Below are 56,328 nucleotides of genomic sequence, written 5' to 3' on the forward strand. Positions count from 1 at the left end.
GGTCGATGCTGTCCTGAAAGGACACTGGTGCGGCCGAGGCGGGCAGCACCGCCTGCAACGGCCCGGCCCACGGCTGCGGCCGCTCCGGGCGGGGCGGCACGTTGACGACCGCGTGCCGGGAGCTTTCGAAGCTGCTGGCCTGGGTGTCCATCGACGCGCTGGTGAGGTCGAGCGGGTCGACGGACTCCCGGAACCCGGCCTCGACCGGTCCCGCGCCCGCCTTCGCGGCGTCGGCGGAGTCGCCGGTCCACGAGCGCGCCATCCGCTCCTGAAGCTCTTTCACGCTTTGCGCGCGCTCCAGGTAGGCCGCCGAAAGCTCCTGGACCTTCGCCGCGGCGGCACGCAAACCGGACGTGTCGCCGCCGCGGAAGTTGTCGAAGATCTGCTTGCCGTCCACCTGGTTCCCTTCGTGCGCGGCCGGGGCCGTCCGCTTACCGGCCGCGACTGAGGTCGGCGCCGGCCTGGTCCGCCTCGGTCGTCCGGTCCCGCGCGGCGCGCAGCTTGTCGAGGTATCCGGCGGCGTACCGGCGCAGCGCCTCGTTCTGGTCGCGCAGCGTGTGCAGGGAGTCCGCGCCGGCGGCCGCGTACTCCGTGCTCGCCGGGTCCGAGCCGGGGGCGGCGAAGACCGCGAGGATCTCGTCGATCGCACGGCCGTCGGCGGCGATCTTCGCGAGCTGGTCCTCCCACAACCGGATGACCGCGGTCAGCTCCGCCGCGTCCATGGCGAAACCGCCGCGCGCACGGCCCGACTCGCCGATGACCAAGGCCGCTCCCTTTCCGGTGCTCACGTCGTGATGTGCACAGCGTAGTCAACCGGCCCGGTCGTGTCAGCCGAGAACCCGCCAGTGTGACGGCGCGCATCCGTTCCGCCGTCTCGTCACAGTACGTACGTACGGATTGCGAGAACCCGGTCCTCGATGTCAGGATTTCAGGATGCCACGGGTCAGCCAGGATCACCTCGACGCACGCCGCCGGCAGATCCTCGACGGCTCGCGCGTGTGTTTCGCACGCTACGGCTACGAGGGTGCCACGGTCCGCCGTCTGGAAGAAGCCACCGGATTGTCGCGCGGGGCGATCTTCCACCACTTCCGCGACAAGGAATCGCTCTTCCTCGCCCTCGCCGAGGACGACGCGGTGCGGATGGCCGACGTCGTCGCCGAACAGGGCCTGGTCCAGGTCATGCGCGACCTGCTGGCCGGGAACAGCGAACATCCGGCGGACTGGCTCGGCACCCGGTTGGAGGTCTCGCGGCGGCTGCGCACCGACCCGGAGTTCCGCGGCCGGTGGGCGGAACGCTCGCAGCAGCTGACCGAGGCCACCCGCGACCGTCTCGAATGGCAGCGCAAGGCAGGCAACCTGCGCGACGACGTCGACGTCAGCGTGCTGACCGCGTTCCTGGAACTCGTGCTGGAAGGGCTCGTGTCGCACCTCGCGATGGGCCTCCCGGGCGACGATCTGGGCCCGGTGCTGGACCTCGTCGAAGAGACCGTGCGACGACACCGGCCGGGCGCGCGCAGCTGAATCGTGTTCAATGTGCCCCGTGGATCTCCTCTCCGCCCACGGCAGCGCACTGGACGTGTTCGACGCCGCCGTGCGCGCCGCCGGTCCCGGCGACTGGGCCCGCGGCACGCCGTGCACCGATTGGTCGGTACGCGATCTGGTGAATCATCTGGCCGTCGAACAACTCTGGGTACCCCATCTGCTCGCCGGAGCGACCCTCGACGAGGTCGGCACCCGCTACGACGGAGACGTCCTCGGCGACGACCCACTCTCGGTGTGGGAGAGGGCGTCCGCCGCCGCCCGCGAAGCGTGGCTCTCCCCCGGCGCGCTGCGTCGCACCGTGCACGTCTCGTTCGGACTGGTGCCCGCCGAGGAGTACGGCTGGCAGATGACGCTCGACCTCGCCGTGCACGGCTGGGACCTCGCCACCGCGCTCGGCCGCCCGAACCCGGTCCCGGACGTCCTCGCCGGGCGGCTGCTCGACGTGCTGCGCCCGATGATCGACGACTGGCAGGGCCTCGGGCTGTTCGACCCGCCAGTCGCGGCCGGCCGCAACGCGGCGGCTCCGGACCGGCTGGTGGCGTTGCTGGGGCGACGGCCGCGCTGAGCCACCACTGTGGACGGACGCGCGGCAGCGTCCGGGCGGGTGGCGTGGTCTCGTTGAGGTCGTGAGGGGACCCCTCACGGACATTCCCGCCAGTCCGGCCGCGCCCAGCAGCCAGGCGCAGGCGCGGCGAGCAGCGGCAGCAGGCGGCGAGGCGGCGAGGCGGGCCAGGGCAAACAGGGCAGGCAGCAAGGGCAGAGGCACCGAGCGGCAGGCAGCGGCCGCAGGGCGGGCGACGGCCGCGGGACGGGCAACGGCAACGGGGCGGGCGACGGCCGCAGGGCGGGCAACGGCAACGGCAACGGCAACGGGCAGCTTCGCGCACTGCACCAGCGGGTTTCTCGCCGCGCCGCGGCGGGCGCGCGCGTTTGGCGAGGTCCGTGAAGGGCTCCTTGACAGAATCAGATTCCCTCAAGGAGCCCTTCACGGACCGCAGTGGGAGAGGAGCCGTCCGGCGCGTCTCGTCCGCCGGAGTTCCGCATCGCTGGCGAGCGCCGCGCTCACCCTGTTCAGAAACCGCAACGCGGCACGGGGGCTTGGAGCACGTCAGCGGCCCGGGATGCCGCAGGCGGGAGGGCGGTTCCCGCAGCGGCGGGCGGAAAAACGGGCGCCAGGTTCGCGTCCTGTCGCCGCACGGCTGCCCGGACCCGGTACGATTGTCGGCATCGTCGCACTACAAACCCGTTATGCTGAGGAGTGACTTCCATCCGTGCGCGCTGCGCCATCGCCCGGTGACAGTACCGGGCCGGGTCCGCATCGACCCGGCTTTCCGCCCGCCGTCCGTTCCGCCGTCCCGGACGGTGCGCTGTGATCCACGTCCTGCTTTCCGTGCTCGGCGTGCTGCTCTTCCTTCTTCTCACGATCGGCACCGGTCTCGCCGTGGCGGCCGAGTTCTCGCTGACCGCGCTCGAGCGCAGCACGGTCGACGCGGACGTCCGCCAGGTCGGTGACAAGCGTTCGCGCACCGTCCAGAAGGCGCACCGCACGCTGAGCTTCCAGCTCTCCGGCGCGCAGGTCGCGATCACGCTCACCACGCTGATCACCGGTTTCCTCGCCGAACCGCTCATCGGCGACCTGGTCCGCCCGCTGCTCGACGCGACCGGCCTGCCCGCTTCGGCGGCGTCCGGGGTCGCGGTGGCGGTCGCGCTGGTGCTGGCCACGTTCCTGTCGATGATCCTCGGCGAGATGGTGCCGAAGAACATCGCGATCGCGCGGCCGCTGCCGACCGCGCGCGCGGTTTCCGGCTACCACGCCCGGTTCTCGGCGCTGTTCCGCTGGCTCATCACGCTGATGAACAACAGCGCCAACTTCCTCGTCCGCAAGTTCGGCATCGAGCCGCAGGAGGAGCTGCGTTCCGCGCGGTCGCCGCAGGAGCTGGGCTCGATCGTCCGCTCCAGCGCGGAAAGCGGGAAGCTCGACACGTCCACCGCGGAGCTGCTGGACCGCTCCCTGCGCTTCGGCGACCGCACCGCGGACGAGCTGATGACCCCGCGCGTGCAGGTCGAATCGCTCACCGTGGACGACACGATCGACGACCTCATCGACATCTCGCGGCGCACCGGGTTCTCGCGGTTCCCCGTCTACACCGAGGATCTCGACGACGTCCAGGGCGCGGTGCACGTCAAGCAGGCGTTCGCCGTCCCGGCCGCGGACCGCGCGACCACGCGGATCCGGTCGGCGATGCGGCCGGTGCCGACGGTGCCGGAATCGCTGCCCGGCGACGATCTGCTGAACCGGCTGCGCGATTCGCGCTACCAGCTGGCGATCGTGGTGGACGAGTACGGCGGCACCGCCGGGCTGGTCACGCTGGAGGACGTGGTCGAGGAGATCATCGGCGACGTCCGCGACGAGCACGACGACCGCGAGGCCCCGGCCGCGCAGCAGCTCGGCGCGGACCGCTGGCTCGTGTCCGGGCAGCTGCGCGCGGACGAGGTCCGCGACATCACCGGGTTCCGGATGCCCGAGGGCGACTACGAAACGATCGCCGGGCTGATCCTGGAGCGGCTCGGCGCGATCCCGGCCGAGGGCGACGCCGTCGAAGTCGACGGGTGGCGGCTCGCGGTCACCAGCATGGACCGGCACCGCGTCGCCGAGGTCCAGGTGCGCCCGGCCGAACGCGAGGTGACCGCGTGAGCGACTGGCTGAACATCGCCCTCGTCGTGGTCCTGCTGCTGGCCAACGCGTTCTTCGTCGGCGCGGAATTCACCCTGATCTCCTCGCGCCGCGACCGGCTGGAAGCGTTGCTGGAACAGGGAAAGACCCGCGCGCAGATCGTGATCAACGCGAGCAAGCACGTCTCGCAGATGCTCGCCGGGGCACAGCTGGGGATCACCATCTGCTCGCTGCTGCTCGGCCGCTTGGGCGAGCCCGCGGTCGCGCACCGGCTGTCCGGGTTCTTCGATCTGCTCGGCCTGCCCGACCAGCTGCTGCACCCGATTTCGTTCGCGATCGCGCTGGCGTTCATCACCATGCTGCACGTGCTGATCGGCGAGATGGTGCCGAAGAACCTCGCGATCGCCGAACCGGAGCGGCTCGCGCTGTGGCTCGTGCCGGTCCACGTGGCGTGGGTGAAGGTGGCGAACCCGGTCATCGCGTTCCTCAACTTCGTCGCGAACTCGCTGCTGCGCCTGATGAAGGTGGAGCCGAAGGACGAACTGGAGACCGCGTACAGCTCCGACGAACTCGCCGAACTGCTCAGCGAATCGCGCCAGGAAGGGCTGCTCGACCAGTCCGAGCACCGGCGGCTTTCGCAGACGCTGTCGTCGGTCGCCAAGACCGTCGCGGACGTGCTGGTGCCCACCTCGGAGCTCACGACGCTCCCCTGCGGGCCGACGCTCGGCGACGTCGAGCGGGCGGTGTCCACCACCGGGTTCTCGCGCTTCCCGGTGTGCACCGACGACGGTTCGCTCACCGGCTACATCCACGTGAAGGACGTGCTCGACCTCGTCGGCCAGGACCCGGACACGGTGGTGCCGGACGACAAGACGCGGCCGCTCACCGAACTGCGGTCGGACGCGCGGCTCGACGTCGCGCTTTCGGCCATGCGCAAGGAAGGCAGCCACCTCGCGCGGGCGCTCGACGCTTCCGGCGCGGCCGTCGGCGTGGTGGCGCTGGAGGACCTCGTCGAGGAGTACGTGGGGACCGTGCGCGACGGCACTCACGTGGCGGCATGAGCGCGGTCGTCGTGCTCGCCGAGGCGGACTGGCAGGCCCGGGAGCGAGCGCATGCCGAGCGGATGCGCGCGTGGACCGGGCCGCACCAGGAACGCCGGGCGCGGGGCGAGAAACACCCCGTGCTGGATTTCCTGTTCACCTACTACTCGCACCGGCCGGGGCATCTCGAACGCTGGCAGCCGGGTCCGGGCGTGGTGCTCGCGGGAGCGTCCGCGCGGCGGTTCCTCGAGCGTCCGGCCTACGTCGAGACCGAGGCCGGGGTGATGCTCGACCCGGCGGCGTTCACCGGCCGCCGGGCGCGCACCGCCGAGTTCGTGCTGAAGCTGCTGTCGGCCACGGCTTCGCGAGCGCCGCGGCTGAGCTGCTTCGGGCTGCACGAATGGGCCATGGTCTACCGCGAGCCCGCGGACTCGGTGCGGCACGCGCAGGTCCCGCTGCGGCTCGGCTCGGCCGGGACCGACCGGGTCGTGGAATCGATGGACATCCGGTGCGGGCACTACGACGCGTTCCGGTTCTTCACCGATCCGGCGCGGCCGCGGAACACGCTGGAGCCGACCCGGGAATCGCAGGTCGCACTGGAGCAGCCGGGCTGCCTGCACGCGAACATGGACCCGTCACCTGACAGAGTACCTAACTCTGACCTGCGATAACAGCGGAGGGTGTACGGTTCATCGCATGTCTCCTGTCCTGCCCGACTGGAATGACGCGACGATCCGGCATGCCCTCGCTACGCATGACATCGCCAGCGTGCTTCAGACGATGCGAGCCGCCGGTTGGACACAACGCGCCATCGCTGAGCTTCTGGGGATGCGGCAGAGCGACGTGAGCGAAGTGCTACACGGGCGCAAGGTGCAAAGCGTCGAACTACTCGAACGCATCGCTGAAGCCCTCAACATCCCGCGCGGGCTCATGGGGTTGGCGTACTCGCTCGACGCGCCACGTATCAAGACACGTGACGTCAACATGGTCGAACACGCGCTGAACGTCATGGTTGGTGAGGAAGGCGAACGTGTTGAGTACCTGTCGTCACCTGTCACCGAGTACAGGCGCATAGGCAAGGCTGACGCGCATGTCATCAACGAACTGTTCCTAACCCTGCAACGGCTCGATCAGCAGCACAGCGGGCAACTCATCCCGGCACAGGCGCTGATCCGTCAAATCAGGACAGTTCTGCGGGCTGAGATGAGCGAGGACGTACGCGCACGTCTGGCCAAGATGGAAGGTTGGGTGAACAGCTTCGCGGGCTGGTGCGCGATCGACACAGGCAACTACCTGTTGGGGATGCAGCACTTCGGGAAGGCGCTCAGCATCGCCGGTGAGAACAACGATGATCTCGGAAAGTGCCGCGCGTTGTTCTCATCCGGGAAAGCGGAGATGCACTACGGGGATGCGCAGCAAGCGTTGAAGCTGTACCAACTTGCTGTCATCCCAGCGAGCAACATCGGTAGCAAGCTCTACACAGCAGCGTTCGCGTCTCACTCGGCGTGGACTGTCTCAATGTTGAAGCCAGAGCACGTTCAGCGGCACGTGTCGATGACATGGGATGCCTACAGCAGTGTGCGCCCTGAGCGCGAGTACGAGGGGATGCACTCGTTCTTCAACCGCACTGACCTTCTGGGGGTCACGGGGCAGGCTCAGGTGACCTCAGCGCCAGAACGCGCCATTGAGGATCTACGGGAGTGTGTGGCACAGCGCAGAGAAGGATCACGCTCACGGGCGTTCGAAACGGCGACATTGGCGCACGCCTACCTTGAAGCGGGATATGCGGATAAGGCGCTCAAGACAGGCCGTGACGCACTCGCTCAGGTGAAGGCAGTCAACAGCAAGCGGAAGGCTGTACGTCTCGCTCCATTGCGCTTGGCGGCTCAGGGGCACGGAAGCGATGACATGCGCTCTCTAGCCCGTGCCATCTATCGGGTGGCGTAGACGCTCACCACGGCTGAGCGTCGTTCTTCCGCCACCCTCGCCACACGCGTTGAGCGCCCCTCAACACGCCGGACACGGCACGCACTGCGTGATACCCCATGCCGGGCGCTGAGCGTGCATAGAGGGTGACGCGCACGTCATCCCTGTGTGCCACATGCCGACGCGCCCCGCGCTCCGTGTACGCCTGCACGTGTCGCCGCACTACGTACCCGCTATCGAGTTCGTACGACACCAGCCACACAGCGCGCCCCCGTGTCGCCTGCACCCACTCACGTTGCATCGTGATTCCCCTTGCCTGCCAACGGATCACGCATCTTGCCACGCCCCGGGGTGTAGGGGTGCAGGGAGAGCACAGCGCCCGGAGGTTTGCTGTGCGCACGTGATGCGCCTGCGTGTGTAGAAGAAATATTCTCCCTACACCACTGCACTCCCTACACCAACACGGAGTATGTGCAGCTCAGGGCATATGGGTTTGCGTTTGCAACTCTACACCAACCGTGCACCGCGCCTGCACCGTACTTGCGGAGGCAAGCATCTATGCCGCACTCCGTAAGTGACGTGTCACATCGAGCAAGAATGTATAGCCATTCGCCAAAATGCAAAGGCATTCAATGTAGTCAAGGGGAACTTGCAGCCCCCGACCGATCGGAGGCCACACACAGAACGGAGCACCGATCATGATCACGAACACTGACCCGGAACGCATCGTGCGGCATGGACGCGACGCTTGACGAATTGAATGTGCCAGCAGGGGTGCATGTAGCACATGCCGCCATACCAATATTGCAGCACATCCCAACGCCGGCATTGAGTCTACCGAGGTCAGGGACTTAGAGGAACTAGACCAATGTGCACGTTCAAGACGACACGCGCGCATGCCTGAACGTTCTACACAAACATGACGCTACGCGACATAACCGAAGATATAGCGTATCTATGAGCCCCCGTTTGCAGACGGGGGCGTATTTAGGCCAATGCCGACCAACCGAAGTTAGGAGACCACACGATGAACCGAGACACAGCATTCGCGCGCGCCGTCCATGCGGGATGGCAAGAGTCAGGGTTGACGCAAAAGGAATACGCCGCGCGGTTGGGTGTTTCTCAGCAGACACTTTGGAAGTGGACTACAGGACGCGCATACCCACGGCTACCGATGATGCTGCGCGTCGCACGCACACTCAACGTAGACCCATCCACATTCTTGCAAGACGTCGCATGATCACGCTTGCAGGTTTGGCGCTCGTGCTGCTGTACCTCGCACACGTAAAGAACCAGCTAACAGACCAATACTGTCACGGACACACACAACGGAACACACAGCGATGAGCGACCCTTACGAAACTTACCGACCATACAACGTGTACGGAACGGATTTCGAGGAATACGACGATGACGAACACGATGATGACGACAGGGAGGATTGATGCACGGGAAACACAAAGCGCCCGCCATGTCACATAGGACACGACGGGCGCTGAGCGGACCGAACACATGAAGAACGAAACAACCCGGGGGAACTGTTCCCCTACAGAGGAGACTACATTATGAATGCCCGCACCACTTTTGTTAGTGCAGCGCTTGAGCGCGGGTGGGTGCTGTTTCCGTTGGCTCACAATTCCAAGCAACCGCCCGAAGGTACTTCGGGGCACTTGGCATGGACAGTGCTTGACTCGCGAGACTTTGTCGATGAGTTGAACAATGAACACAACAACATCGGACTTGTCACGGGCGCATCGTCCGGCCTCTTTGTTGTCGACGTTGACCCTAAGCACGGAGGAAGCGTAGACGCGGTAAGGCAGCTATGCGGCGGAGCATTACCGAAGACACGAACGTTTCGCACGCAGAGCGGAGGGTTGCACATCTTGTTCAATCATCCTGGCTTTGCCGTAGCGAACAGCGTTGGAAAGCTTGCACCTGGAATCGACGTGCGTGGGGATGGCGGGTACATCGTTGCTCCTACGTCTGCCATTGACGGTAGGACATATGAGGTTGAAGACGGCGCAGAGATTACCAACGCCCCATCCGCGCTACTCGACAAGGTGCAACGCATTGAACGCCCCGCAAGCGATGTAACACCCGAACCCGGCAAGCTCACAGAAACGGAACGCGAGATGTTCCGTCGTTGGTTGAATGAAAGTGTGCAGAGCGTTTCGGAGAAGCACGGGGAACGTCACGACAACCTATTCCGCGAAGCGCTCAACGCATTCCGTTGCGCAGCGTGGACGGGCGATGATTGGGATGAGGTACAGGCAGCGCTAGAAGAGGCGTACAAGGTGAGCGGAGGTGAGGACTTGCGAGACGTAACAAAGGTTATGCGGGATGCACGCATTGCAGCAGAGACGACGCCAAAGGACTACACCCCCGCATGTGACCGCGTTCCTGATACGTTCACAGGCAATGCCGCACAGTTGCTAGACGATGTTGTCGCTTTGCTACGCCGGTTCATCTACCTAGAAGATGAGCGTTGGTATCACGTGCTGGCGTTGTACGCAGCTCTGACGCATATGCTCCGCTACTCCGAATCAATCGACATTGCACCGCGTCTAGGGTTCCTCTCGTCAACGCCTGGCAGCGGAAAGTCAATTGCACAGGAACGCATGATGCAACTGTGCAAGGGTGAGCTTATGACCGACCCTTCTCCGGCCGCCATCTTGCGATTGCAGCAAGGCATGATCGCGAATGAGACCGCACCCGCACTTCCTATCCCCTTGTCGCTTGACGAGATTGACAATCTGTACGCGTCGAAGCAGCAGGACACGGGAAGCACTACAGCGATTCTCAACACCGGATATCGCCGTGGGGCGAAGGTGATCCGCGCTGACCAGAATGACCAGCAAAAGGCCATCGCCTATGAGTGCTTCGGGCCGATTGTGTTCGGCGGTCTCGCTAAGGCGCGCATTCCTGAAGCGTTGCTATCGCGCTCATTCCTAGTGCAAATGGTCAAGGCTAGCCCTGAGGAAAACCCCGAAGGTTACAGGCGCAGGAAGCACGGACAATTGTTCGATGATGCGGCAACGGCACTTGAGTCGTGGTCGTACACAGCGATGCAGGATGATGACAACGTAAATGACATTCTTGATGACGCCGAGGAATGGTTGTCAGTTTTCGTGAGCGGTCGTGACCTTGAACTGTGGGGCGCGCTCGCTGTGCCTGCCATCCTCGCCGGAGACGTTTGGGAGAAGCGCCTACAGGACGCGTGCGAGGCATTCAAGGATGCGGCTAAGACGGACTACGAAACACCCGGGGTGTTGTTCCTGCGTGCTACACGCAAGCTGTACCACAACCCACTGTCGTTGCAGGACGTGGGCGACGTCAACGATAGGAATGTTTCCGGCGCGTATTTGGCGCGCGGAGTGCCTACGTTTGAAGAGTCGTTCAGCAAGTGGGGCAAGGATGGATTTGACGCGTCGCACGTCCGCGACCTGTTGAAGGAATTTGGAGTGCGGGTTGCCCCTGTACGAATTGGGACTAAGACACCACGCGGTTATAAGTGGAGCGACTTTTACCCATTGTGGGAGCGCTACCTTGGTGGCATTGACGACGATGAGGTGATTGTGGAATAGCAGGGTTGAGAGTGTTTCACATGTTTCAGTTGTGGCGACCAGGTGAAACACCCTCAGACACACCTTGACCTGCGGTTTTATGCTTAGTGTTTCGATTGTTTCGATTGTTACACTTCACTAAGGACGGAGGGTGTTTGCGCCATCATCGGCATCCGTGCGTTAAGCGCACCCCCGTCCCCTGCGAAGTGAAACAATCGAAACAATCGAAACATCGCAGGTCAGAGGCATAAAAATGTTTCAGATGTGTTTCAGTGTTTCACCTCGCGACGCTCACAGCTCACTCATCAGTCAGCACCGCCGGGGGAACGTCTTGCGCCCCCTCAAGCAACAGGTCCGCTTCAGCGATTTTGCCATCGTGCGGATCCCCCGGAGCAACAGCACCCCACGTATTAGCAAGGTCTGCTGACATGAGTCGAATGCACCGCGAATGATTTCGACTGAGACTATTCCTCATCTTTTTCATATCCAGCCTACGCCAAGTCAACTCGCGGTGGTGCTTGCGCAGATGAGTGGTTATATTCGTGATGTCATAGCCACACCTGACAATCGTTGCACAGAGCGCGGGCGATGCAATGATGATCGCTGCACGCGCCGCCTTTCGCAAAACCTCCTGAATCTCACCTAATTCCTCTATCTGTTCCCGCAACTCCCGGTGCACCTCGCGTGGCATTACATCCCAATACTTCTCGTACAACTGTTTCATTTGGAGACTGCTCGACGTTACACGCTCCAACGTTTCCGAGACGTGAGTATAGACTTCAACGCGCCGCCCGTATACTAACTTGCGCATCTCAATGTCTCGTTGTTCATTGACTGTCTTAGTGAACTGGTCAACCTGAGCTTTCAGTTGCAACGCAAACTGGTCCCGCTGCCTCTGCTCAGCGCGCTCAAACTGAGATAACTGTACCTTTTGCTGGCGCTCGAAACGCTCTGTTTGCGCGTCTTGCTCGCGCTCGGATCGCTTGCGCGCACTCTTATTCGTCAACGCGACCGTGCCGAAGCTGGACACCATCGCAATGCCGCCACTGATGACCGCCACCCATCCCGCATCCATTGTCACATCCTAGTGCACTTGCAGCTTTTACTGAACAGGGAAAATCGGTCACTCCACCACGCCGAGATCGCGACGCATTAGTTCTGTCGTCTCATAGAACGCATCAAGAACAGAGTCCCACATAGCGATGACACCGAAATTGGCGCTCTCGCTCAGCGCTGCGTCATATTTACGGCTAATGTCCTCCAACATATGCACGGCAACGCGAGAGAATTTGGCCACCTCTTGGGATCCAATAATCTCGCAGTCCAGAGACAACTCGCGAAGCTTTCCTAGATGGCCGTGCGCATTAGGAATAATTTTCCATTCACCCTGAGGCTCACCCTCGCCCTCAAGTTCTAATGCCATCGCATCAATCTTTTCCGACGTCGAATAGACCGCCTTGCGAAGTTCAGAGTACAGCTTCTGGCGCTTATCGTGCAACAGTTTGATATTCTCAATGTTGTGTTGCGCCGCCATCTGCGCCGTGAATTGCTCACGCTGCGCCTCTAATTGCTCAGTAGCGCGCTTGCTCGCATAGTGGTTCGTCACCCATGCGGATAGTGTGGTGGCGCTCGCCGTAATTCCTGCCACCACTGCCGCGAACCACCACGGCCCTACGCTTCCGTCACTCATGCCAGACATCCTATCCGAGCATCCCCTTCTCAGATTATCTCGTAAACCTCGACAAGCGCGATTGTATCCGCGTTCTCTAAGTCGAAATCACTAAACTCTGACGCATCCTCGATCAGAGGAGAGATTTCGCCGCTCCGCGCATTGCCAAGACCCGTAGCCATAAGATCGGTACATCGCCTATGGTTTCGGATCAGCGCATTGCTCATCTTCACGAAATCGAGCCGTGACCATCGCTTATCACGATGCGCACCCCTTAAGCGCAATAAGACAATGACAGCCTCGTTCGCTACAGCACCGATCGTGTCGCATAATTCAACAGGAGCGATAACCAGCCCGGTACGCGCCAAATGCCTCAGCTTCGGTATGAACTCGTCCCAAATGGAGTCGATACGTCGCTGCAAGTCATCATATAGTTCTACGTTCATCCGATCACTATGGTTGACATACTCCCACCGAAGTTCACTGAAGGTGTCGTCAATGACCTTTAGCGTCTCCGACACTTCGGAATACATGCCAACCCGGCGCTCATACAGCAACTTGCGCGATTCTAAGTCCTGAGCATTGCTCAGCTCTGAACGGTGTCGCTTCTGCGCAAAAACATTCGTAAATGCCACAGTGCCAAAGCTAGACACCATTGCAATACTGCCGCTAACGACTGCCACCCATCCCGCATCCATGGGAGGCATCCTAGCACGTACACCCCACCTGACCTGCGGAAACCCCAATGCCGGCATTGGTGTTGATCTTGCTCTGCGGTGAGCCTTAATTGGGGTTACCTAAATATAGTATCTAAGTGGGCACACGGTGTGCCCGTATCAATGTCTTACCCTTCCGAAAGGGGGAACCCGCGTGAGTATCGATGGTGAACTATGGCACCCAATTGAGGACTTCCCCGAGTACGAAGTTTCATCGTTCGGACGCATCCGAAGGAATGGTCGCGTCAAGGCAACGCACGTGTTCAATGGTCGCGCTAATAGGCGTCCGTGGTCACGCGTCACGTTGCACGAGAACGGCACCACTCACTATCGCGCGGTGCACGTCCTCGTGGCTAATGCATTCCTAGGAGAGCGCCCACAGGGAATGACTGTGCACTTCCGCAATGGGGACACAACAGACTGCCGCGTTGACAATTTGTATTACGACATCGCCGAGACACTAGACCTTCGCGCTAAGGCTGCCGCCAAGCGTGGACGTATCAAGTAATGCGCCTCAAGCTCAAAGGGGCAGGGGGCACCTGAGCGCGAGGCACACCCTGCCCTGCACTCAGCCCCCAATGCCCCACACGCGGGCTCAGTGCGCGCCTGCCGCATCAACACACTTACGAGGGGCACAGCGGCAGGCACACGGGCACACAGCGCGGGGCACACCCTGTCTGTGTTGAGGGATGACACGGCACAGCGTCACACATTCCAACTCACGCCGAATGACAACACGTTCGCTTGAGATTGAGTGAGTAGTAGTTATCGCAGTGCGTGAGCGTGGACGTAGTGCAGTACAGAGTTATTGCCGCTTTTTGTTTTCGCATTACATTTCGCAATTTGCGTGTGCGCTTACTGCGCGCTTTGTGCGCGTGCGGATGGGCGTTCCTGACAGCACAGGGGCAGGGGGGATTACTCCCCCGCCCCTCCCCTTAGTCGCCGCGTATAGCAGTAAGGGGGAAAGGTACGGGTTGAAATGTCAATTAAATTTGGCGCGGTAATTGGAATCGGAATTTAGGGAGTGACACGGTGAGCACCACGTGCGGATCGCAGCTCAGCGAAGCATGTACCGGCGAGGGCACGAAACGCATTCGCTTGCGCGGGCATTACGTGATGCACGTCTGCGCAGCGTGCGCCCCTAAGGCTTACATGCGCGAATACCGCAAGCAATGGAACGATGGTGTTGCGTTCGACCGTGGCCGCGCATTGCGTGGTTACACGTGGTCCATTGCCGCTCAGCCGCCACCGTGGGAGTCCCCGCACGATGACCCGCGCACAGACGAGGAGAAAGCGCAGAGCCTCGCACGCCTCACGGGCGATCCTGTTACGCGACACTGGCAATCCTGGCATTGACGCTCACCTCCTCTCCGCTCGCATCCTATCACCCACGCCCTGTACGGGTTTTCGCCCAACCTCGACCATAGGTGAGCTTTTGGGTTGCGCGCTTGAAAAATAAATTTCGGAAATAGTTAGAAAGTCATTTAGAGCATGGCATGGAACACGTCGAATCGCCGTGACCGTTTGCCGCGTGACTGGCATCGCATTCGGCGTGACATTCTGAAGCGTGATCCACAATGCCGATTGCACTACACGGGATGCACGGGACGCAGCACCGAAGTAGATCACATCGAACGCGGCGACAATCACGCTTACTCGAATTTGCAAGGCGTATGCACCAAGTGCCACGCAACAAAGAGTGCGCGCGAAGGTAGGCAGACGCAATTGACACGTAGGGCACGACGCTTTCGCCCTTCAGAGGAACACCCCGGTAACGGGCTTATGCAGAGCAAGCCCACGACAAACGAACACACAGAGAACGAAAAGGAATAACACAATGGCATTCACCCCTGAACACGACGCACGCATTAACGCAGTCCTATCACTCCTCAATCAGTACGAGGCGTTTGGGTTTGAGATTCCGGAGAACATCGCCGATAAGCGCGCCAAGTTGAACGCGACGACGAACATTGCCGCTCCCCCCACTGCGCTCGAAATCGCGAACGCATCCGCCGATGAGGTGCCCGCGTTGCTTGAGCGTGTCGCGATCTCCGCATCATTCAGCGTGGCACAGGTAAAGGTCGCCCTAGACGGTGTGGTTGACGCATTCCGTGGTGATGTTTACGGCACCGTGGTTAATGATCCCCACGTGATCTATGACGTTGTTGCGGATCACCTCAACAAGGCCCTTGACCCGCTCAACAAGGATGTTGCCAGCGTCCCGCACGCATTCGCCGTGAACCCTGCTACGTGGGATTCCCAGACTAAGGAAGCGCTTGCAGGGCTTAAGAAGCTTCGCGCCGAGCTGCCCAACCTTGCCAGCGTGATTGCATTGTTCACTTACATGGTTACGCATATCGCCCCTGTGCGTCTTGGCAATCAGCCTGAGCTACAGGGCGTGGCTCACCTCGTGCCGTTCTATGGGTTCGCACACCTTGAGTCCCCCGCATTGGACAGGTTGGTTAAGGGACTCCCGAACGCTGCTCCCGTGAGCGTCGAAATGGCGACGTACCTTAAGGCGTTCGACGTGTTCCTTAACGTCGCGTCGCTTGAGGAGCGCACGAACACAGAGGCCACGTTGAATAGGCAGGCTAAGATGTTCTGTGAGCAGGACGGCGAGCTAATCCCTGTCAGCGAAGCGCGTGAGTTGCAGGATCACGGCGGGTTCCCGATGTATTCGGGTGCCGCTATTATCCCGGGGCAGGGATGACGCGCAGCGCTTGAGCCCTAGCGTCTTTCTCCTTTCTCCGCTAGGTATTGCTCGTGCTGTGTGCGCCGTCCGCGTTGATCGCCCGTCCGCGTTGCGGCGCATATGAAACGCCCCACCTATCACAGTCCCCCGACATGTGATAGGTGGGGCGTTTTCTTTGTGTCACGCTGTGTGCGACATGTAGTAGGCATGTATGAACGAACTACCAGGAGAGCAGTGGATTGAATACATCACGAGCGCGCTTGAAGATGCGACGTTCGATGAAGCCACTGCCAACGACGTCCGAACGATCCTACGATAAGAGAACACCCCCGATACCTTCCGCTTGGTATCGGGGGTGTTTTGCGTTTCAGGGTCAAAATTCCAACTGTGAAGGATGGAAGCGCTTGCCCTTCCTCCCTGTGGGGTTCAGCCCGACCACACCATAGATGCGCTTGATCACCGATCGCTTCCTGTCCGTGTCGCTGTTCAAAAACTCCTCCGCAGTGTCTACGGGGATCGTCAGCGCGGTCTGTGCTGCGTGCTTCTGAAGCTCTTTGAGCTTGAAGTCGATGTCACGCACTAGCTCTGACATGTCCTTCAACGTGATCACACCATCCTTCTTGGCCTGCACCGTATCCGCCCGTTCCTGTTGCAGCAGCTCAATTTCCTGCTGCGTCGTGTCTTCCTTCACGGGCTCAGCGTTGGGCTTGGGCAAGCGCTTGATGTGCTCGTACGTCAGGCGAATCATGTAGTCATCAACGGCTTTCATGTTCCGCGTGACCTTGCCGCATCCGCCACGGTTCGGGTTACACCAATAGCGGTCTGTCTTGGCGCTCAGAAGGACGCCGCACAGTCCACAGGCCAACACCCCCGTCAAGAGGTACTTCACTTTGGTGTTCCTGCTGAACGGTTCGTTCTCGTCAAGCACCAAACGCAGCTTGCGGTACGTGTCCTCGTCATAGATCTCATCCCATTGCCCGTTTGGGTACTCAACACCTTTGTACGTGCGGATACGGGCGTTCTCGGAGCGCTTGAGAATCAGGCTGATGTCCTGCGTCTTCCACGTGTTCCCCGTGTACTTCAACGTTCCGCGTTCGTTCAGGTCCTTGGCGATGGTGTAGAGCGCGTCTCCTGCAAGCACACGCTTCGCCATCTCACGGATGACCTCCGCTTCTTCCTCCACCACTGACGCGTAGTTCTTCGTGTAGCCATACGGGCGCTTGCCGGTGCCTGGCGGACGGCCCGTGACGGCGACCCACTCCTGATGTTCGGTTGAGTTCTTCTTCACGGAGTCCGCATAGTCCGTGTCGACCAACGCCTTGAGCTTCGTGTGAAGATCGTTCTTGATCTCCCTGCCGGACGCGTCGCGTACCTCCACCTCATGCGCCTTCACCGTGCGGAGGAAGAGCAGCAGTTCAAGATCATCGCGGGATAGGCGCGCTTGCTCGCGCACAACCACCCGCTTGACGGCCCCAGATTCGATGTCAGCGATGAGACGCATGAACCCGGGCCGATACAGCCCCTTGCTGGCTGAGATTCCCTCGTCGACGTACTCAGCCGTGATCACCCATCGCTCAGGCTCACGCGTCTCGCAGTACTGATCACACTTCATGCGCTGGACTTCGATGCTGTCCGCATCCTTGTCGTCCTTCACGACCGACTTGCGGCCATACCACGCACACGGTAACGCTTCTTCACTCACAGTCATCAACCCCTTCACTTGTCGGCGTGGGGGTTGGCTACATGCGCAGCAACCCCATACGTGACGGGTCGTGACTCGCTGTGAAGTAACCTGGTCAAGCACTAAGTAGGTACTTCGGCAATCGAGAGGGATCTTTTCAAGTGGGCTTACAAGCTCGATCCGTTCGTGCCCGCCGAGCTGATCGGCGACTGTTTCGCGCTCGCCGCGGACGTCCGTGAACTGGACATGCGGGCCAGCCCGTACGATCTAGCGGACTACGGCTACCGGCCGGTGCCGATCGAGACCGCCGAAGGGCGGGCCTCCTACGCCCGCGCCCAGGCCGGATTCGCCGAGCGGGCCGCGCCGCTGCGGGCCCGCCTGATCGGCCTCTGCCGCGACCTTCTCGCCGACCCGGCCCAGCCGCCGGATCCCGTGCCGGAGTCGCCCGGCCGTGGAGCTGACAACTCTGCGTAACGGTATTCACCGCAGGTCGCTGGCCTGATAGAGTGATAACGATTCGATTGCATAACTGAGCGTGTTGTGCAGGTCACGAAAGGACAACGATGGGGCGTCACAGCCTGCCCGAGGAGCCGGTGCCGCACCCTCTCGACCCGCCGAAGCGGCCCGCCGGCCGCAGCGAGACGACCGGGTCGCACCGGATCGTCGCCAAGAAGGCGCCTCGCAGGCGGATCGCGAAGTGGCCTCTCGTGGCTGTCGGGCTCGTGGTGCTGGCCACGCTCGGCGTGGTCGGCTGGAACTGGGCCGACAGCGTGCTCAACAACCGCGCCGAGGCGCAGGCCGCGAGCTGCAACGGCGGCCGCACCGACGTCCGGATCGTGGTGACCCCGCAGATCGCCAAGCCGGTCGAGACCGCGGCGGCGCGCTGGAACCAGGACCTCACCCAGGTCCACGGCAGCTGCGTGCACGTGGCCGTGCAGAGCAAGCCCGCCTCCGAGGTGCTGAACGCGCTCACCGGCAAATCCTCGCTCGACACGATCGGCGGACTGCCCGACGGCTGGATCCCCGAATCGTCGTACTGGGTGACCCAGCTCTCGAAGTCCAAGCCGGACGTCATCGGCTCCCCCGCGATGCCGATCGGCTCCGGCCCGCCCGCGGACTACCCGTTCGTCGGCCTGTCCGGGAAGACGATCGACGAGGTCCAGCAGCGCGGCACGCAGAGCTTCCGCGCGTTCCTCAAGGAACCGGCCCAGCTGGCCGACTTCGCGGCGGCGGGCATCCGCGCTTCCTGATTTTCGAACTCGCTGGCACCGCCTCCGCCCTCGCCTGGGCTGGGGCGGTGCGGTGTATGTGGGGCAAGCCTCGAGGACATCGCCAGAACCCGCGCAGCAGCCTGGCACCGCAACGACGGGCATGCACCGCCTGAACCTCGAACGGCAAGCACCGCCTCCTCCCTCGGCTGGGGCGGTGCGGTGTTTCCGGGGCCGCGAGGAAGCCGCCAAAACCCGCACAGCTGGCTGCCGCCGCTGCGACGCGCATGCACCCTGGGCTGAGGCAGTGAGGCGCATCCCGGGCAGGCCTTGGGCTCCCGAAGCCGCAGCGACCGGCATCCGCGCAACTGACTGCCGCTGCGACGCGCACGCACCCTGGGCTGAGGCGGTGCGGCGCGTCCGGGGCAGGCCTTGATTCCCGAAGCCGCGGCGGGCATCCGCGCTTCCCGGCCGGCCGTTCAGGAGTCGAGTTCTGCCAGGGCCAGCAGGTCGTCCTCGGCGAGTTCGAAGTCGAACACGTCCGCGTTCTCCCGGATCCGCGACGGGGTCGCCGACTTCGGGATCGCGATGATGCCCAGCTGCAGGTGCCAGCGCAGCACCAGCTGGGCGGGCGTCTTCCCGTACTTCGCCGCCAGCGCCGTGATCACCCGGTCGTTCAGGTTCCGGCCGCGGGCCAGCGGGCTCCACGCCTCGGTCGCGATGCCGTGCTCGGCGTGGAACGCGCGCAGCGGGGCCTGCTGCTGCCACGGGTGCAGTTCGACCTGGTTGACCACCGGCACGACGTCGGTCTCGTCGAGCAGGCGGCGCAGGTGGTCGACGCCGAAGTTCGACACGCCGATCGCCCGGACACGGCCCTCGTTGAGCAGCAGTTCGAGCGCGCGCCAGGTCTCGACGTAGCGGTCCAGCTCCGGTTTCGGCCAGTGGATCAGGTACAGGTCGACCGGGCCGAGGCCGAGGGCTTCGGCGCTGCGGTCGAACGCGCGCAGGGTGTTGTCGTAGCCGTGGTCGGTGTTCCAGACCTTGGTGGTCACGAAGACGTCCTCGCGCGGCAGCCCGGACTCCCGCACCGCCGCGCCGACCTCGGCTTCGTTGCCGTACATGGCGGCGGTGTCGATGCTGCGGTACCCGGCTTCGAACGCCGTCGCAACAACCTTCGCGACCTGGTCCGGACGGACTTGGTACATGCCGAGTCCGAGCTGCGGGATGACGACCGAATTGTTCAGCGTGAGCAGGGGCGGCACAGCCATGCGGCGATCCTCACTGCGGTGTTCTCGGGGACGGGTCTCCTGGGGAACACCGCAGATCTTGCCACTGTCCGGCCGCCGCCGCTCGCGTCCCCCGCCGCTCGCGTCCCCCGCCGCGGTCCGCCGCCCGACGTCTGTGAAGGGCTCCTTGAGGGAATCAGATTCCTTCGAGGAGTCCTTCACGGACCCGCACCGCCTCCGTGACCCGGGCGGCTCTCTCGGCGATCTCGTCCGGCTCCGCGGCCAGCAGGACGCCGTGCCGGGCTTCGACGGCGACCCGTGCGGTCATCGCGGACGAACGCGCCATTTCCGCCGCCGCGGAGACGTCCGGCAGGGCCGCCGGGTCCACAATGGACAGCAGCCGTTCCGCCACCCGGACCACCTCCACTGCCACCGCGACCACGTCCGCGGCGGGCTGGGCGCGGTCGGGCACGTCGTGCGTGACGGCGTGGGCGTCGATCTCCGCCAGCCGCAACGCGTGCCGGGTCAGCTGGTCCGCTTCGGCGTCGCCGCCGGCGGCCCGGCTGAGCAGGGCCGCCGCTTGCGCGAGGGCGAGGGCCGCGACCGTCGCCCCGGCCGGAGCCGGGATCGCGGGCCGGGCGAGGGTGTTCAGGAAGTCGCTCACGATCTGGTCCCGCATGGCAGGGTCCCTTCCACTCAGCGCCGGATGCGCTCCATCCCGGGGTCGACCAGCGGTTCCGCGGCTACCGTCGCGGCGACTCGCCGTCCGAAATACTCGATTTCCACCTGGTCGCCGATCGCCACCGAGCCGGGCAGCCAGGCGTACGCGATGGGACGGCCGATCGTGTAGCCGTAAGCCGCGCTCGTGACGTAACCCGCGGCGGCGCCGTCCACGAACACCGGTTCCTTGCCCAGCACGACGGTCCGGCCGTCGTCCACGGTGAGGCAGCGCAGCCGCCGCGCCGAGGTTTCCTCGCTGCGGCCGTCGATGGCGGCCCGCCCGGCGAACTCGCCCTTCGCCGGGCGCACCGCGAACCCGACCCCGGCCTCGTACGGGTCGTGCTCGGTGGTCATGTCGGTGCCCCACAGCCGGTAGCCCTTCTCCAGCCGGAGGCTGTTGAACGCGCCGCGCCCGGCCGCGATGACGCCCAACCCTTGCCCGGCCTGCCACAGCGCGTCCCACAGGCGCTGGCCGTTGTCCGCGGAGGTGTAGATCTCCCAGCCGAGTTCGCCCACATAGGACAGTCGCAGGATCGTCACCGGCACCCCGGCGATCCGGGCCCGGCGGCCGCGGAAGTACTTGAGCCCGGTGTGCGAAAGGTCTTCCGCCGACAGCGGTTGCACCAGGTCGCGGGCGAGCGGACCCCATACGCCGATGCAGCAGGTGCCGCCGGTGGTGTCGACGACCCGGACGCCTTCCGGGGCGCGGCTGCGCAGGTACGCGACGTCGATGTTGCCGTTGATGCCGACCTGGAACAGCTCCGGTTCCAGCCGTGCCACGGTGATGTCGCTGCGCACGCCGCCCGCGTCGTCCAGCATCAGCGTGTACGTCACCGAGCCGACCGATTTCGCCAGCTGGTTCGTCGTGAGCCCCTGCAGGAACTCCAGCGAACCGGGCCCGCTCACCTCGACGCGCTTGAGCGGCGTCATGTCGTACATCGCGACGCGGTTTCGGGTGTGCCAGGCCTCGGCCGCCACGATCGGCGAGTGGAACTGCCCGGCCCAGGCGTCACGAGCGGGCGGGAGGAAGTCGTGCGGCAGGTCTTTCAGCAGCGACGCGTTGGCCTCGAACCAGTGCGGCCGTTCCCAGCCGCCCGCCTCCAGGAACACCGCGCCCAGCTCGCGCTGCCGGGCGTGGAACGGGCTGACCCGCAGGTCGCGCGGGGAAAGCCGGGGCTGCAGCGGGTGCAGCACGTCGTAGATCTCCACGAAGTTCTGCTGCGCGGTCTCGCGGATGTACTCCGGGGCCAGCTGGACGTCCTCGAACCGGTGCACGTCCAGTTCGTGCAGATCGGTTTCGGAGCGGCCGTCCACAATAGACTCCGCGACCGCCTTCGCGATGCCCGCGGAATGCGTGACCCAGATGGCCTCGGCGATCCAGAATCCGCGCACGTCGCTCGATTCGCCCACGAGCGAACCGCCGTCCGGGGTGAAGGAGAAGATGCCGTTGAAGCCCTCCTCCGCCTTGGTCCGGCCGAGCGCGGGCAGCAGGAGCTTGCTTTCCTCCCACGACGGCGCGAAATCGTCCTCGGTGAACGGCAGCATCGAGGGCATCGCGGACGCGGTGACCTCGCCGGGTTCGGCGAACTTGTCCACCGGCATCGGGCGGTGCGCGTACGAGCCGATGCCGAGCCGGTCGCCGTGCTGGCGGAAGTACAGGTCCTGGTCCTGGTGCCGCAGGATCGGCAGCGCCGGGTGCACCGGGTCGGCCCCGGCGAGTTCGGCGAGCTGGCCCGTTTTCGCGTACTGGTGCGCGAGCGGCAGCAGCGGCACGGTCATGCCGGCCATCTCGCCGATCTCCCGGCCCCAGAATCCGGCGCAGGACACCACGATGTCGGCCGGGACCACGTCGTCGCCCGTCTTGACGCCGGTGACGTGCCCGTGCGCCTGCTCGATGCCGGTCACGCGGGTCGAGCCGACGAACCGGGCGCCGCGCGCGGAAGCGCGCTTGATCAGCTCGTCCACCGCGCGCGAGGCGACGGCGAGCCCGTCGGTCGGGACGTACAACGCGCCGTAGATCCGGTTCTGGTCGAGCATCGGCCAGCGGCGCACGCATTCGTCCGGGTCGATCAGCCGCGCCTCGACGCCCCACGACGTCGCCCAGCCGTGCTTGCGTTTCAGGTCCTCCCAGCGCGCGGCGGTGCTGGCCACCTCCATGCCGCCGACCTGCTCGAAACAGCCGAGGTCGAGCAGTTTCGCGACGGTGTAGCCGGCGAATTCCGTCATCGCCTTGGACGGGTTGGTCTGGAACACCAGCCCGGGCGCGTGCGACGTCGAACCGCCGGTCAGCGGCAGCGGGCCCTGGTCGAGCACGGTGACGTCGGTCCAGCCGCGCAGGGTCAGCTCGTCGGCGAGGTTCGCGCCCACGATTCCGGCGCCGATGATCACGACACGGGTCATGAGAACTCCCTGGGATAGGTCAGCGGAAGACGACGGTCCGGTTGCCGTTGAGGAGAACGCGCCGCTCGCAGTGCCAGCGCACCGCGCGGGAAAGCGCGAGGGCTTCGGCGTCGCGGCCGACGGTCGCGAGCGCGCGCGGCGAGTGCGAATGGTCGACCCGCTGCACCTCTTGTTCGATGATCGGGCCCTCGTCGAGTTCGGGGGTCACGTAGTGCGCGGTCGCGCCGACGTACTTGACGCCCCGGTCGTAGGCCTGCGCGTACGGTTTCGCGCCCTTGAACCCGGGCAGGAACGAGTGGTGGATGTTGATCGCGCGGCCCTGCAGCTTCTGGCACAGCTCGTCGGAGAGGACCTGCATGTACCGGGCCAGCACGACGAGGTCGATGTCGTGGTCCCGCACCAGGTCGAGGAGGCGCTGTTCGGCCTCCGGCTTGGTCGCCGGGGTGACCGGGATGTGCACGAACGGCAGTCCGGCGGCCTCGGCCATCGGGCGCAGGTCCTCGTGATTGGACGCGACGAGCGCGATTTCCGCGACGAGCGCGCCCGCGCGCCAGCGGAAGAGGAGGTCGTTGAGGCAGTGCCCGGCCTTCGACACCATCACCAGCAGCCGGTCCGGGGTGCGGTCGGAGAACCGGTACCGCATGGCGTAGTCGCGGGCGACGACGTCGAACTCGCGGGTGAGATCGTCCACAGTGGCCGGTCCGGCGCAGGCGAATTCGGTGCGCAGGAACAGTTCCCCGTGCACGTCGTCGTCGAACTGCTGGTGCTCGACGATGTCGCAGCCGTTGCTCACGAGGAACGTCGTCACGGCGTGCACGATCCCGGAGCGCTCGGGGCAGTGCAGGGTCAAGGTGAACTGGGTCAAGACTCCTCCTCTCGGTATTCCAGCGCCGCGTCGGCGAGCCAGGCGGCGAAATAGGGGGCGAACGACTGGCGCACGAGCACGGTGAACTCGCCCGCTTCCCGCACCAGCAGGACGATTCCGGTGCGGGCGTACAGCGTCTGGACGCAGGTGCCCGGCGGCGCGGCCTTCGGGTGGAGGTCGACGGCGCAGCCGTGCGCCAGGACGCCGCGGGCCGCCGGTCCGGCCAGCCGCACCGTGGTGCGCTGCGCGGACACGTCGGTCACCGCGCCGACGGCGATCGCTTCCCGCAATGCTTGTTCGGTGCCTTCGGGCGCGCCGAGCACGAGGTACTCGTCCGGGCCGAGCCACAGGACGTCGCCGATGCCGCTGGTGAACCGGCAGACGTCCGGCAGCGCGGTGCCTAGCACGGCCGCCGCGGCGTCGTGGCCTTCCCGGATGCGGACGTTGAGCTGCGAGACGAACGGGCGTTCCTCGGCGAGCACGGCCGGCGCGCAGCCGGCGAGCAGGCTCGCGTGCTCCGCGAGCGGAGACAGGGTCTTAGCCGTCACGACGGGTCCCCTCCTTGTCGTAGAGCACGGATTCGGTCACCGTCACCGGCACCACCTCGTCGCCGACCGGGACGTACAGGGTCTCCCCGATCCGTTCCCGGCCGGAGCGGACGAGGGCGAGCGCGAAGGTGCGGCCCAGCGCGGCGCTCGGGTAGCTGGAGGTGACGTGGCCGAGCATGCGGACCGGCGGCTTCGGGACGTGCGCGGTCTCGATGATCTGCGCGCCCTCCGGCAGCAGCACCGTCGGATCGGCCGGCAGCAGGCCGACGAACTGCTTGCGGTCCGGACGCAGGTTTTCCGCCCGGGAGAAGGACCGTTTGCCGAGGAAGTCGGCCTTCTTCTTGGACACCGCCCAGCTCATGCCGAGGTCCTGCGGGGTGACCGTGCCGTCGGTGTCCTGGCCGATGATCGGGTAGCCCTTCTCCGCGCGCAGGACGTGCATGGTTTCGGTGCCGTACGGCGTGATTCCTTGCGCCGCCAGCGCTTCCCAGAGCGCGAGGCCGTACCAAGAGGGCACGTTGATCTCGTACGCGAGCTCGCCGGAGAAGCTGATCCGGCACACCCGCGCGGCGATCCCGGCCACCTCGGCGTCGCGCCAGGCCATGAAGCCGAAGGCGTCGTTGCTGACGTCCAGCTCCGGTGCGAGGCGTGCCAGGATCTCGCGCGAACGCGGGCCGACGAGCGCGACGGTGGCCCAGTGCTCGGTGACCGAGGTGGCGAACACGCGCAGGTGCGGCCACTCGGTTTGCAGCCACTCCTCCATCCAGTCCAGCACCATCGCGGCGTTGCCGGTGGTCGTGGTGACGAGGAAACGGTCCTCGGCCACGCGGATGACGGTGCCGTCGTCGATCACCATCCCGTCGACGCCGCACATCACGCCGTACCGGATCCGGCCGACCTTGAGCGTGCTCATCAGGTTCGTGTAGAGCATGTCGAGGAACTCGGCGGCATCCGGGCCTTGCACGTCGATCTTGCCGAGGGTGGAACCGTCCATCATGGCCACGTCGGTGCGGGCGGCAAGGCATTCGCGCCGGACCGCGGCATCCAAGTCCTCCCCCGGCTGCGGGTAGTACCACGGGCGCTTCCACTGGCCGACGTTCTCGAATTCCGCGCCGTGCTCGACGTGCCACGAATGCAGCGCGGTGACGCGGACGGGGTCGTGCAGCTCGCCGCGGTTCCGCCCGGCCAGCGCCGCGAAGGCGACGGGCGTGTACGGCGGGCGGTAGGTGGTCGGGCGGCGGTCCGCGAGGTCGACGCCGAGGGCTTCGGCGGTGATCCCGGCGGCGAGCATGCCGGAGGTTTTGCCCTGGTCGTGCGCCGTGCCGATGGTCGTGTAGCGCTTGACGTGCTCCAGCGAGGTGAGGCCCGCGCCGGTCGCGCGGAGCACGTCGGAGACCGTGGCGTCGCGCTGGAGGTCCACGAAGCGGGTGTCCACTTCGGACTCCGCGCCGGGGATCTGCCATTCGACGGCGGGGGCCAGCTCGCGGGGACGCGCGTCCGAGACCGGGAGCGGGTTCTCCTCCGGTGCCCCGGCGACAGCCTCCCGGCCTTCTCGCACGCACCCGGCGAAGTCGAAGGTTCCGTTGGCGCTGCCTGCCACGCGCGCGGTCGGGAGGTCGCCGTCCGGGAGATACGCGCCGAGCGCGGGTTCGTAGCGCAGGGGGCCGCGCTGCTGGCTGAACAGGTGGACCGCCGGGGTCCAGCCGCCCGAGACCAGGAGCGTGTCGCACGGGACCAGTTCCTCGGCTACGCGCACGCCGGTGACGCGTTCGGTCCCTTCCGTCCCGGTCACCGCGGCCCCGGCCCGGACTTCGATCCCCCGTTCCGCGCAGGCGGCGGCCCAGTTTTCCGGGGCGGCCGGGCGGACGTCGACCACCAGCGGGATTTCCACGCCAGCGTCGGCGAGGTCGATCGCGGCGGCGTAGGCGGAATCGTCCATGGTGAACACGACGGCGCGGCGGCCGGGGACGACGCCGTACCGGTGCAGGTACGTCCGTGCGGAGTTGGCGAGGAGGATGCCGGGGCGGTCGTTGTCCGGGAACACGATCGGGCGTTCGTGCGCGCCGGTCGCCAGGACGGTCTGCTGCGCGCGGATCCGCCAGACGCGCTGCCGGGCCGCGCCGGACGTCCGGTGCTGCACAGCCAGGACGAAACCGTCGTCGTACGCACCGAAGGCGGTGGTCCGGTCGAGTACTTCGACGTCCGAGGTCGCACGGAGCTCGTCCGCGATCGCGCGGGCCCACTCGATCGCGGGCTTGAGGTCGAGGTACTCATTCGAGCCGAGCAGCGAACCGCCGGGTTCGGGCTGGTCGTCCACCAGCACGACCCGCGCTCCGGCCCGTGCCGCCGTGCGGGCCGCGACGAGCCCGGCCGGACCGGCGCCGACCACGAGCACGTCGCAGTGCAGGTGCTTCGCGTCGTACCTCGCGGGGTCCGGTTCGGTCGCCAGCCGGCCCTGGCCGGAGAGGCTGCGCGCGACCAGGCCGTCGTACAGCTCGACGGTGGTCGCGGTCTGCATCGGTTCGGGGAACGGCTTTTCCAGCTGCACCACCGCGTTCGGCTCTTCGACCCCGGCCGCCATGATGCCGCGCGGACGGCCGAGCTTGACGCTCCGCGCGACCTGGTGCACGCCGTTGGCGAGCAGCGCGGACGCGAGCGTGTCGCCGGGGTGCCCGGTGAGGACGCGGCCGTCGAAGGTGAACTGGAGCAGGGTGTCGCGGTCGACGTGGCCGCCGCTGGGGAGGCGGAAGGTCATGGGATCACCGGCCGGGGTTCGTCGAGGCGGTAGACCGCCGCGAGTTCGTGGGTGCGGGTGTCGCGGACGGCGTTGAACCAGCGGCGGCAGCCCGCGCTGTGCGTCCAGCGCTCGGCGAGCGGGCCGCTCGGGTTGGCGCGGAAGAAGACGTACTTCGCCCACTCCTCGTCCGACAGCGCCGCCGGTTCCTGCGGGTACGCGACGTGGGCTTGGCCGCCGTAGTGGAATTCGGTCTCCTCGCGGGGACCGCACCAGGGGCAGGGAATCAGCTGCACAGTGGCTCCTAATGCGCGACGGCGGCGGCGCCGTGCTCGTCGACGAGCGCGCCGGTGGTGAACCGGTCGAGGGCGAACGGTTCGGCGTACGGATGCGGTTTGCCCTTCGCGACGGTGTGCGCGAAGCAGTCGCCGACGCCCGGCGTGGCCTTGAACCCGCCGGTCCCCCAGCCGCAGTTGAGGTACAGGTTCTCCACCGGGGTCAGCCCGACGATCGGCGACGCGTCCGGGGTCACGTCGACGATGCCCGCCCAGGTCCGCAGCAGGTGCGCCCGCGCGAACACCGGGAACAGCTCCAGCGCGGCGGCCATCTGGTCCTCGATGATGTGGAACGCGCCGCGCTGGCCGTAGCCGGCGTAGGAGTCGATGCCCGCGCCCATCACGAGTTCGCCCTTGTGCGCCTGGGAAACGTAGACGTGCACGGCATTCGACATCACCACCGTCGGGTGCACCGGTTCGAGCAGTTCCGACACGAGCGCCTGCAGCGGATGCGACACCAGCGGCAGGTCGATCCCGGCCATCCGCGCCAGCACCGAACTGTGCCCGGCCGCGCACAGCGCGACCTTCCCGGCGGCGATCCGGCCCCGGCTCGTCTCGACCGCGACGACCTTGCCGTCCCGCGTGTCGATGCCGGTGACCTCGCAGTTCTGGATCAGGTCGACGCCCATCGCGGCCGCCGCGCGGGCGAAACCCCAAGCCACGTAATCGTGTTTGGCGATCCCGGCGCGCGGCTGGTAGGTCGCGCCGAGCACCGGGTACCGGACGTCCGGCGAGGTGTTGACGATCGGGCAGAGTTCCTTGACCCCGTCCGCGTCGACCCATTCCGCGTCGATCCCGTTGAGCCGGTTGGCGTTCACCCGGCGCACGCTGTCGCGGACGTCCTGCAGGCTGTGCGCGAGGTTCAGCACGCCGCGCTGGCTGAACAGGATCGGGTAGCCGAGGTCTTCCTCGAGGCCCTCCCACAGCTTGAGCGAGTGCTCGTAGATGCCGGAGCTTTCGTCCCACAGGTAGTTGGAGCGGATGATCGTCGTGTTGCGGGCCATGTTCCCGCCGGCGAGCCAGCCCTTCTCCAGCACGGCGACGTTCGTGATGCCGTGCACCTTGGCGAGGTAGTAGGCGGTGGCGAGGCCGTGCCCGCCGCCGCCCACCACGACGACGTCGTACGCGCGCCGCGGCTCCGGGTCCCGCCAGAGGAAATCCGGATGGTCCGGGAGGTCCGCGCCCGGCGGCCGGGGCTGGTCCGTCGTGGTCATTCCGGCTGGCCTCCTGTATCGGACGACTGGTCGACTACTGATATATCAATCTTCGCTGTAGAGTAAGCCGGGTGAGCACCCCGGTCAACCACGTCATCCCGGCCGCCGCACCGTCGCTGGCCGAACGCGCCTACGAGTTCCTGCGCGACCGCCTCGTCATGCTCGACATCAAGCCGGGCGACCCGATCAACGAGGAGTGGGCGGGCAGCGTCCTCGACATGGGCCGCACGCCGATCCGCGAAGCGCTGAAGCGCCTCGAAACCGAACGGCTCGTGGTCGCGTACCCGCGTCGCGGCACGTTCGCCACGGACGTCAACATCTCCGACCTCGCCCACATCTCCGAGGTCCGGCGCACCCTCGAACCGACCGCCGCGGCGTCCGCCGCCACGCGCGCGACCGACGAGGACCGCGCCGATCTGGTCCGGCTGCGCGACCAGCTGGATTCGGCCACACCGAGGGAAAACGCCGAACTCCTGCGCACCGATCTCGAACTCCACCGCGCGATCTACCGCTGCGTGCACAATCCGTTCTTCGAAGACACGCTCGTTCATTACGACAACCTCGCGACCCGGATCTGGTGCGTGTTCCTCCCCCGGCTGCGCGGCATGGCCGGGCACGTGGACGAGCACTCGCCGCTGCTGACGGCGATCGCCGAGGGGAACGCGAAGAAGGCTTCGGCGCTGACGCTCGAGCACGTGACCGGTTTCGAGAAGGCGATCCGGGCGCTGATCTAGCGTCCTAGTCGCCGACCTGGGCGCGCACCCAGGCATGGAACTCTCCGATGTGGTGTTCGCTCGGCACCAGCACGCCGCCGCGGGCGTAGGCGCGCGAGCCCATCGCCTGCTGGCACCGTTCGCACGCCTCGAAATCCTGCTGGTTCACGCGGTGGAACAGCTCCACCGAACGGTCGAGGTCCGCGCCCGACTCCACGACCTCCGGCAGGTACAGCCAGTCGCAGCGGACGAGCGTGCGGTCCGGGGCGAGCGGGAACATCCGGTGCACGATCACGTGGTCCGGCACCAGGTTCACGAACACCTGCGGGCGGATCGTGATCGCGTAGTACCGGCGGTCCTGGTGCTCGCCGACGCCCGGGAGGCGCTGCAGACCGTCGCCTCCGTCCACAGTGAACCCGGTGACGTCCGAGCCGAATTCCGCGCCGTGGCCGACGAAATACTGCGCGGCGTACCCGTCGGCGAACTCCGGGAGCACCTCGGTGAGTTCCGGATGGATCGTCGCGCAGTGGTAGCACTCCATGAAATTCTCGATGATCTGCTTCCAGTTCGCGCGCACGTCGTACTCGATGCGCCGGCCCAGCGCCAGATTCTCGATCCCGTACGCCTCGATCTCGCCCGGACCGCCGAGCCGCGCGCTCACGTCCGCCTGCACAGTGTCCGCAAAGGACGGTGCTTCTTCGGCGAGGCAAACCCAGGCGTAGCCGAGCCATTCGCGCAGATGCACCGCCGTCAGGCCGTATTCGACGCGGTCGACGTCCGGCATCCCGGTCAGATTCGGGGCGGCGACAAGCTTTCCGTCGAGACCGTAGGTCCAGGCGTGGTACATGCACTGGAAAGCGCGCTTCACCGAACCCTTCTCGTCGGTGCACAGTCGCGCGCCGCGGTGGCGGCACACGTTCAGGAACGCGCGCAACGCCCCGTCGCGGCCGCGCGCGATCAACACGCTTTCGCGACCGACCTGCACGGTCTCGAACGAGCCGGGCGACGGCAGGTCGGCACTGCGCACCGCGCAGAACCACCCCGCTTCGAAGATCCGCTCCTGCTCCCGGGCGAAGATCGCCGGGTCGGTGTAGTGCGGCCCGGGAAGGGTCGGCAGCAGGCTCTGCGGGAGGTCGACAGCGGTCACCGGCAGGGCTCCTCTCACACACGATCGAAGTTGCGTATTACGCGTCTTGTTGCCCTCTCCGGAACAAGATGAGGCTCAGCGGGGGCGCTGTCAAGCACCCGCGGCGGTGCCGCACCCGTTCGCGGGAACCGCCCTCGACCAGGGCTTTCATCCGGAACTGCGCTCCGAAAAACTCCACCCCGGAACCTCTTGACGGCGCCCCTCCGGCACGCCCAGACTCTGTTGCGTATCACGTCGGGTGTTCCTCAATACGCAACAATCACTGGCTTCGGAGGAATCAATGCTGCGCGCGTGCACTGTGGACGAGCTGCCCCCGGGCGAGTCCGTCCGGATCGCGGGGCCCGAGCCCATCGCCGTCTTCAACGCCGACGGAGAGCTGTACGCGATCGGGGACACCTGCACCCACCAGGACGCGTCACTGGCCGACGGCTGGCTCGAAGGATGCTTCGTGGAGTGCCCGCTGCACGCGGCGCTGTTCGACCTGCGCACCGGGATGCCGTCCTGCCTGCCCGCCAAGCAGCCGGTGCGCACGTACCAGGTGCACGTCGACGAGGGCGTGATCTACGTGCTCGCCGACGCCGCCGAGGACGCCGCGTGAAAACGGTCGCGATCGTCGGCGCCTCGCTCGCCGGCGCCCGTGCCGCGCAGGAGCTGCGCGCCCAGGGGTTCGACGGCCGGGTGGTGCTCGTCGGCGAAGAGCCGCATCTCCCCTACGACCGGCCGCCGCTGTCGAAGGCGTTCCTGGCCGGGTCCGCGTCGCGCGAGTCGCTGGACCTGCTCGACGCCGACGATCTGGCTTCGCTGGACGTCCGGCTCGGCACCCGGGCGGAACGGCTCGACCCGGCGACCGGCCGCCTCGTGCTGTCGGACGGGGAGCTGGAAGCGGACGGCGTGGTCCTGGCGACCGGTGGCCGTGCGCGCGCCTTGCCGGGGACGGAATCCGTTGCCGGAGTTCATGTTCTGCGCACCTTGGACGACGCGCTCGCCCTGCGCGACGAGCTGGTTCCCGGTGCGCGCGTGGTGATCGTGGGCGGCGGGTTCATCGGGGCCGAAGTGGCGTCGACGGCCAACAGCCTGGGCTTGGAGGTCACCGTGCTGGAGGCGCTGCCGACGCCGATGGCCCGCGTGCTGGGTCGGGAACTCGGCTCGATCTGCGCGCGCCTGCACGACCGGAACGGCGTCACTCTGCGCTGTGGCACCTCGGTGGCCGGACTTTCCACGCTCTCCGGCCGGGTCACCGGGGTACAGCTGGAAACCGGCGAGAATCTGCCCGCTGACGTGGTCGTCGCCGGGATCGGGATGGTGCCGGCGGTCGAGTGGCTCGACGGCTCCGGGCTGGCGGTGAGCAACGGCGTCCGCACCAATGCCGGTCTGGTCACTTCGCTGCCGAACGTGGTCGCGGCGGGCGACGTCGCGTCGTACGGGCCGGCGGGTACGCGGCACGAGCACTGGACAAACGCGACCGAACAGGCTTCGGTCGCGGTCGCCAATCTGCTGGCCGGGCAAGTGGTCCGGGAGTACGAGCCGAGCGGCTACGTCTGGTCCGATCAGTACGCCGGGACCATCCAGCTCGCCGGACATCCCGCGCCGGAGGACGAGGTGCGCTTCGCCGACGGCAGTCCGGACGACGAGTCCTTCCTGGCTACCTATCACCGCGACGGGCAGACCGTGGCGGTGTTCGGCCTCAACAATCCGAGGGGGTTCGGCCGCCTGCGCCGGCAAGCGCTGCGGCGGCCGATGCCCGTCGGGTGACTACCGCACGACCTGCACCACGTCGCCCGGCTGCAGCGCATTGAAGAACGCCACCGCGTCGGCGTGCGAGAGGTGGACGCAGCCGTGCGACTGGACCTTCAGGCTGCCCTGGTGGAACGCGACCCCGGTGTTGGTGAAGAAGACCGAGTACGGCATCGGACCGTGGAACTGCTTGCTGTAGTGGTCGATGTCCTTGTACTGCACGCGGAACGTGCCGACCGGGGTCGGGTACTTGGGCTTGCCGACGGTGACCGGCACGCCGCCGCGGGTGACCTTGCCGTTGTCCATCAGCCACGCCGTGTTCGCCGAGAGCTTCAGGCACGCCTTCGCCTGGGGGCCGCACGGCGGGCCCGCCGCCTCCGCGGTCGCGGAGAATCCGATCGTTGCCGCCATCGCCGCGATACTGGCCAGTGTTGCCGTGAGTTTCCGGTTCATCCTGTGCCTCCCCGAGATGGTCGTACTTTGGATCTTTCCCAGAGAGGTCAGTCTTAAACCAAAAGTGCGCCCATGTGGGTGAGGTCTAACGGGAGCGCCACGACAGCGGCGACGTCGCCAAGGCTGCTTCGGCGACGCGCCGGGCGGTTTCGGTGAAGAGCCCTGCCTGCGCCGACGCGAGCCATTCGTCCACTGTGGAGACTCCGGTCGCGCGGTATTCGAGGGCCTGGAAAAGCATCTCGAGTTTGTCGGCGTCCTTCGCGCATCGCGCTTCGGGCGACTCGCGCGTTTCGTACTCGTCTACCGCCGACTGCACGGTTTCCGCCGACGCACGCGGGAGGCTCGCGGTCTGGTCAGCCGTGATCGCCCTCGGTTCCGGCTTCGTCAGGTACGGCGCGGCGGTGTGCGGCAGGTCGCCGGTGCGGGTCTCCTGGGTGTCGTGCCACAGCGCGAGAAACGCCGCGCGCTCGGGGTTCGCGCCTTCCTCGGCGGCGAGCAGCGCGGCCAGCTGCGCCGCGCGGAGGCTGTGCTCGGCCACCGACTCGGGGTCGCGAACGCCCGCCTGCCACCAGCCCGCGCGGCGGACCCGCTTGAGCACCCCCAGCTCGAACCCGAACACGGCCAGGCCGTCCATTTCGCACTCCCCTTCCCGTGCCGACACCAGTGCCGGAGCCTACGGGGCGTGGCATGCTGCCCGGACAGCCGCTTCTTCCCCCAGGAGGCCCCGCGTGAGCACTGTGCTGGTCGAGCACGACGGTCCGGTCACCACCATCGGCATCAACCGGCCGGAGCGGCGCAACGCCGTCGACCGCGCCACCGCCGAGGCGCTGGCCGACGCCTTCCGGGAATTCGACGCCTCGGACGCCTCGGTCGCGGTGCTGTACGGCGTCGGCGGGACTTTCTGCGCGGGCGCGGACCTCAAGGCGGTCAGCGAAGGGCACGGCAACCGCACCGAGCCGGACGGCGACGGCCCGATGGGACCGACGCGCCTGCGGCTGCGCAAGCCGGTGCTCGCGGCGGTGTCCGGCCATGCCGTCGCGGGCGGGCTGGAGCTGGCGATCTGGGCCGACCTCCGGATCGTCGAAGAAACGGCGGTGTTCGGCGTGTTCTGCCGCCGCTGGGGAGTCCCGCTGATCGACGGCGGCACGGTGCGGCTGCCGCGGCTGATCGGCCGGAGCCACGCGCTCGACCTGGTGCTCACCGGCCGCCCGGTCGACGCGGCGGAAGCGCACCGGATCGGTTTGGCGAACCGCGTCGTGCCTGCCGGGCAGTCCCTGCCCGCCGCGATCGCCCTCGCGCGGGACATCGCCGCGTTTCCGCAGACCTGCTTGCGCGAGGACCGGGCGGCATTGCTGGAAAGCGAGTCCTTGAGCGAGGAATCCGCACTGGAGAACGAATTCCGGCACGGGATTCGGTCCTTGGAATCGGACACGCTCGCGGGTGCTACCCGGTTCGCCGCGGGCGCGGGCAGGCACGGGTCGTTCGAGAAGTAGTCGCGTCCGATTACCGTTGCATCGCAAGGTGCATACCCGCGTCGGTTCTTCCTTCGTCCTCGCCTCCGCGCTCGCGCACAGCCGGTACACGTGACGCCATCGAGTCGCGGAATTCGTCGAGCAGCTGACCCCACTCGACCGACGCCCCACTCCGGTCTCGCCGTGACGCAAACCGTGCCGCGGCGCTCCGGCTGGCGCTGGATTCCGGAATCCGTCCCCGGTTCCGGCCCGTTTTCCTTCCCCGCGGGCGAATTCTCCGGTTGCCGTCCCGCTCACCGGCACGACCCCCCGATCGTGGCCGCGCGCGGTCCGCCGCCGGGCGCGCGGATCTGGGTAGCCTGACGGCGTGGCCGACCCGATCCCCCCAGCCCCCGCCCCCGGCGAGTCCGGATCCGACCGTCCCGGCGCGGAGGAGCCGCCCAGGAAGGGGCGGCGCAAGCGCCCGTTCTGGCAGGAGCTGCCGATCCTGATCGGGATCGCGCTGGTGCTGACGATCCTGATCCAGCAGTTCGTCGCGAAGGTGTTCCTGATCCCGTCGGCGTCGATGGAGACGACGCTGCACGGCTGCGACGGCTGCTTCGGCGACCGGGTCGTCGTCGACCGCGTCACCTACGACTTCACCGACCCCGCCCCGGGCGACGTCATCGTCTTCCGCGGCCCGCAGCCGTGGACCGCTAACGAGATCGCGCCGCAGGAGTCGGGCAACTTCTTCACGAAGACGTTGCGCGGCCTCGGTTCCCTCGTCGGCTTCGCGCCGCCGGACGAGCGCGACTTCGTGAAACGCGTGATCGCCGTCGGCGGCCAGACCGTCCAGTGCTGCGACCCGCAGGGCCGCGTCCTGGTCGACGGCAAACCGCTCGACGAGCCGTACGTGCACTGGCTCGACCAGCCGCCGACGGCGCGGCAGACCTTCGCCCCGGTCACCGTCCCGAAGGGCAGCCTCTGGGTGATGGGCGACAACCGCGAGAACTCGTGCGACTCCCGCTGCCAGGGCGGCGGCGGGGTGAACGGCACCGTTCCGGTGGACGACGTCATCGGCAAGGCACGGGTGATCGTCCTGCCGCCGTCGCGCTGGGGCGGCGTCAGCGACCACGACCCGCAAGCCGCGCCCGCCGCTCTCGGGGCCCCCGCGTGGCAGCAGGGAATCCCGCTCGGGGCCGGGGCGCTGCTGGCGTTCCCGGCCCTCGCCGCCGGGCGCGGCCTGCGGCGGAAGCTGAGCAAACAGGACTGAACCCTCACGGGCGTGCGTGAGGGTTCCCCTGACGGAATCAGATTCCCTCAGGGTTCCCCTCACGTACTGCCGCGAGCGAGGTCTGGACCACCCGTTACCCGGCGGAACTGGCCGCCCGCACGACGTCCATCCGCAGATGCCGCGTCAGGTCCCCGGTCATCTGCAGCACCGGCGTCCGCTCCGCGAACAGCCACTCGTCCCCGCGCCGGACGAACCGGTCGTCGTAATGCCCGGCGGCGATGGGTTGCAGCGGAAAGCCTTCCGCGGCTTGGAAAACGGTGAAGTAGCTGTGCGCGGAAGCCGTGTCCTCCCCCGCCGTGATCCGGACGTTCGTCGTCACGTGGCGGGTCCTCGGCGTGCCGTCGGGATGGATGACCAGGATGGCGCGGAACCAGTTCTCCACGGCCTCCCGCCCGGTCCGGCCGCCGCCGCTGTGCAGGGTGCCGTCGCGGAACAGTTCGCCCACTCCGGCCAGATCGCCCGCGTCGATGCGCGCGGCGTAGGTCATGATCAAGTCCTGGATCGCCCACCGGGCCGACTCTGCCGACATCGGGCCAGCATAGGAGTTCCGCGGCGGAGGCGCGTGACCTGCGGTTCTCCCGGACACCGCCCTCCCGCCGCAGCGCGGTGCGGCGACGGTGGCATGATGCCCGCACGGTCCCGGCCGATCGGACCGCTCGCCGAGGAGGAAGGTGACGCTTGAGCACGCGCACTACCCAGGTGGACGACCTCCGGCTGGTGGCGCAGCCGAGCGCGGTCCCGTGCACCGAGCTGTTCGTCCGCCTGATCCTGACCGACTGGTCCCTGATGCCGATGTTGGAGCAGGTCACGAACGCCGCGGTCCGGCTCGTGGGCGACGTCGTCGACCAGAGCAGCCCGTCCGCGCCCGCCTTCGTGACCGTCCGGCTGCAGCTGCGCGGGGACCGGCTCGTCATCGAGGTCGACGACGACCTCGTCGCCCCGACCCCGCCGCGCGACGAACGGATCGGCGTACGCCCCGGCGAACGCGGCGGCCGCACCACGTGGTGCGAACTGGCGCTGCCCGGCGGGATTTCCGCCGGACAGGTCCGCCTCCCGCGCCGAGGCGACCGCCGCACGCTGGTGGACGAACCCGTGTCCGGCGAACCCGTCACCGCGGACCCGCAGGTGCTCGAACGTCTGCTCAACCGCCTCAGCACCTGGTCCGAATAACCGCACCGGAACCGACGCCCGGCTGCTCCCCAGCAGCCGGGCTCAGCTCCCCGCAGACGCCGCCCAGGCCTTCTCCAACGCCTGCGCGAAAACCTCCACCGACTGCCCGCCGGACACCCCGAACCGTCGTCCCAGCACGAAAAACGGCACTCCTCCCGCGCCCAGTTCCGTGGCTTCGCGTTCCTCGGCCCGCACCGCCTCCGCGTAGCGGGACGGGTCCGCCAGCACCGCTTCGGCCTCGCTGCGCGGCAATCCGGCTTCCTCGGCGACATCGGCCAGCACGTCCGAAGTGAACACCGGCCGAGCCTCGGCGAAATTCGCGCGGAACAACGCCGACACCATCTCGTTCTCCAGCCCCTTTTCGCGGGCCAGGTGCAGCAGGCGGTGCGCGTCGAAGGTGTTGCCGATCTCCCGGTCCGTCCGGTAGCCGAGCCCTTCCGCCGCCGCGAGCCCGGCGACCCGCTGCTCCATCTCGGCGGCCTGCGGCCCGTACTTCGCGGTGAGCATGTCCAGCAACGGCTCGGTCCCGGTCTTGCCGGGGTCCAGTTCGAACGACCGGTACGTCACGGTCACCTCGTCCCGGTGCTCGAATCCGGCCAGCGCCTTCTCGAACCGCGCCTTCCCGAGGTAGCACCACGGGCACACGACATCGCTCCAGATCTCCACCTGCATGCCGCCAGCGTAGAACGTCTTCCGCCGCGCATCGGGAGGCGAGGTCGGATCACCGCACCAGGTCGGACCAGCGCCAGACTCGCTCGGACTCGGCGACGGCGGGCATGGCGTTCGGCCGTTGCCTCCACCGGCCGTGCGAGAACAGCACGACCATGTCCCGTCCCGTTCCGCCCACCCAGGCCGGCGTTTCCTGCACGACGGCACACCCGCGAGTCGACATGCCTTGGCGCAAGCGGATTCCGGAGCCGTCTCGGTACCGCACCAGGACGACCGGTCCACGCCGGGACCTGCGCGCGGGGTCGGGCACGACCGTCACCTCCGCCGCCCGCCAACCGGTACGGCGCACTTCCCGGTGCCGCCGGCGCCACCCCACGGCCGCCACCAGCGCGAAAGGCAAGCAGACCACAGCCAGAATCCCCGGCACCACAGAAAACCCGACGAGAGCCTGGTTGTCGTTCTGCTCCTCGGTGGTCCGCACGTCGTCGGGGTCCGCCGGGTCGTAGACCACCGTCACGCTTTCGCCCGGCGAGTAGCTCCGGCCGGAGTTCCGCACGATCTCGGCAGTCCAACTCGTGCCGCCTGCCGCGTAGCGCACCCGCATCGACGAAGCCCCGCGCCCGCCCACGGGGTCGTCGACGCTCAGCACCTCCCCCGCGGTCCGGGCCCCCGTAGCCAGCAGGGTCTCCGCCGACGACTCCATGCGGACCATTCCCACGACGCATCCGACGAGAACGACGAACCAGCACCCCGCGAATCCCCACGCCCTGACGCCGGCGCGGCGCAACCGCCGGATCTCGGCGTCCAGGTCGATCGCCGCCTGCCCTTCGTGCTTGCCGCGCGACGGCAGCCACCGCCTGTCCGCCCGCGCCGAGACCCGGCCGTCCGGCCGACCGGCACGGAAGACGCCGAACACCGCCAAGGACAATGACCCGGCGAGAACGGCGAAGTCGGCCGCCAGCTCACCGTCTTCCAGCACGTAGCGGGGGTACAGCAGCGACCAGGCTGTCCCGGCGGTGAAGACCGCGAACGCCAGCACGCCCAGCACCGCAGCAACGAGCCACCACCGCGACGTCCCCCGCACAGCCCGGCCCCCCGCCCAGTCGCATCGACCAAGAATAGGCCCGAAAACCCCTCGGGGACCAAGCGATTCTCCGCCGGACAGCGCGGGGCTTCACCCGTGGCCCGGAGGTTCTCGGACCCGCCCTAGACCGCGGTCTTCACCGGCTCCCGCGCCCCGGTCCGTTCCGCGCCGATGCCCGCGGCCACCACGAACGCGATCCCGGCAGCGGCGGCGACGTTCGGCACCTGGTGCAGCACGATCAAGCCGAGCACGAGGGCGATCGCCGGTTCCAGGCTCATCAGCGTCCCGAACGCCGAGGCCGTCAACCGGCGCAGCGCCAGCATTTCCAGGCTGAACGGCACCACCGGCACGAGCACCGCGAGCCCGAGCCCGGCGAGCACCAGCGGCCAGGTCAGGTCGCCGACCACCGCCGGGGCGTGCACGAAGGTGGCGACCAGACCGGCCACCGGCATCGACACCGCCAGCCCGCGCAGGCCCGACACCTCGTCGCCGACCCGTTGCGTCAGCACGATGTACGCGCCCCAGCACACCGCCGCCGCGAGCGCGCAGCCGACGCCGATCAGGTCGGTGCCGCCCTGCCACGGCTGGGTCAGCAGCACCACTCCGGCCGCCGCCAGCACCGGCCACACCCGGGTTCCGCCGCGGCCGCGCACGATCGCGACGGTGAGCGGGCCGAGGAATTCCAGCGCGCTCGCCGTGCCCAGCGGCAACCGCGTCGCGGCGACCATGAACAGGATCGTCATCCCGGCGGTCGCGAACCCGAGCACCACGCACGTCAGCAACGCAGGACGGCGGAACGCCGACGGCCGCGGCCGCACGAGCACCAGGAGCAGCACGCCGGCCCACGCGAGCCGCAGCCACGCGACGCCGGTCGGCCCGATCTGGTTCGCGAGGCTGACCGAAACCGCCAGTCCGAGCTGGACGGACAGCATGGCGCCGACGGCGAGGACGACACCGGTCCGGGGAGTGGAGGGAAGCACGCTGTCCAGGAGAACCCATCGGGACCGTTCGTGTCCACGTGCCAATCCTGGACGTACCGTCCGGATATCCTGGACAATCGGGCGATGGACACCCGCAGGCTGCAGTTCCTTCTCGAGTTGTCGCGGCTCGGCTCGATGCGTGCGGTCGCGGACGTGCTCGAAACCACAACGTCGACCGTCTCCCAGCAGATCTCGGTGCTGGCCAAGGAAACCGGCGTCGCGCTGCTCGAACCGGACGGCCGCCGCGTGCGGCTCACTCCCGCCGGGCGACGGCTCGCCGAGCACGCCGTGACCATCCTGGGCGCGGTCGAGGCCGCCCGGGTCGACCTCGATCCGGAAGCCGAACCCGCCGGGACCGTGCGGGTCGCGGGGTTCGGGACCGGCGTGCGGCACGCGGTGCTCCCGGTCGCGGATCTCCTCGCGCAGCGCCATCCGCGAGTCCGTGTCGTGATCAGCGAGCACGAGCCCGCCGAAGCGCTCGCCCAGCTCCGGACCGACGACGTCGACCTCGCCCTCACCTACGACTACAACCTCGCGCCGGCACCCGCCGATCCGTCGCTCGCCGTCCGTCCGCTGTGGACGGCGCCGTGGGGTCTCGCGGTGCCGCGCGTGGACGCGAAACGGTTGCGAGGCAACGGAACGCTGGAGGTCTTCGCCGCGTTCCGCGACCGCGACTGGATCGGCAACTCCCGCAACGGCGCGGACGAGACGGTCGTCGGGACGCTGGCGTCGATGGCCGGGTTCGCGCCGCGCTTCACCCACCGCGCGGACAACCTCGACCTGGTCCAGGACCTGATCGCCGCGGGCGGCGGGGTCGGCCTGCTGCCCGAGTCCTGGCCGACCCGGCCCGACGTCACCGTCGTGGCGCTGACCGGGCCGGACGTCCGGCTGCGGGCCTTCGCCTGCACCCGCCACGGGCGCGACGCGTGGCCGCCGCTCGCCCTCGTCCTCGGGCTGCTGCCGGGCGACTAGCATGGCGGCGGAAGCGGTTCGGGCACGGAGGAGGCGAAATGGCAGAAGAAAAGGCGATTCTGGCCGGCGGGTGTTTCTGGGGCATGGAGGAGCTGTTCCGCCACCAGCCCGGTGTGACCGCGACCCGCGTCGGGTACAGCGGCGGCGACGTGCCGAACGCGACCTACCGCAACCACGGCACGCACGCCGAAACCATCGAGGTCACCTACGACCCGGACCAGACTGACTTCCGCGCGCTGCTCGAGTTCTTCTTCCAGGTCCACGACCCCAGCACCAAGAACCGCCAGGGCAACGACATCGGCGCCAGCTACCGCTCCGCCATCTTCTACACCACCGACGAGCAGAAGCAGATCGCCGAAGACACCATCGCCGACGTCGACGCCTCCGGACTCTGGCCGGGCAAGGTCGTCACCGAGGTGACGCCCGCCGGGGACTTCTGGGAAGCCGAACCGGAGCACCAGGACTACCTGCAGCACTACCCCAACGGCTACACCTGCCACTTCCCGCGTCCCGGCTGGAAGCTGCCGAAGCGCGCCTGACTCAGCGCGCCATCGCGGCCTCTGCGTCCCGGAACGCCGCCGGGGTCAGCTGCCTCCACACGAGCGTCGTGCCGAGCAGCTGGACCGCCGCCGCCATCACCCACACCCCGCGCAAGCTCCAGTGCACGGCCACGAACCCGCCCGCGAGCGCGCCCAGCGGCGTCAGGCCCCAGGCGAGCGCTCGGTGGCTGGTCAGCACGCGCCCGAGCAGCTCCGACGGCGTGAACCGCTGCCTGCTGGACTGCGAGCACACGTTCCAGATCAACGTCGTCGAGGTCAGGAAGATCAGCACCGCGCCGACCAGCACCGGCCACGGCGGCACGATCGCGATCAGCAGCTGGCTCAGCACCGCGCACACCTGCGCGATCCGCATCGCCGTCGAGTAGCCGAACCGCCGCACGAACCGGTCCACGAAGAACGACGACGCGACCCAGCCGACCGCCAGGCAGGCCAGCAGCACGCCGTACCCGAACGGCGCGAGATGCAGTTCCTGCGTGGCGTAGAGGACGAGCATCGAGTTGCCCGCCGCCGCCGCGAACGACCCCAGCGCGACCGTGATGGTGATCGAGCGCAGCAACGGCGTGCCGACTAGATAGCGCAGCCCGGCCGTGAGGTCCTTCAGCGGATGCGCGGGCGTACTCACCGGTTTCGCCGACGGGATCCCGCGCGCGAGCAGCAACGCGACCAGGGCAGCGACGGCCGCCAGCCACGCGGGCAACCCCGCGCTGATGCCGATCAGCAGCCCAGTCGCCGGAGGCACCACGAACTGGACCATGCCGCGGTCGATCACCTGCAGCCGGGAATTGGCCATGTTGAGCTGATCCGGCGTGACGACCTCGGGGACCACCGAGCCCGCCGCGCCGTCGCCGAACACCTGCGCCGTCGTGAGCACGAACGCCACCACCAGCAGCGCGGGCAGGCTCAGCGAACCGGTGGAACCGAGCAGCGCCAACGTGAGCGCGGCGACGATCTGCACCGCGTAGGCGGAAGCGAGCACGGTCGTCCGCCGGACCCGGTCGATCACCACCCCGGCGAACAGCGAAAGCAGCAGCCACGGCGCCTGTCCGGCGACGTTCACCAGCGACACCGCACGCGGGTCGGTGGTGATCGACACGGCCAGCAAGGGCAGTGCCGCGAGCAAAAGCCCTTCACAGGTCGAACCCGACACCGCCACCGCTTGCAGCCGGACCCAAGCCGGCCCGCTCCCACCCCGCCCCGCCATGTCCGCCAGTCTCCCCCGCGCCGCAACCGGTTTTCCGCAGCGCACCGCCGGATGCTCCCGTTCCCCGGACCTTCTCGCCGAACAAAACCCCTCCGGTTATCACGCGGGCGCGGGCCACGCCTTTCCTTGTCCGTCAACCGGAACCGGCGCGCCCGGCCGGATCGCGGGACACCGGCTCACCTGCTGGGACAGGCTTCAGCGCACCGCCGCGAACGGGTGAGCTGGACGCATCCGTTCCGTCCCCGCTGGAGGAATTCCGTGCCCCGCCACACCCCGCCCCGACCCGGCCGTCCCGCCCGCGCGCGGTCCCGTTCCGCCTTCGCGCTGGCCCTTCCGCTGCTGCTCGCCGCGTGCGGCACGGCGGGCGGGGCCGGCTCGCAGGACGCCGGTCCCCCGCGCCCGGGCGGCACGCTCCGGCTGGGCATCTCGTCCAATCCGGACTGCATCGACCCGCAGCAGGTCAGCACCAACGCCTCGGTGAACGTCGGCCGTCAGCTGGTCGATTCGCTCACCGATCAGGACCCGAAAACCGGCGCGATCACGCCCTGGCTCGCCGACCGCTGGACGGTCAGCCCCGATTCCACGAGCTTCACCTTCCACCTCCGCCCCGGCGCGACCTTCTCTGACGGCTCCCCCGTGGACGCCGCCGCGGTGAAGACCAGCTTCGACGGCATCAAGGCGCTCGGCGCGAAGGCCCTGCTCGGGTCCAGCTACCTCGCCGCCTACCGCGGCGCGACGGTGGTCGACCCGGCGACCGTCCGGCTCGATTTCACCCAGCCCAGCGCGCAGTTCCTGCAGGCCAGCTCCACGATGTCGCTCGGCGTGCTCGCTCCGGCGGCGTTCCGGCACACCGCCGAGCAGCGCTGCCAGGGCACCGGACTGATCGGCTCCGGTCCGTTCGTGTTCACCAGCCTCAAGCCGAACCAGAACATCGTGCTCAGCAAGCGCACCGGCTACCGCTGGGGTTCGCCGTTGTGGCGGCACCAGGGCGAGGCGTACGTCGACAAGATCGACTTCCGCGTGGTGCCGGAGCCGGGCGTGCGGTCGGGCAGCCTGACGTCCGGCCAGCTCGACGCGATTACCGACGTCCAGCCGGTGGACGAACCGCAGTTCTCCGGCAACGGGTTCGCCGAACCGGTCCGGCCGAACCCGGGCATCGTGTTCAACCTGCACGCGAACGTGACCCGCGGCGTCCTCGCCGACCAGAAGGTGCGCCAGGCGGTGTCGAAGGGCGTGAACCGGCCCGAAGTCACCAGCACCGTGCTCACCCCGAACTACAAACCCGCCACGAGTATCCTCGGCTCCGCGACGCCGCTGTACACGGATCTGTCCCAGGAACTCGCCTACGACCCGGCGGGCGCGCGGGCGCTGCTGCAGTCCGACGGCTGGCTCCCGGGCCCGGACGGGATCCGGACCAAGAACGGGCAGCGGCTCGGCGCGTCGGTGCTGTTCTCCCCGGTGTTCAACCAGAACCAGAGCGTGCTGGAGCTGATCCAGCAGCAGCTGCGCAAGATCGGCTTCGACCTGAAGATCGAGCTGCACACCAACGCCGAGGTCACCCGCCTGCAGCAGGCCGGCGACTACGATTTCCTCTGGTACAACGTCACCCGCGCCGACCCGGACATCCTGCGCCAGCAGTTCTCCACGAAGACGAACAACCGCAGCAAGCTGCCCGCGGACAACCCGCTCGACGCGTCCCTGACCGAACAGTCCGCCACCGTCGATCCCGCGAAGCGCAAGCCAGCGGCGGAAAAGGCGCAGCGGACCATCGTGGAGCAGGCCTACTCGATCCCGGTGTTCGAGCTGACGCAGGTGCTCGGCGTTGGACCGACCGCGCATGACGTGGGCTTCGAGGCTTCATCGCGGCTCCAGCTGTTCGACGCCTGGGTTTCGGGCTCGTGAAAGGGTTTCCGCTGCTTCGCCGCGTTCTGCAGGCCGTAGTGGTGCTGTGGGCGGCGTTCACGCTGTCGTTCGTCATCCTGTACCTGCTGCCCGGGGATGCGGTGCTCACCAAACTCGGCTCGGCCGAGGGCGGACCCAGCGCGTCGCCGGAGCAGATCGCCGCCCTGCGCGCCGAGTACGGGCTGGACGACCCGGTCCTCGTGCAGTACGGCAAGCACCTCCTCGCCGCGCTGCACGGCGACTTCGGCACCTCGATCGCCACCGGCGACGACGCCACCCACCAGGTCCTCGCCGCGTTGCCGCCGACGCTCGCCGTCTCCGGCTTGGCACTGGTGCTCGCGATCGTCTTCGGCGGCGGGATCGCCGTGCTCGGCACGTTCACCCGCACCCGCTGGGTGAGCCAGCTGCTGCTTTCCCTGCCGCCGCTGGGCACTTCGCTGCCGACGTTCTGGGTCGGGCTGTTGCTGATCCAGCTGTTCTCATTCCAGCTGCGGCTGTTCCCGGCACTCGGGTCGACCGGTTTCGCGTCGCTGGTTCTCCCGGCGATCACGCTCGCACTGCCGACCGGGGCGATCATCGCGCAGGTGCTGGCGAAGAGCCTGCAAACTCAGCTCGCCGAGCCGTACATCGAAGTGGTGCGGGCGAAAGGCGCGAGCCGTCGTCGAGTCCACTTCGGACACGCGCTGCGCAACGCCGGACTGCCCGCGCTCACCCTGGCGGGCGTGGTCGCGGGCAATCTCCTGGCCGGTTCGGTAGTGACCGAAACCGTGTTCTCGCGCGACGGGCTCGGCCGCGTCACGGCGTCGGCGGTGACCGCGCAGGACGTGCCGGTGGTGCAGGCGGTGATCGTGCTCGCGGCGTTCTTTTTCGTGGTGCTCAACCTGGTTGTCGACCTCGTGTACCCGTTGCTGGATCCGCGGGTCTCCGTGCGCAAGGAGGTGCCCGCGCGTGTCTGAAGCCGCGCTGTCCCAACGGTTCCTCGTCCGCCGACCCGGCTTGCTGGTGTCCGGGCTCGTGCTCGTCGCGGTGCTGATCGCGGCCTTCGCGCCCACGCTGTTCACCGGCCAGGACCCCATCACCGGCGTCCCCTCCGAACGGCTCCAAGGCCCGTCCCTCAGCCACCTCTTCGGCACCGACGAAACCGGCCGCGACGTGTTCGCCCGCGTCGTGCACGGAGCCGGGCTCTCCCTGCGCGCGACTGTGCTCGCAGTCCTCGTCGCGTTCGCCGCCGGGTCCGCGCTGGGGCTGCTCGCCGGGTTCCGCGGCGGGTGGCTCGACGCGGTCGTGATGCGGATTGTCGACGTCCTGCAGGCGGTTCCGGCGATCCTGCTGTCGCTGGCGCTGGTGACCGCGCTCGGGTTCGGCACCACGAACGTCGCGATCGCGGTCGGCGTCGCGAACCTCGCCGCGTTCGCCCGGCTGATGCGCGCCGAGGTGCTGCGGGTGCGTTCCGGCGTGTTCGTCGAGGCGGCCCGAGCGTCCGGCGTGCGCTGGGCCGGGGTGCTCGGGCGGCACGTGCTGCCCAACGCGCTGGGGCCGGTGCTGGTGCTGGCCACGGTGACCGTCGGGACCGCGGTGCTCGAAGTGTCCGCGCTCAGTTTCCTCGGGTTCGGCGCGAGCCCGCCGACGCCGGAATGGGGCGCGCTCGTGGCCGGCGGGCGCAACTTCCTGGCCACCGCTTGGTGGATGACCACGTTCCCGGGCTTGACCGTCGCGGCCGTCGTGCTGGCGGCGAACCGCGTGTCCCGGGCTCTCGACGGCGAACGGAGCTGACAAGTGCTGGAGATCAGCGAACTGGCGGTCTCGTACCGCACCTCGGGCGGCGTGGTGCCCGCCGTGCGCGACGTGAGCCTGCGGGTCGGAGCGGGCGAGATCGTCGCGGTGGTCGGCGAATCCGGGTCCGGGAAGAGCACCACCGCGCACGCCGCGATCGGGCTGCTCCCTCGCGGCGGCCTGGTCCGCCGGGGCCGGATCGCCTTCGACGGACGCGATCTGACCACACTGTCCGAAAAGGACTGGCGGCAGGTGCGCGGCACCGGGATCGCGCTGGCGCCGCAGGATCCGACGGTGTCGCTCAACCCGGTCCGGCGGATCGGCGAACAGGTGGCCGAGGTGCTGCTCATCCACCGCCTGGCCGCGCGGAACGAGGCCGACGCCCGCGCGGTGGAACTCTTACGGAGGGCCGGAGTCGACCGGCCGGAACTGCGCGCGCGGCAGTATCCGCACGAACTGTCTGGCGGACTCCGGCAACGGGTGCTGATCGCCACCGCTTTGGCAGGCAAACCGCGGCTGATCATCGCCGACGAGCCGACCAGTGCGCTGGACGTGACCGTGCAGAAGGAAATCCTCGACCATCTGGCCGAACTGGCCGCCGACGACGGCACCGCGATCCTGCTGATCACGCACGACCTGGGCGTCGCCGCCGACCGGGCCGGACGGATCGCCGTGCTGTCCGAGGGACGACTGGTCGAGGAAGGACCGGCCCGCGAACTCCTCGCCGCGCCGACGCAGGACTACACGCAACGGCTTCTCGCCGCCGCCCCGAGCCTGAGCCGCGAACCGCTCCGGCCCCGCCGCGCGGAAGGCCCGGAAGTCCTGCTGTCCGTAGAGTCGGTCTCGAAGACTTTCGCCTCGCGCGCCGGTTCGATGCAAGCCGTGGACGACGTGTCGTTCCAGCTCACGCGCGGCCGGACGCTGGCGCTGGTCGGCGAATCCGGCTCCGGCAAGACGACGACCGCACGCATGGCGGTCGGCCTGGAAACCCCGACCGCGGGCACGATCAGCTTCGACGGCCAGGACGTCACGCGGCTGTCCCCCGCCGAACTGCGCAGGCTGCGCCGCCGGTTCCAGCTCGTCTACCAGAACCCGTACGCCTCGCTGAACCCGCGCTTTTCCATCGCCGACGTGATCGGCGAACCGCTGCGCGCGTTCCGCGTCGGCGGCCGGACGGAACGGGTCGCCGAACTGGCGGACCAGGTCGCGCTGCCGTCGTCGGTGCTGCCCCGGAAACCAGCCGAACTGTCCGGCGGCCAGCGCCAGCGCGCGGCGATCGCCCGTGCGCTGGCGCTGCGTCCGGATCTCGTCGTGCTGGACGAGCCGGTGTCCGCTTTGGACGTTTCGGTACAGGCGCAGATCCTGGACCTGCTGGTGGAACTGCAGGATGGATTGGGGCTGACGTACCTGTTCATCACCCACGACCTGGCCGTGGTGCGGGAAATCGCCGATCAGGTCGGGGTGATGCGTCAGGGCAAGCTGCTCGAAGTTGGCCCGGCCGACGACGTCCTGCTGCGGCCGCGCGAGCAGTACACCCGCGACCTACTGGCGGCGATTCCCGGCGGGGAGCAGGTGCGCGCGTGACGTTAGTTGGCGAGCACCAACCGCCCGACATCCCTGTCCATTACCCACGACCTGGCCGTGGTGCGGGAAATCGCCGACCAGGTCGGAGTCATGCGCCAGGGCAAACTGCTCGAAACTGGCCCGGCCGACGACGTCCTGCTGCGGCCGCGCGAGCAGTACACCCGCGACCTCCTGGCCGCGATTCCCGGCGGGGAGCAGGTGCGCGCGTGACGTCAGGAGCGCCACTGTCCGGACCGGCCGCGCGCCCAAGATTGCGGTCCGTGAGGGGCCCCCTGAAGGAATCTGATTCCCTCAGGGGTCCCCTCACGACCGTCAAGACGCGGTCAGTGGGGGTTGGCGAGCACCAGCCGCCCCACGGCCTCGCCCGTGTCCATTCGCCGGTGTGCCTCGCGCGCCTCCGCCATCGGCAGGACGGTGACGGGCAGCCGGATCCGGCCGTCGGTGTACAGCGGCAGCACGGCGTCCGCGGCGGGGCGGGCGGGCGTGGGGTCGGCGGCCAGGAAGCCGCCCACGTTGAAGCCGACCGCGCCGATGTTCTTGCCCCACACGGCGTTCGAGTCCACCAGCGGCGCGGTCTCGCTGCCCGCGCTGCCGACGACCAACATCCGGCCCATCGGCGCGAGCAGGTCCAGCGAGGCGATCCGCAGGTCGCCGCCCACCGGGTCGACGATGATCTCGAACCGCTCGTCGCTCAGCTCGCCGAGCTCCCCGGACAGCACGACCCGGTCGAAACCGAGTTGCTTCGCCGCCTCGACCTGCTCGGGCCGCCGGACCGTGCCGACCACCTCGCGAGCGCCGAGCAGCCGCGCCACCTCGGGGTATATCGAGGCAAGCCCGCCGAGCGCGCCGTGCACGAGCACCCGCGCGTCCTTCGGCAACCGCACCGCCTCGGTGAGCGACAGGTAGGCCGTCACGGTGTTCGCCAGACCGGCCACCGCCTGCGCGCGCTCCACGCCGGTGCCCGCCAGCGGCACGACGAGCGCGGCGGGCGCGAGCTTGACGTCGGCGTATCCGCCCATTCCGGGCAGCGTGAGCGTGACGACCTCGTCCCCGACCGAGAAGCCGCTCCCCGGTCCGGCCGCGCGAATCGTGCCCGCGACCTCGAGCCCAGGCACCAGCGGCGGCTTCGGCGCGTAGTCGTACTCCGCGAGCGTCCCGCGGCGGATCAGCGCGTCGATCAGTCCCACGGACGCGTGCGAGACCGTGATGGTCACTTCCCCCGGCCCCGGAACGGGCTCGGGCACCTCGATCTCTTCGAGGACTTCGGGACCGCCGTAGCGGGTGATGGACAAAGCGCGCATGGTGCGTACTCCCCAGTGTTCAGTGTCAGCGAGCCGGAACAACCTGGTCCGGCCCGCGGTTATTCCGGCTTAGTCCGCCCGAGGAAGGATCCGCCGTGCCGAGCGAAACGCACCCGCTGCGCAAACTGGGTTTCCTGACGATCGGCCTGTTCGACGGCGACGACCCGCGGCCCGGCCACGAATCCACGCTGCGCGTGCTCGAACTCGGCGAGCAGCTCGGATTCGACAACGCCTGGGTCCGCCACCGGCACCTGCAGTACGGCATCTCGTCGCCGGTCGCGGTGCTCGCCGCCGCCACCCAGCGCACCAGCCGGATCGAACTGGGCACCGCAGTCATCCCCCTCGGCTGGGAAAACCCGCTGCGCCTTGCGGAAGACCTGGCCACCGTCGACGTCCTGTCCGGCGGGCGCCTCAACCCGGGCGTGAGCGTCAGCCCGCCGATGCATTACGAGGACGTCCGGGGCGCGCTGTACCCGGACACCGGCGACCGCGAAGACTTCGGCTACGACCGGGTGTCGCGGCTGTTGTCGCTGGTCCGCGGCGAGCCCGCGTCGACGTTCAGCGGCGTCGAAGGCATCGAGACGTTCTCCGAGCGCGTGCAGCCGCATTCGCCCGGCCTCGCCAGCCGCCTGTGGTACGGCGGCGCGAGCACCCGGTCGGCAGTCTGGACCGGACAAGCCGGGATGAACTACCTGACCAGCAGCGTCGTCCGCGCCGAGGAAGGCTCGACGGACTTCGAGCAGATCCAGCTCTCACACGTGCGCGCGTTCCGGTCGCACCATCCGGACGGGGAGCGGGCGCGGGTTTCGCAAGGCCTGGTGGTGATTCCGACCGACAGCGCCTCAGCTGAGCAGCGCGCGAAGTACGAGGATTATGCGGCAAAACGCCTGCCGCGCACGAAAACCCCGCAGGGTCCGGGCGGTCTGCTGTTCTCGCGCGACTATGTCGGCACGTCCGCCCAGATTGCCGAACAGCTCTACCGGCACGCCGCGTTCCGGGAGATCGATGAGGTCGCGTTCGCGCTGCCGTTTACCTTCGAGCACGAGGATTACGTGCAGATCCTCACCGACCTGGCCACCCGGCTCGGCCCGGAGCTGGGCTGGAAACCAGCGTCCTGACGGTGGTGAGTGCTAGCGTGGCGGAGTGCCGGATTTCACGTCCACAGTGGACATTTCGCGTCCTGCCGGAGACCAGCGCGACGCCCTGGCGTGGGCCCGGGCGGTGTGGGAAGACGCTCCCCCGCCGCTGCGGGCCTTCCTGCGCACCGGGTGGCTCGGCCTCGGCCTGACGACTCGTCTGTCGCCCGACCGGGTACTCGGCTGGACCGTCGCTTCGGCCACCCCGGACCGGGTCGTGCTCGAAGCGCCCTCGCCCCTGATGACCACCCGCAACATCGTCCACCTCGACGCGGACCGGGTGTACTGGACCACGGAAGTCACCTACAACCGGTTCCCGGCGCGCCAGCTGTGGGCCCTGGCCGTGCCGATTCACGAAAGGGTCATCCCCGCCCGGTTGCGCGCCGCCGCCGGTCGAACTCGGCCTGGCGACCTCCAGCACCGGATCGTCACGACGTTCCAGCGCCGGCTCGGCAACCCGGTCCTGTCGCGGCTGCCCGGCCAGACGCTGCTCGAAACGACCGGCCGCAGCTCGGGTCTCCCTCGCCAGACGCCGATCGGCGGCCGCCGCGTGGGTCAGGAATTCTGGCTGGTGTCGGAGTTCGGCGAACGGTCGCAGTACGTGCGCAACATCCAGGCCGACCCGCGCGTCCGGCTGCGACTGCACGGCCGCTGGCTGCGCGGGGTCGCGCGCTTGCTCCCGGACGACGACGCCCGCGCGCGGCTGAAGTCGTTGCCACGCTGGAACAGCACCGCGGTCCAGGCGTTCGGAACCGACCTGCTGACGATCCGGATCGACCTCGACTAACCGTCCGACACCACGGCCTCGATCGTGCGCCGCGCATTCGCCGCCAGCACCGGATTCGTCTCCCGGTAATACGGCAGCTGGATCAGCGCGATCGACAACGCCCAGCCCCGCCCGCGCTCCCACGTCGCGTCGTCTACCTCCACTGCCTCGCGGAACACCTCCCGCTCAGCCGCCGCGAACGTGTTCCATCCCGGGATCAGGTCGACCGCCGGATCGCCGATCCCGACTCCCGCGAAGTCCAGCACCGCGCTCAGCCCGCCGTCGTCGACCAGCACGTTTCCCGGCGACAGGTCCGCGTGCAGCCACACCGGCGCCCCGGCCCACTCCGGTGCCGCGAGCGCCTTCTCCCACGCCGCGACGTACGCCGGATCGCCGCCGAGTTGCGCGATCGCCTCCCGGGTCGGCGCGTCCCGCGTGCGCAGCGGACGGCCCCGGCTGACCTCCGGTGCTCCCGAAGTATCGAGGCCGCGCAACGCTTTCACGAACGCGCCCAGGTCCCGCGCCACCTGTGCGTCGCCGAAATCCGGGTTGACGCCGGGCAGCCAGCGCAGCACCGACCAGTCCCACTCGAAGCCCTCGCCCGGCCGTCCTTCGGCGAGCACTTCCGGCACCGCGACCGGCAGCCGCGGCGCCAGCCACCGCAGCCAGCGCTGTTCGTGGCCGATCTCGGCGGCCCCGCGTTCCAGCCGCGGCAGCCGGGCGACGAGTTCGTCGCCGAGCCGGAACATCGCGTTTTCCGTCCCCGACGAGGCGACCCGCGAGACCGCCAGCTCGGCCCACTGCGGGAATTGGGCCGCGACGAGGCGACGGACCAGGTCGTCGTCGATTTCCGCTTCATCCGCGTGCATCCGATTCATCAGCATCGAGCAAACCGCGTCGGCGTGACAGCGGGCAACCGGTTTATTCCCGCTCCGGCCGCCTGTCCCAGAAACTGGTTGCCGTCGCGTCCGCCTCGGTTTCCGCGCCACACTGCTGGCATCCACGGGGAAAGGACGCAGCATGACAGGGCTTACCGGACCACGGCTCGCCGTCGCGCTGGAAGGCGCGGGCTGGCACCCGGCCGCGTGGCGCGAAGCGGACGCCCGCCCGGCCGACCTGCTCAGCGCCGCATACTGGACCGAACTGGTCCAGGAAGCCGAAGCCGCGCACCTGGACTTCGTCACCTTCGAGGACTTCCTCTCCCTGCGCGACCCCGCCGAGCCGACGGCCCGCGCCGACCGCGCGCAGACCCGCCTGGACGCCGTGCTGCTCGCCTCGCGGATCGCGCCGCTGACGTCGCATATCGGCCTGATCCCGACCGCCGTCGTCACCCACACCGAGCCATTCCACCTGTCGAAGGCGATCGCGACGCTCGACTACGTGAGCACCGGCCGCGCCGGGGTCCGCGTGCAGGTGTCCGGGAGTCCGGAGGAGTTCCGGCACTTCGGCCGCCGCACGCCGCCCGAAGTGCCTGAACTGTTCGAGGAAGCCGCCGATTACGTCGAGGTGCTGCGCCGGCTGTGGGACAGCTGGGAGGACGACGCCGAAATCCGCGACGTCGCGACCGGCCGGTTCATCGACCGCGACAAACTGCATTACATCGACTTCGAGGGCCGCTGGTTCGCTGTCAAAGGCCCGTCCATCACGCCGCGCCCTCCGCAGGGCCAGCCGATCGTCGCCGCACTCGCGCACGGTCCCGACGCTTATCGCCTCGCCGCCCGCCAGGCCGACGTCGTGTATGTGACCCCGGACGACCGCGCGCACGCCGCGTCGATCATCGACGAAATCGGTGCGCCCCTTCAGGTTTTCGCCGACCTCGTGGTCTTCCTCGACGAAACCTCGCAGGCCGCGGCCGAGCGCAAAGCCCGCCTGGACGACCGCGCCGAGTTCAGCTCGGACGCGCATGTCTTCACCGGCACCCCGGCCCAGCTGGCCGACCTCCTGCTCGACTGGCACGCCGCCGGCCTGACCGGTTTCCGGCTCCGCCCCGGCGCGCTGCCGCACGACCTGACCGCCATCACCCGCGCGCTGGTCCCCGAACTGCGCGACCGGGGCGCGTTCCGCTCCGGATACGAGGCCTCGACCCTGCGCGGGCTGCTCGGCCTGCCGCGCCCGGCCAACCGCTACGCCGCCTGAGTCCCGGGAGATTTCCATGACTGCCAAGCAAATCCACCTCGCCGCGCACTTCCCCGGGGTCAACAACACCACCGTGTGGAGCGATCCCGAAGCGGGCAGCCACATCGAGTTCAGCTCGTTCGTCAAGCTGGCCCAGACCGCCGAACGCGCGAAGTTCGACTTCTTCTTCCTCGCCGAAGGCCTGCGCCTGCGGGAACAGAACGGCGAAATCTACGACCTCGATGTCGTCGGCCGCCCGGACACCTTCGCCGTGCTGTCCGCGCTCGCCGCCGTCACCGACCGGCTCGGCCTGGCCGGCACCATCAACTCCACCTTCAACGAACCATTCGAGGTGGCCCGCCAGTTCGCCTCCCTGGACCACCTTTCCGCCGGCCGGGCCGCGTGGAACGTCGTGACGTCCTGGGACGCTTTCACCGGCGAAAACTTCCGCCGCGGCGGCTTCCTGCCACAAGACCAGCGCTACTCGCGCGCCGAAACCTTCCTGCGCACGGCGTGGGAACTCTTCGACTCCTGGCGCAGCGGCGAACTCCTCGCGGACAAGGAATCCGGCCGCTTCCTGGCCGACGGCGGCGACTTCGCCCACCACGACGCCCATTTCGACATCTCCGGCCGCTTCCCGGTCCCGCGCAGCCCGCAGGGCCGTCCGGTGACCATCCAGGCCGGAGATTCCGAAGAAGGCCGCGAATTCGCCGCCGCGACCGCCGACGCCATCTTCACCCGGCACGGCACCCTCGAAGCAGGCCAAGCGTTCTACTCGGACGTCAAGGGCCGCCTGGCGAAATACGGCCGCGCCCCGCACGAACTGGTCATCCTCCCCGCCGCGACGTTCGTCCTGGGCGACACCGACGCCGAAGCGCACGAACTCGCCCACGAGGTCCGGTTGCAGCAGGTCAGCGACCAGACCGCGATCAAGTTCCTCGAACAGCTCTGGAACACCGACCTCAGCGGCCACGACCCGAACGGCCCGCTGCCGTCGTTCGACCCGGTGGTCGGCGACCTGATCTCGAAGGGCCGCGCGAGCGTCCGCATGCACCGCGACCCGGTCGCGACCGCCAACGAGTGGCGGCAGCTGGCGGAAGCGAAGCACCTGTCGAGCCGGGAACTGATCATCGAGGTCACCGGACGGCAGAACTTCATCGGCTCCCCCGAGACCGTCGCGTCGACCATGAACGACCTCGTCCAGGCCGACGCGTCGGACGGCTTCATCCTGGTCCCGCACGTGACGCCGGGCGGACTGGACCAGTTCGCCGACCAGGTGGTGCCGCGGCTGCAGGAACGCGGGGTGTTCCGGGAGGACTACAGCGGGCCTACGCTGCGGGACCACCTCGGGTTGAACTAGCCCAGGAACCGCTTCGCGTTGCCCCGCAACAACAACTCCCGCGAGGCCTCGTCGAGGAACTCCGCCCGTCGCACCACCCCGCCGGCCGGGCGCTCCCCCAGCGGGTACGGGTAATCGCTCCCCACCATCACCTGCTCCGCCCCCAGCGTGTCGACCAGGTTCCGCAGCGCCGGCTCGGTGAACACGACCGAATCGACGCTGAACCGTCCGACATACTCCGACGGCGGCTTCTCCGACGTGGCAATAATGTCCGCCCGCTGGTGCCACGCGTTCTCCAGCCGCCCCAGCCAGAACGCGAACGATCCGCCGCCGTGGGCGAAGCAGATCCGCAGGCTCGGCGGCACCCGGTCGAACACCCCGCCGAGGATCATCGCGATGATCGACAGATGCGTCTCCGCGGGCATCCCCGTGAGCCACCGCGCCATCCAGCGGTCCAGCCTCGGCGCGTCCGGCATGTCCCACGGGTGCACGAAAACCGGGACGCCGAGCGAAGCCGCGTGCTGGAGGAACGTCACCACGCCCGCGTCGTCGAGGTCGCGGTCGCCGACGTGGTTGCCGATCTCCACGCCGCGGTGCCCGGCCGCTACGGCACGGTCCAGTTCGCGGCAGGCGGCGTCGGTGTCCTGCAACGGAACCTGACAGAACGGGACCAGCCGGTCCGGCGCGGGCGCGCAGATTTCCAGCGCCAGGTCGTTGAACACCCGGGCGATTTTCTCGCCCTGGCCCGGGCTGGTGTCGTAGCCGAAGAACACCGGCGTCGGCGAGACGACCTGCGCCTCGATGCCGTCGGCGTCCATGTCGCGCAGCCGGACCGAGGCGTCCCAGCAGTCGGACCGGATCCGGCGGAATTCCTCCGAACCGACCATGATCATGGCCTCGCGTTCGGTTTCCGCGCGCAGCCACGGCATTCCCTCGCCGAGGTCGGGCCAGCCGTGCGGGACGAAATGGCTGTGGACGTCGATCGCGCGCACGCTCAGCCCTTCCCCGGGTGCAGCGTGCCGCACGCCCCGCAGGTCCGGGCTTCCTCGGACTCGTAGAACTGCTCGAACACCGGCGGCAGGTCGTCGACGATGTCGCGCACCTGCAGTTCGACCTCGTGCACCTTCGCGTCGCACTCCAGGCAGAACCACACGAACTTCTCGAGCGTCCCCTCCTCGCGGATGCGCTCGATCACGATCCCGATCGAGCCCTCCTGCGGACGCTGCGGCGAGTGGTGCACGTTCCGCGGCAGCATCCACATCTCGCCCTCGCGGATGTCGACGCGCTGCGGGCCGTCGTCGGTCATCAGGTTGACGTGCATGTCGCCCTTGTACTGGTAGAACCATTCCTCGTACGGGTCGAGGTGGAAGTCGGTGCGCTGGTTCGGCCCGCCGACGACCTGCACGATGAAATCGCCCATCGGGGCCCACATCTGCTTGTTGTTGACCGGCGGCTTCAGCTCGTCCTCGTGCTCTTTGATCCACTTCGCGAAGTCGAACACGGGCGGGATGGCGGTCATCGTTCCTCCTTGCCGGGGATCCGGGCGATCGCCTGGATCTCGATGAGCAGATGCGGATGCGGCAGCTGGTGCACCGCGACGGTGGTGCGGGCCGGGCCGTTCTCGTCGAAGAACTCGCCGTAGACCTCGTTGTAGCCGCCGAAATCGTTCATGGTGACCAGGAACACGGTCAGCTGCGCGAGGTCTTCGAGCCCCGCGCCGGCCGCGGCCAGGATGTCGCGGATGTTCTCGATCACCGCGCGCGTCTGCGCCCGGATGTCCAAAGTGGTCACGCCGAACTCGTCGGCCTCCGCGCCGGCGAACGTGTTGTCCGGCCGCCTGCTGCTGGTGCCGGAGACGAACACCAGGTCCCCGACCACTTTCACGTGCGGGAACCGCCCGCGCGGCGTCGCCTTCCCGGCGACGACATGGGCTTGTGCCACGCTCATCCCTCCATCGTGTGAACGGAAACCGAACCCAGCCCGGCGACCCGCGCCTCGACGTGCGTCCCCGGCTGCAGCGCGACCGCCGCGGTCGCTGCACCGGCCAGCAGCACCGAACCGTCGAGCAGGCGGTGCCCGTACGCGGCGGCCATCCGTTGTGCGGCGGGGAGCGCCCGCAGCGGGTCGCCGAGAATGTCGGCGGTCGAGCCGGTGGCAACGACCTCGCCGTCGAACAGCAGATCCACGGCCAGTGCGTCCACCTGGTCGAGCTGGGTCCACGGGCCGAGCAC

55 protein-coding genes and 2 pseudogenes (2 of these 57 running past the window's edge) are annotated in these 56,328 nt (G+C 67.9%); 29 read left to right on the forward strand and 28 right to left on the reverse strand.

What is annotated here, in order from left to right:
* Together FKO37_RS29775 and FKO37_RS29780 are read right to left on the reverse strand one after the other, a co-directional pair.
* Positions 1–397, reverse strand: partial view of a WXG100 family type VII secretion target gene (locus tag FKO37_RS29775; protein WP_238606625.1) — the 5' portion only. Its footprint begins 389 nt before the window's first position; 397 of the gene's 786 nt are visible here — the first part of the coding sequence; it begins with the start codon at positions 395–397; the stop codon falls past the left edge of the window.
* A 34-nt stretch (positions 398–431) separates the two neighbouring features.
* Positions 432–788 (reverse strand): hypothetical protein, encoded by a 357-nt coding sequence (locus FKO37_RS29780; protein WP_043838036.1) that lies wholly within the window; start codon positions 786–788, stop codon positions 432–434.
* A gap of 145 nt (positions 789–933) precedes the next feature.
* On the opposite strand from FKO37_RS29780, the gene FKO37_RS29785 reads away from it, so the two are divergent.
* The 8 genes and pseudogenes from FKO37_RS29785 (at position 934) to FKO37_RS29815 (ending at position 10,766) form a co-directional block, all read left to right on the forward strand.
* Positions 934–1,521 (forward strand): TetR/AcrR family transcriptional regulator, encoded by a 588-nt coding sequence (locus FKO37_RS29785; RefSeq protein WP_037814298.1) that lies wholly within the window; start codon positions 934–936, stop codon positions 1,519–1,521.
* Positions 1,522–1,540: 19 nt separating this feature from the next.
* The gene (locus FKO37_RS29790; RefSeq protein WP_238606626.1) at positions 1,541–2,107 is read left to right on the forward strand and encodes a TIGR03086 family metal-binding protein; all 567 of its coding nucleotides are present in this window, start codon (positions 1,541–1,543) and stop codon (positions 2,105–2,107) included.
* A gap of 804 nt (positions 2,108–2,911) precedes the next feature.
* Positions 2,912–4,237, forward strand: coding sequence for a hemolysin family protein (locus FKO37_RS29795; protein WP_037814301.1), 1,326 nt, complete (start codon positions 2,912–2,914; stop codon positions 4,235–4,237).
* Positions 4,234–5,277, forward strand: coding sequence for a hemolysin family protein (locus FKO37_RS29800; RefSeq protein WP_037814302.1), 1,044 nt, complete (start codon positions 4,234–4,236; stop codon positions 5,275–5,277). Before FKO37_RS29795 ends, FKO37_RS29800 begins: the two co-directional genes overlap by 4 nt.
* Positions 5,274–5,888: pseudogene (locus tag FKO37_RS29805) on the forward strand (3-methyladenine DNA glycosylase); the annotation flags it as partial. The gene FKO37_RS29800 and the pseudogene FKO37_RS29805, both read left to right, overlap by 4 nt.
* 64 nt (positions 5,889–5,952) lie before the next feature.
* Positions 5,953–7,203, forward strand: a complete 1,251-nt coding sequence (locus FKO37_RS29810; RefSeq protein WP_238606627.1) for a helix-turn-helix transcriptional regulator — start codon at positions 5,953–5,955, stop codon at positions 7,201–7,203.
* Positions 7,204–8,209: 1,006 nt separating this feature from the next.
* Positions 8,210–8,422 (forward strand): helix-turn-helix domain-containing protein, encoded by a 213-nt coding sequence (locus FKO37_RS47795; protein WP_374204417.1) that lies wholly within the window; start codon positions 8,210–8,212, stop codon positions 8,420–8,422.
* A gap of 325 nt (positions 8,423–8,747) precedes the next feature.
* The gene (locus FKO37_RS29815) at positions 8,748–10,766 is read left to right on the forward strand and encodes a bifunctional DNA primase/polymerase (protein ID WP_238606628.1); all 2,019 of its coding nucleotides are present in this window, start codon (positions 8,748–8,750) and stop codon (positions 10,764–10,766) included.
* 277 nt (positions 10,767–11,043) lie between these two features.
* On the opposite strand, the gene FKO37_RS29820 is transcribed toward FKO37_RS29815, so the two are convergent.
* Genes FKO37_RS29820 through FKO37_RS29830 form a run of 3 tightly spaced genes read right to left on the reverse strand, consistent with a single transcriptional unit; the run spans position 11,044 to position 13,112 of the window.
* Positions 11,044–11,820, reverse strand: a complete 777-nt coding sequence (locus tag FKO37_RS29820) for a hypothetical protein (protein WP_238606629.1) — start codon at positions 11,818–11,820, stop codon at positions 11,044–11,046.
* Positions 11,821–11,868: 48 nt separating this feature from the next.
* Positions 11,869–12,435, reverse strand: coding sequence for a hypothetical protein (locus FKO37_RS29825; RefSeq protein ID WP_238606630.1), 567 nt, complete (start codon positions 12,433–12,435; stop codon positions 11,869–11,871).
* 29 nt (positions 12,436–12,464) lie between these two features.
* The gene (locus tag FKO37_RS29830) at positions 12,465–13,112 is read right to left on the reverse strand and encodes a hypothetical protein (RefSeq protein WP_238606631.1); all 648 of its coding nucleotides are present in this window, start codon (positions 13,110–13,112) and stop codon (positions 12,465–12,467) included.
* A 172-nt stretch (positions 13,113–13,284) separates the two neighbouring features.
* Here FKO37_RS29830 and FKO37_RS47800 point away from each other — a divergent pair, with 172 nt between their 5' ends.
* The gene (locus FKO37_RS47800; RefSeq protein ID WP_374204418.1) at positions 13,285–13,638 is read left to right on the forward strand and encodes an HNH endonuclease; all 354 of its coding nucleotides are present in this window, start codon (positions 13,285–13,287) and stop codon (positions 13,636–13,638) included.
* 1,329 nt (positions 13,639–14,967) lie between these two features.
* On the forward strand, positions 14,968–15,840 hold the full coding sequence (locus tag FKO37_RS29840; protein WP_238606633.1) for a hypothetical protein: 873 nt from the start codon (positions 14,968–14,970) through the stop codon (positions 15,838–15,840).
* A 355-nt stretch (positions 15,841–16,195) separates the two neighbouring features.
* Here the strand turns inward: FKO37_RS29840 and FKO37_RS29845 are convergent, their stop codons facing one another.
* Positions 16,196–17,524: a recombinase family protein gene (locus FKO37_RS29845; RefSeq protein WP_238606634.1), complete on the reverse strand. Its 1,329-nt coding sequence runs from the start codon at positions 17,522–17,524 to the stop codon at positions 16,196–16,198.
* Between the two features lie 129 nt (positions 17,525–17,653).
* On the opposite strand from FKO37_RS29845, the pseudogene FKO37_RS29850 reads away from it, so the two are divergent.
* Positions 17,654–17,977: pseudogene (locus FKO37_RS29850) on the forward strand (3-methyladenine DNA glycosylase); the annotation flags it as partial.
* Positions 17,978–18,066: 89 nt separating this feature from the next.
* Positions 18,067–18,753, forward strand: a complete 687-nt coding sequence (locus tag FKO37_RS29855) for a substrate-binding domain-containing protein (protein WP_078870511.1) — start codon at positions 18,067–18,069, stop codon at positions 18,751–18,753.
* Between the two features lie 437 nt (positions 18,754–19,190).
* On the opposite strand, the gene FKO37_RS29860 is transcribed toward FKO37_RS29855, so the two are convergent.
* From FKO37_RS29860 to FKO37_RS29895, 8 genes are all read right to left on the reverse strand, one after another.
* Positions 19,191–19,979, reverse strand: a complete 789-nt coding sequence (locus FKO37_RS29860) for an aldo/keto reductase (RefSeq protein WP_037814324.1) — start codon at positions 19,977–19,979, stop codon at positions 19,191–19,193.
* 154 nt (positions 19,980–20,133) lie between these two features.
* On the reverse strand, positions 20,134–20,616 hold the full coding sequence (locus tag FKO37_RS29865) for a hypothetical protein (RefSeq protein ID WP_134733978.1): 483 nt from the start codon (positions 20,614–20,616) through the stop codon (positions 20,134–20,136).
* A gap of 17 nt (positions 20,617–20,633) precedes the next feature.
* Complete coding sequence (locus tag FKO37_RS29870; protein WP_238606635.1) at positions 20,634–23,057, reverse strand: FAD-dependent oxidoreductase; 2,424 nt, start codon at positions 23,055–23,057, stop codon at positions 20,634–20,636.
* A 19-nt stretch (positions 23,058–23,076) separates the two neighbouring features.
* Complete coding sequence (gene purU, locus FKO37_RS29875; RefSeq protein ID WP_238606636.1) at positions 23,077–23,922, reverse strand: formyltetrahydrofolate deformylase; 846 nt, start codon at positions 23,920–23,922, stop codon at positions 23,077–23,079.
* Positions 23,919–24,470 (reverse strand): sarcosine oxidase subunit gamma, encoded by a 552-nt coding sequence (locus FKO37_RS29880; protein ID WP_238606637.1) that lies wholly within the window; start codon positions 24,468–24,470, stop codon positions 23,919–23,921. Before FKO37_RS29880 ends, purU begins: the two co-directional genes overlap by 4 nt.
* Positions 24,460–27,225, reverse strand: a complete 2,766-nt coding sequence (locus FKO37_RS29885; RefSeq protein WP_238606638.1) for a 2Fe-2S iron-sulfur cluster-binding protein — start codon at positions 27,223–27,225, stop codon at positions 24,460–24,462. The genes FKO37_RS29880 and FKO37_RS29885 overlap by 11 nt, the downstream gene beginning before the upstream one ends.
* Positions 27,222–27,500: a sarcosine oxidase subunit delta gene (locus tag FKO37_RS29890; RefSeq protein WP_037814329.1), complete on the reverse strand. Its 279-nt coding sequence runs from the start codon at positions 27,498–27,500 to the stop codon at positions 27,222–27,224. The genes FKO37_RS29885 and FKO37_RS29890 overlap by 4 nt, the downstream gene beginning before the upstream one ends.
* An 8-nt stretch (positions 27,501–27,508) precedes the next feature.
* Positions 27,509–28,753: a sarcosine oxidase subunit beta family protein gene (locus tag FKO37_RS29895; RefSeq protein WP_134733982.1), complete on the reverse strand. Its 1,245-nt coding sequence runs from the start codon at positions 28,751–28,753 to the stop codon at positions 27,509–27,511.
* A gap of 71 nt (positions 28,754–28,824) precedes the next feature.
* On the opposite strand from FKO37_RS29895, the gene FKO37_RS29900 reads away from it, so the two are divergent.
* Positions 28,825–29,487 carry a GntR family transcriptional regulator gene (locus FKO37_RS29900; RefSeq protein WP_199817716.1) on the forward strand — a complete coding sequence of 221 codons (663 nt, stop codon included), beginning with the start codon at positions 28,825–28,827 and terminating at the stop codon, positions 29,485–29,487.
* Between the two features lie 4 nt (positions 29,488–29,491).
* On the opposite strand, the gene FKO37_RS29905 is transcribed toward FKO37_RS29900, so the two are convergent.
* Positions 29,492–30,613: an aromatic ring-hydroxylating dioxygenase subunit alpha gene (locus FKO37_RS29905; protein ID WP_238606639.1), complete on the reverse strand. Its 1,122-nt coding sequence runs from the start codon at positions 30,611–30,613 to the stop codon at positions 29,492–29,494.
* Positions 30,614–30,893: 280 nt separating this feature from the next.
* On the opposite strand from FKO37_RS29905, the gene FKO37_RS29910 reads away from it, so the two are divergent.
* The gene (locus FKO37_RS29910) at positions 30,894–31,211 is read left to right on the forward strand and encodes a bifunctional 3-phenylpropionate/cinnamic acid dioxygenase ferredoxin subunit (protein ID WP_037814333.1); all 318 of its coding nucleotides are present in this window, start codon (positions 30,894–30,896) and stop codon (positions 31,209–31,211) included.
* A complete protein-coding gene (locus FKO37_RS29915) occupies positions 31,208–32,365 on the forward strand; it encodes an FAD-dependent oxidoreductase (RefSeq protein WP_238606640.1) in 1,158 nt (385 codons plus the stop codon). The genes FKO37_RS29910 and FKO37_RS29915 overlap by 4 nt, the downstream gene beginning before the upstream one ends.
* On the opposite strand, the gene FKO37_RS29920 is transcribed toward FKO37_RS29915, so the two are convergent.
* Both FKO37_RS29920 and FKO37_RS29925 read right to left on the reverse strand, forming a co-directional pair.
* Positions 32,366–32,800, reverse strand: a complete 435-nt coding sequence (locus FKO37_RS29920; RefSeq protein WP_037814335.1) for a L,D-transpeptidase — start codon at positions 32,798–32,800, stop codon at positions 32,366–32,368.
* 85 nt (positions 32,801–32,885) lie between these two features.
* Positions 32,886–33,434: an HD family hydrolase gene (locus FKO37_RS29925; protein ID WP_238606641.1), complete on the reverse strand. Its 549-nt coding sequence runs from the start codon at positions 33,432–33,434 to the stop codon at positions 32,886–32,888.
* Positions 33,435–33,528: 94 nt separating this feature from the next.
* Here FKO37_RS29925 and FKO37_RS29930 point away from each other — a divergent pair, with 94 nt between their 5' ends.
* A complete protein-coding gene (locus FKO37_RS29930; RefSeq protein WP_037814338.1) occupies positions 33,529–34,293 on the forward strand; it encodes a crotonase/enoyl-CoA hydratase family protein in 765 nt (254 codons plus the stop codon).
* A gap of 346 nt (positions 34,294–34,639) precedes the next feature.
* Positions 34,640–35,524, forward strand: a complete 885-nt coding sequence (lepB, locus tag FKO37_RS29935) for a signal peptidase I (protein WP_037814339.1) — start codon at positions 34,640–34,642, stop codon at positions 35,522–35,524.
* A 94-nt stretch (positions 35,525–35,618) separates the two neighbouring features.
* Here the strand turns inward: lepB and FKO37_RS29940 are convergent, their stop codons facing one another.
* The gene (locus FKO37_RS29940; RefSeq protein ID WP_063762885.1) at positions 35,619–36,074 is read right to left on the reverse strand and encodes a nuclear transport factor 2 family protein; all 456 of its coding nucleotides are present in this window, start codon (positions 36,072–36,074) and stop codon (positions 35,619–35,621) included.
* Between the two features lie 149 nt (positions 36,075–36,223).
* On the opposite strand from FKO37_RS29940, the gene FKO37_RS29945 reads away from it, so the two are divergent.
* Entirely contained in the window at positions 36,224–36,715 is a 492-nt protein-coding gene (locus FKO37_RS29945) for a hypothetical protein (RefSeq protein WP_043838065.1), read from the forward strand.
* A gap of 42 nt (positions 36,716–36,757) precedes the next feature.
* On the opposite strand, the gene FKO37_RS29950 is transcribed toward FKO37_RS29945, so the two are convergent.
* The 3 genes from FKO37_RS29950 to FKO37_RS29960 form a co-directional block, all read right to left on the reverse strand.
* Positions 36,758–37,387, reverse strand: coding sequence for a DsbA family oxidoreductase (locus FKO37_RS29950; protein WP_043838067.1), 630 nt, complete (start codon positions 37,385–37,387; stop codon positions 36,758–36,760).
* A gap of 49 nt (positions 37,388–37,436) precedes the next feature.
* Positions 37,437–38,468 carry a DUF3592 domain-containing protein gene (locus FKO37_RS46995; protein WP_238606642.1) on the reverse strand — a complete coding sequence of 344 codons (1,032 nt, stop codon included), beginning with the start codon at positions 38,466–38,468 and terminating at the stop codon, positions 37,437–37,439.
* Between the two features lie 122 nt (positions 38,469–38,590).
* Positions 38,591–39,448 (reverse strand): DMT family transporter, encoded by an 858-nt coding sequence (locus tag FKO37_RS29960; protein ID WP_238606643.1) that lies wholly within the window; start codon positions 39,446–39,448, stop codon positions 38,591–38,593.
* Between the two features lie 84 nt (positions 39,449–39,532).
* Between FKO37_RS29960 and FKO37_RS29965 the strand changes: the two genes are divergently transcribed.
* Together FKO37_RS29965 and msrA are read left to right on the forward strand one after the other, a co-directional pair.
* Positions 39,533–40,420 (forward strand): LysR family transcriptional regulator, encoded by an 888-nt coding sequence (locus tag FKO37_RS29965; protein WP_238606644.1) that lies wholly within the window; start codon positions 39,533–39,535, stop codon positions 40,418–40,420.
* Between the two features lie 38 nt (positions 40,421–40,458).
* Positions 40,459–40,959 carry a peptide-methionine (S)-S-oxide reductase MsrA gene (gene msrA / locus FKO37_RS29970; protein WP_238606645.1) on the forward strand — a complete coding sequence of 167 codons (501 nt, stop codon included), beginning with the start codon at positions 40,459–40,461 and terminating at the stop codon, positions 40,957–40,959.
* A 1-nt stretch (position 40,960) separates the two neighbouring features.
* Here the strand turns inward: msrA and FKO37_RS29975 are convergent, their stop codons facing one another.
* Positions 40,961–42,181, reverse strand: coding sequence for an MFS transporter (locus FKO37_RS29975; protein ID WP_238606646.1), 1,221 nt, complete (start codon positions 42,179–42,181; stop codon positions 40,961–40,963).
* A 324-nt stretch (positions 42,182–42,505) separates the two neighbouring features.
* Between FKO37_RS29975 and FKO37_RS29980 the strand changes: the two genes are divergently transcribed.
* From FKO37_RS29980 to FKO37_RS30000, 5 genes are read left to right on the forward strand one after another with little or no spacing between them, the layout of a single operon-like run.
* Positions 42,506–44,083 carry an ABC transporter substrate-binding protein gene (locus FKO37_RS29980; RefSeq protein WP_238608353.1) on the forward strand — a complete coding sequence of 526 codons (1,578 nt, stop codon included), beginning with the start codon at positions 42,506–42,508 and terminating at the stop codon, positions 44,081–44,083.
* Positions 44,080–45,039, forward strand: a complete 960-nt coding sequence (locus FKO37_RS29985; protein WP_238606647.1) for an ABC transporter permease — start codon at positions 44,080–44,082, stop codon at positions 45,037–45,039. Before FKO37_RS29980 ends, FKO37_RS29985 begins: the two co-directional genes overlap by 4 nt.
* A complete protein-coding gene (locus FKO37_RS29990) occupies positions 45,032–45,856 on the forward strand; it encodes an ABC transporter permease (RefSeq protein WP_238606648.1) in 825 nt (274 codons plus the stop codon). Before FKO37_RS29985 ends, FKO37_RS29990 begins: the two co-directional genes overlap by 8 nt.
* 3 nt (positions 45,857–45,859) lie before the next feature.
* On the forward strand, positions 45,860–47,440 hold the full coding sequence (locus FKO37_RS29995; RefSeq protein WP_238606649.1) for an ABC transporter ATP-binding protein: 1,581 nt from the start codon (positions 45,860–45,862) through the stop codon (positions 47,438–47,440).
* A 6-nt stretch (positions 47,441–47,446) separates the two neighbouring features.
* Positions 47,447–47,650, forward strand: coding sequence for a hypothetical protein (locus FKO37_RS30000; RefSeq protein WP_199817717.1), 204 nt, complete (start codon positions 47,447–47,449; stop codon positions 47,648–47,650).
* Positions 47,651–47,763: 113 nt separating this feature from the next.
* Here the strand turns inward: FKO37_RS30000 and FKO37_RS30005 are convergent, their stop codons facing one another.
* Complete coding sequence (locus tag FKO37_RS30005; protein ID WP_037814353.1) at positions 47,764–48,741, reverse strand: zinc-binding dehydrogenase; 978 nt, start codon at positions 48,739–48,741, stop codon at positions 47,764–47,766.
* Positions 48,742–48,836: 95 nt separating this feature from the next.
* Here FKO37_RS30005 and FKO37_RS30010 point away from each other — a divergent pair, with 95 nt between their 5' ends.
* Together FKO37_RS30010 and FKO37_RS30015 are read left to right on the forward strand one after the other, a co-directional pair.
* Positions 48,837–49,859, forward strand: coding sequence for an LLM class flavin-dependent oxidoreductase (locus FKO37_RS30010; protein ID WP_238606650.1), 1,023 nt, complete (start codon positions 48,837–48,839; stop codon positions 49,857–49,859).
* Positions 49,860–49,884: 25 nt separating this feature from the next.
* Positions 49,885–50,664, forward strand: a complete 780-nt coding sequence (locus FKO37_RS30015; RefSeq protein ID WP_238606651.1) for a nitroreductase/quinone reductase family protein — start codon at positions 49,885–49,887, stop codon at positions 50,662–50,664.
* Here FKO37_RS30015 and FKO37_RS30020 read toward each other — a convergent pair.
* Positions 50,661–51,527 carry an aminoglycoside phosphotransferase family protein gene (locus FKO37_RS30020; RefSeq protein WP_308196551.1) on the reverse strand — a complete coding sequence of 289 codons (867 nt, stop codon included), beginning with the start codon at positions 51,525–51,527 and terminating at the stop codon, positions 50,661–50,663. The genes FKO37_RS30015 and FKO37_RS30020 overlap by 4 nt on opposite strands.
* Before the next feature lie 136 nt (positions 51,528–51,663).
* Between FKO37_RS30020 and FKO37_RS30025 the strand changes: the two genes are divergently transcribed.
* The gene (locus FKO37_RS30025) at positions 51,664–52,779 is read left to right on the forward strand and encodes an LLM class flavin-dependent oxidoreductase (RefSeq protein ID WP_238606652.1); all 1,116 of its coding nucleotides are present in this window, start codon (positions 51,664–51,666) and stop codon (positions 52,777–52,779) included.
* 16 nt (positions 52,780–52,795) lie between these two features.
* The gene (locus FKO37_RS30030) at positions 52,796–54,118 is read left to right on the forward strand and encodes an NtaA/DmoA family FMN-dependent monooxygenase (protein ID WP_238606653.1); all 1,323 of its coding nucleotides are present in this window, start codon (positions 52,796–52,798) and stop codon (positions 54,116–54,118) included.
* On the opposite strand, the gene FKO37_RS30035 is transcribed toward FKO37_RS30030, so the two are convergent.
* The 4 genes in view from FKO37_RS30035 to FKO37_RS30050 are tightly spaced (at most 2 nt apart) and all read right to left on the reverse strand, a layout consistent with a single transcriptional unit that may run on beyond the window.
* Positions 54,115–55,089, reverse strand: a complete 975-nt coding sequence (locus tag FKO37_RS30035) for an amidohydrolase family protein (RefSeq protein WP_134669977.1) — start codon at positions 55,087–55,089, stop codon at positions 54,115–54,117. The genes FKO37_RS30030 and FKO37_RS30035 overlap by 4 nt on opposite strands.
* A 2-nt stretch (positions 55,090–55,091) precedes the next feature.
* Entirely contained in the window at positions 55,092–55,616 is a 525-nt protein-coding gene (locus tag FKO37_RS30040) for a 3-hydroxyanthranilate 3,4-dioxygenase (RefSeq protein WP_134733940.1), read from the reverse strand.
* The gene (locus FKO37_RS30045) at positions 55,613–56,044 is read right to left on the reverse strand and encodes a RidA family protein (protein WP_134733941.1); all 432 of its coding nucleotides are present in this window, start codon (positions 56,042–56,044) and stop codon (positions 55,613–55,615) included. The genes FKO37_RS30040 and FKO37_RS30045 overlap by 4 nt, the downstream gene beginning before the upstream one ends.
* Positions 56,041–56,328, reverse strand: the end of a protein-coding gene (locus tag FKO37_RS30050) for a 2-keto-4-pentenoate hydratase (protein WP_134733942.1). 444 nt of this gene lie beyond the right edge of the window; the window shows 288 of its 732 coding nt (coding positions 445–732); the start codon falls outside the window, past its right edge; it ends in the stop codon at positions 56,041–56,043. The genes FKO37_RS30045 and FKO37_RS30050 overlap by 4 nt, the downstream gene beginning before the upstream one ends.

It is taken from the genome of Amycolatopsis sp. Poz14 (assembly GCF_006704225.1).
GTDB classification, from domain to species: domain Bacteria; phylum Actinomycetota; class Actinomycetes; order Mycobacteriales; family Pseudonocardiaceae; genus Amycolatopsis; species Amycolatopsis nivea.

What these genes read in the sequence shown, in the direction of transcription:
- FKO37_RS29785 (WP_037814298.1), top strand. Translation starts at nt 934, where the DNA reads ATGCCACGGGTCAGCCAGGATCACCTCGACGCACGCCGCCGGCAGATC.
- FKO37_RS29810 (WP_238606627.1), top strand. Translation starts at nt 5,953, where the DNA reads ATGTCTCCTGTCCTGCCCGACTGGAATGACGCGACGATCCGGCATGCC.
- FKO37_RS47795 (WP_374204417.1), top strand. Translation starts at nt 8,210, where the DNA reads ATGAACCGAGACACAGCATTCGCGCGCGCCGTCCATGCGGGATGGCAA.
- FKO37_RS29815 (WP_238606628.1), top strand. Translation starts at nt 8,748, where the DNA reads ATGAATGCCCGCACCACTTTTGTTAGTGCAGCGCTTGAGCGCGGGTGG.
- FKO37_RS29820 (WP_238606629.1), bottom strand. Translation starts at nt 11,820, where the DNA reads ATGGATGCGGGATGGGTGGCGGTCATCAGTGGCGGCATTGCGATGGTG.
- FKO37_RS29825 (WP_238606630.1), bottom strand. Translation starts at nt 12,435, where the DNA reads ATGAGTGACGGAAGCGTAGGGCCGTGGTGGTTCGCGGCAGTGGTGGCA.
- FKO37_RS29830 (WP_238606631.1), bottom strand. Translation starts at nt 13,112, where the DNA reads ATGGATGCGGGATGGGTGGCAGTCGTTAGCGGCAGTATTGCAATGGTG.
- FKO37_RS29840 (WP_238606633.1), top strand. Translation starts at nt 14,968, where the DNA reads ATGGCATTCACCCCTGAACACGACGCACGCATTAACGCAGTCCTATCA.
- FKO37_RS29855 (WP_078870511.1), top strand. Translation starts at nt 18,067, where the DNA reads ATGGGGCGTCACAGCCTGCCCGAGGAGCCGGTGCCGCACCCTCTCGAC.
- FKO37_RS29860 (WP_037814324.1), bottom strand. Translation starts at nt 19,979, where the DNA reads ATGGCTGTGCCGCCCCTGCTCACGCTGAACAATTCGGTCGTCATCCCG.
- FKO37_RS29865 (WP_134733978.1), bottom strand. Translation starts at nt 20,616, where the DNA reads ATGCGGGACCAGATCGTGAGCGACTTCCTGAACACCCTCGCCCGGCCC.
- FKO37_RS29870 (WP_238606635.1), bottom strand. Translation starts at nt 23,057, where the DNA reads ATGACCCGTGTCGTGATCATCGGCGCCGGAATCGTGGGCGCGAACCTC.
- FKO37_RS29885 (WP_238606638.1), bottom strand. Translation starts at nt 27,225, where the DNA reads ATGACCTTCCGCCTCCCCAGCGGCGGCCACGTCGACCGCGACACCCTG.
- FKO37_RS29895 (WP_134733982.1), bottom strand. Translation starts at nt 28,753, where the DNA reads ATGACCACGACGGACCAGCCCCGGCCGCCGGGCGCGGACCTCCCGGAC.
- FKO37_RS29910 (WP_037814333.1), top strand. Translation starts at nt 30,894, where the DNA reads ATGCTGCGCGCGTGCACTGTGGACGAGCTGCCCCCGGGCGAGTCCGTC.
- FKO37_RS29920 (WP_037814335.1), bottom strand. Translation starts at nt 32,800, where the DNA reads ATGAACCGGAAACTCACGGCAACACTGGCCAGTATCGCGGCGATGGCG.
- FKO37_RS29925 (WP_238606641.1), bottom strand. Translation starts at nt 33,434, where the DNA reads ATGGACGGCCTGGCCGTGTTCGGGTTCGAGCTGGGGGTGCTCAAGCGG.
- FKO37_RS29940 (WP_063762885.1), bottom strand. Translation starts at nt 36,074, where the DNA reads ATGTCGGCAGAGTCGGCCCGGTGGGCGATCCAGGACTTGATCATGACC.
- FKO37_RS29950 (WP_043838067.1), bottom strand. Translation starts at nt 37,387, where the DNA reads ATGCAGGTGGAGATCTGGAGCGATGTCGTGTGCCCGTGGTGCTACCTC.
- FKO37_RS29965 (WP_238606644.1), top strand. Translation starts at nt 39,533, where the DNA reads ATGGACACCCGCAGGCTGCAGTTCCTTCTCGAGTTGTCGCGGCTCGGC.
- msrA (WP_238606645.1), top strand. Translation starts at nt 40,459, where the DNA reads ATGGCAGAAGAAAAGGCGATTCTGGCCGGCGGGTGTTTCTGGGGCATG.
- FKO37_RS29975 (WP_238606646.1), bottom strand. Translation starts at nt 42,181, where the DNA reads ATGGCGGGGCGGGGTGGGAGCGGGCCGGCTTGGGTCCGGCTGCAAGCG.
- FKO37_RS30005 (WP_037814353.1), bottom strand. Translation starts at nt 48,741, where the DNA reads ATGCGCGCTTTGTCCATCACCCGCTACGGCGGTCCCGAAGTCCTCGAA.
- FKO37_RS30020 (WP_308196551.1), bottom strand. Translation starts at nt 51,527, where the DNA reads ATGCTGATGAATCGGATGCACGCGGATGAAGCGGAAATCGACGACGAC.
- FKO37_RS30025 (WP_238606652.1), top strand. Translation starts at nt 51,664, where the DNA reads ATGACAGGGCTTACCGGACCACGGCTCGCCGTCGCGCTGGAAGGCGCG.
- FKO37_RS30030 (WP_238606653.1), top strand. Translation starts at nt 52,796, where the DNA reads ATGACTGCCAAGCAAATCCACCTCGCCGCGCACTTCCCCGGGGTCAAC.
- FKO37_RS30040 (WP_134733940.1), bottom strand. Translation starts at nt 55,616, where the DNA reads ATGACCGCCATCCCGCCCGTGTTCGACTTCGCGAAGTGGATCAAAGAG.
- FKO37_RS30045 (WP_134733941.1), bottom strand. Translation starts at nt 56,044, where the DNA reads ATGAGCGTGGCACAAGCCCATGTCGTCGCCGGGAAGGCGACGCCGCGC.